General features: G+C 70.6%; 31 protein-coding genes and 3 pseudogenes (2 of these 34 running past the window's edge). 22 read left to right on the top strand and 12 right to left on the bottom strand.

The annotated features are described in order from the left end of the window. The 3 genes and pseudogenes from REH65_RS08455 to REH65_RS08445 all read left to right on the top strand — a co-directional run. Window positions 1-2,205: pseudogene (locus REH65_RS08455) on the top strand (SDR family NAD(P)-dependent oxidoreductase); its annotated part reaches 5,100 nt to the left of the window's first position; the annotation flags it as partial. A gap of 8 nt (window positions 2,206-2,213) precedes the next feature. Beyond that, window positions 2,214-13,370: pseudogene (locus REH65_RS08450) on the top strand (SDR family NAD(P)-dependent oxidoreductase); the annotation flags it as partial. Continuing rightward, entirely contained in the window at window positions 13,298-25,243 is an 11,946-nt protein-coding gene (locus tag REH65_RS08445) for an SDR family NAD(P)-dependent oxidoreductase (RefSeq protein ID WP_406692005.1), read from the top strand. The pseudogene REH65_RS08450 and the gene REH65_RS08445, both read left to right, overlap by 73 nt. Window positions 25,244-25,760: 517 nt before the next feature. On the opposite strand, the gene REH65_RS08440 is transcribed toward REH65_RS08445, so the two are convergent. From REH65_RS08440 to REH65_RS08415, 6 genes are read right to left on the bottom strand one after another with little or no spacing between them, the layout of a single operon-like run. Continuing rightward, entirely contained in the window at window positions 25,761-25,955 is a 195-nt protein-coding gene (locus REH65_RS08440; protein ID WP_281458569.1) for a ferredoxin, read from the bottom strand. 36 nt (window positions 25,956-25,991) lie between these two features. After that, window positions 25,992-27,167: a cytochrome P450 gene (locus tag REH65_RS08435; protein ID WP_406692004.1), complete on the bottom strand. Its 1,176-nt coding sequence runs from the start codon at window positions 27,165-27,167 to the stop codon at window positions 25,992-25,994. Between the two features lie 5 nt (window positions 27,168-27,172). Then, the gene (locus tag REH65_RS08430; protein ID WP_406692003.1) at window positions 27,173-27,604 is read right to left on the bottom strand and encodes a glycosyltransferase; all 432 of its coding nucleotides are present in this window, start codon (window positions 27,602-27,604) and stop codon (window positions 27,173-27,175) included. Continuing rightward, on the bottom strand, window positions 27,487-28,551 hold the full coding sequence (locus REH65_RS08425; RefSeq protein ID WP_406692002.1) for a hypothetical protein: 1,065 nt from the start codon (window positions 28,549-28,551) through the stop codon (window positions 27,487-27,489). Before REH65_RS08425 ends, REH65_RS08430 begins: the two co-directional genes overlap by 118 nt. Window positions 28,552-28,579: 28 nt before the next feature. Continuing rightward, window positions 28,580-29,602 carry an FkbO/Hyg5 family chorismatase gene (locus tag REH65_RS08420; protein ID WP_406692001.1) on the bottom strand — a complete coding sequence of 341 codons (1,023 nt, stop codon included), beginning with the start codon at window positions 29,600-29,602 and terminating at the stop codon, window positions 28,580-28,582. After that, on the bottom strand, window positions 29,599-34,023 hold the full coding sequence (locus REH65_RS08415; protein WP_406692000.1) for a carboxyl transferase domain-containing protein: 4,425 nt from the start codon (window positions 34,021-34,023) through the stop codon (window positions 29,599-29,601). Before REH65_RS08415 ends, REH65_RS08420 begins: the two co-directional genes overlap by 4 nt. Before the next feature lie 561 nt (window positions 34,024-34,584). On the opposite strand from REH65_RS08415, the gene REH65_RS08410 reads away from it, so the two are divergent. From REH65_RS08410 to REH65_RS08390, 5 genes are all read left to right on the top strand, one after another. Continuing rightward, window positions 34,585-35,685, top strand: coding sequence for a 3-deoxy-7-phosphoheptulonate synthase (locus REH65_RS08410; RefSeq protein WP_406691999.1), 1,101 nt, complete (start codon window positions 34,585-34,587; stop codon window positions 35,683-35,685). A 39-nt stretch (window positions 35,686-35,724) separates the two neighbouring features. Further along, entirely contained in the window at window positions 35,725-35,997 is a 273-nt protein-coding gene (locus REH65_RS08405) for a hypothetical protein (protein ID WP_406691998.1), read from the top strand. Further along, the gene (locus REH65_RS08400) at window positions 35,990-36,268 is read left to right on the top strand and encodes an SH3-like domain-containing protein (RefSeq protein ID WP_406691997.1); all 279 of its coding nucleotides are present in this window, start codon (window positions 35,990-35,992) and stop codon (window positions 36,266-36,268) included. Before REH65_RS08405 ends, REH65_RS08400 begins: the two co-directional genes overlap by 8 nt. Next, the gene (locus tag REH65_RS08395; RefSeq protein WP_406691996.1) at window positions 36,265-36,855 is read left to right on the top strand and encodes a nitrile hydratase subunit alpha; all 591 of its coding nucleotides are present in this window, start codon (window positions 36,265-36,267) and stop codon (window positions 36,853-36,855) included. Before REH65_RS08400 ends, REH65_RS08395 begins: the two co-directional genes overlap by 4 nt. Before the next feature lie 72 nt (window positions 36,856-36,927). After that, complete coding sequence (locus REH65_RS08390) at window positions 36,928-37,962, top strand: zinc-dependent alcohol dehydrogenase family protein (protein ID WP_406691995.1); 1,035 nt, start codon at window positions 36,928-36,930, stop codon at window positions 37,960-37,962. 4 nt (window positions 37,963-37,966) lie between these two features. On the opposite strand, the gene REH65_RS08385 is transcribed toward REH65_RS08390, so the two are convergent. Further along, on the bottom strand, window positions 37,967-39,190 hold the full coding sequence (locus REH65_RS08385; protein ID WP_406691994.1) for a cation:proton antiporter: 1,224 nt from the start codon (window positions 39,188-39,190) through the stop codon (window positions 37,967-37,969). 279 nt (window positions 39,191-39,469) lie between these two features. Here REH65_RS08385 and REH65_RS08380 point away from each other — a divergent pair, with 279 nt between their 5' ends. Genes REH65_RS08380 through REH65_RS08360 form a run of 5 tightly spaced genes read left to right on the top strand, consistent with a single transcriptional unit; the run spans window position 39,470 to window position 44,105 of the window. After that, a complete protein-coding gene (locus tag REH65_RS08380) occupies window positions 39,470-40,357 on the top strand; it encodes a hypothetical protein (protein WP_406691993.1) in 888 nt (295 codons plus the stop codon). A 28-nt stretch (window positions 40,358-40,385) separates the two neighbouring features. Next, the gene (locus REH65_RS08375) at window positions 40,386-41,945 is read left to right on the top strand and encodes a hypothetical protein (protein WP_406691992.1); all 1,560 of its coding nucleotides are present in this window, start codon (window positions 40,386-40,388) and stop codon (window positions 41,943-41,945) included. A gap of 4 nt (window positions 41,946-41,949) precedes the next feature. Beyond that, entirely contained in the window at window positions 41,950-42,321 is a 372-nt protein-coding gene (locus REH65_RS08370) for a DUF5955 family protein (protein WP_406691991.1), read from the top strand. A 19-nt stretch (window positions 42,322-42,340) separates the two neighbouring features. Then, entirely contained in the window at window positions 42,341-43,822 is a 1,482-nt protein-coding gene (locus REH65_RS08365) for a serine/threonine protein kinase (protein ID WP_406691990.1), read from the top strand. Window positions 43,823-43,841: 19 nt separating this feature from the next. Beyond that, window positions 43,842-44,105, top strand: coding sequence for a zinc ribbon domain-containing protein (locus tag REH65_RS08360; RefSeq protein ID WP_406691989.1), 264 nt, complete (start codon window positions 43,842-43,844; stop codon window positions 44,103-44,105). A 40-nt stretch (window positions 44,106-44,145) separates the two neighbouring features. Here the strand turns inward: REH65_RS08360 and REH65_RS08355 are convergent, their stop codons facing one another. Continuing rightward, window positions 44,146-44,487 (bottom strand): hypothetical protein, encoded by a 342-nt coding sequence (locus REH65_RS08355; protein ID WP_406691988.1) that lies wholly within the window; start codon window positions 44,485-44,487, stop codon window positions 44,146-44,148. Window positions 44,488-44,670: 183 nt separating this feature from the next. On the opposite strand from REH65_RS08355, the gene REH65_RS08350 reads away from it, so the two are divergent. Further along, entirely contained in the window at window positions 44,671-45,546 is an 876-nt protein-coding gene (locus REH65_RS08350) for a Scr1 family TA system antitoxin-like transcriptional regulator (protein ID WP_406691987.1), read from the top strand. A gap of 20 nt (window positions 45,547-45,566) precedes the next feature. Beyond that, window positions 45,567-45,959 (top strand): DUF397 domain-containing protein, encoded by a 393-nt coding sequence (locus REH65_RS08345; RefSeq protein WP_406691986.1) that lies wholly within the window; start codon window positions 45,567-45,569, stop codon window positions 45,957-45,959. Between the two features lie 61 nt (window positions 45,960-46,020). Here REH65_RS08345 and REH65_RS08340 read toward each other — a convergent pair. Next, window positions 46,021-46,937, bottom strand: a pseudogene (locus tag REH65_RS08340) (non-reducing end alpha-L-arabinofuranosidase family hydrolase). Here REH65_RS08340 and REH65_RS08335 point away from each other — a divergent pair. Further along, window positions 46,912-47,067, top strand: coding sequence for a hypothetical protein (locus REH65_RS08335; protein WP_406693302.1), 156 nt, complete (start codon window positions 46,912-46,914; stop codon window positions 47,065-47,067). The pseudogene REH65_RS08340 and the gene REH65_RS08335 sit on opposite strands and share 26 nt — an antisense overlap. Window positions 47,068-47,176: 109 nt before the next feature. Here the strand turns inward: REH65_RS08335 and REH65_RS08330 are convergent, their stop codons facing one another. Beyond that, entirely contained in the window at window positions 47,177-48,208 is a 1,032-nt protein-coding gene (locus tag REH65_RS08330) for an endo-1,4-beta-xylanase (protein WP_406691985.1), read from the bottom strand. Window positions 48,209-49,108: 900 nt separating this feature from the next. Here REH65_RS08330 and REH65_RS08325 point away from each other — a divergent pair. Then, complete coding sequence (locus REH65_RS08325) at window positions 49,109-49,981, top strand: DUF3592 domain-containing protein (protein ID WP_406691984.1); 873 nt, start codon at window positions 49,109-49,111, stop codon at window positions 49,979-49,981. Window position 49,982: 1 nt separating this feature from the next. Beyond that, a complete protein-coding gene (locus tag REH65_RS08320) occupies window positions 49,983-50,417 on the top strand; it encodes a DUF3592 domain-containing protein (RefSeq protein WP_406691983.1) in 435 nt (144 codons plus the stop codon). 3 nt (window positions 50,418-50,420) lie between these two features. Here the strand turns inward: REH65_RS08320 and REH65_RS08315 are convergent, their stop codons facing one another. Next, window positions 50,421-51,644 (bottom strand): acyl-CoA dehydrogenase family protein, encoded by a 1,224-nt coding sequence (locus REH65_RS08315; protein WP_406691982.1) that lies wholly within the window; start codon window positions 51,642-51,644, stop codon window positions 50,421-50,423. Window positions 51,645-51,814: 170 nt separating this feature from the next. Here REH65_RS08315 and REH65_RS08310 point away from each other — a divergent pair, with 170 nt between their 5' ends. The 3 genes from REH65_RS08310 to REH65_RS08300 all read left to right on the top strand — a co-directional run bounded on the left by REH65_RS08310 (window position 51,815) and on the right by REH65_RS08300 (window position 54,929). After that, complete coding sequence (locus REH65_RS08310) at window positions 51,815-51,958, top strand: hypothetical protein (protein WP_406691981.1); 144 nt, start codon at window positions 51,815-51,817, stop codon at window positions 51,956-51,958. A 320-nt stretch (window positions 51,959-52,278) separates the two neighbouring features. Next, on the top strand, window positions 52,279-52,707 hold the full coding sequence (locus tag REH65_RS08305; protein ID WP_406691980.1) for a hypothetical protein: 429 nt from the start codon (window positions 52,279-52,281) through the stop codon (window positions 52,705-52,707). A gap of 86 nt (window positions 52,708-52,793) precedes the next feature. Then, on the top strand, window positions 52,794-54,929 hold the full coding sequence (locus tag REH65_RS08300; RefSeq protein ID WP_406691979.1) for a tetratricopeptide repeat protein: 2,136 nt from the start codon (window positions 52,794-52,796) through the stop codon (window positions 54,927-54,929). On the opposite strand, the gene REH65_RS08295 is transcribed toward REH65_RS08300, so the two are convergent. After that, window positions 54,926-56,578, bottom strand: a complete 1,653-nt coding sequence (locus tag REH65_RS08295; protein ID WP_406691978.1) for a hypothetical protein — start codon at window positions 56,576-56,578, stop codon at window positions 54,926-54,928. The genes REH65_RS08300 and REH65_RS08295 overlap by 4 nt on opposite strands. A gap of 618 nt (window positions 56,579-57,196) precedes the next feature. On the opposite strand from REH65_RS08295, the gene REH65_RS08290 reads away from it, so the two are divergent. Further along, window positions 57,197-57,671, top strand: partial view of a hypothetical protein gene (locus REH65_RS08290; RefSeq protein ID WP_406691977.1) — the 5' portion only. The gene runs 698 nt beyond the window's last position; 475 of the gene's 1,173 nt are visible here — the first part of the coding sequence; its start codon is at window positions 57,197-57,199; the stop codon falls past the right edge of the window.

Genomic DNA, 57,671 nt, shown 5'->3' with positions numbered 1-57,671 from the left:
GCGATGCCGGTGAGCTCCGTCGACGACGACCCGATCGTGATCGTGGGCATGGCCTGCCGCTACCCGGGCGGGGTGACCTCGCCCGAGGACCTGTGGCGGCTGGTGAGCGAGGACGCCGACGCGATCACCGGGTTCCCCACCAATCGGGGCTGGGACCTGGACTCGCTGTTCGACTCCGACCCCGACAACGCGGGCACCTCGTACTCGAACTCGGGCGGGTTCCTGCACGACTCGGGCGAGTTCGACGCCGACTTCTTCGCGATGTCCCCGCGCGAGGCCCTGGCCACCGACGTGCAGCAGCGGCTCGTGCTGCAGACCGCGTGGGAGGCCATCGAGCGCGCCGGCATCGACCCGACGTCGCTGCAGGGCAGCCGGACCGGTGTGTTCGCGGGTGTCATGGTGAATGACTACGGCACGCTGCTCGACGGCGACACCTTCGAGGGCTACCAGGGCACCGGCACCGCGCAGAGCGTGCTGTCCGGCCGAGTGTCCTACACGTTCGGGTTCGAGGGGCCGGCGGTCACGGTGGACACGGCGTGCTCGTCGTCGCTGGTGTCGATGCACCTGGCCGCGCAGTCGTTGCGGCAGGGGGAGTGCTCGCTGGCGCTGGCCGGTGGTGTGACGGTGATGTCGACCCCGGCGTCGTTCGTGGTCTTCTCCCGGCAGCGCGGCCTGGCCGCCGACGGCCGCTGCAAGTCCTACTCGGAGTCCGCCGACGGAGTCGGCTGGTCCGAAGGCGCCGGTCTGGTCGTGCTGGAGCGGCTCTCCGACGCCCAGCGCAACGGGCATCGGGTGCTGGCCGTGGTGCGGGGTTCTGCGGTGAACCAGGACGGTGCGTCCAACGGCCTGACCGCCCCGAACGGCCCGTCGCAGCAGCGCGTCATCCGCCAGGCCCTGGCCGGTGCAGGTCTGTCCACTTCGGACGTCGATGTGGTCGAAGGGCACGGCACCGGAACGACTCTGGGTGATCCGATCGAGGCGCAGGCGTTGCTGGCGACCTACGGTCAGGATCGCGAGAGTCCGCTGCTGCTGGGGTCGGTGAAGTCGAACCTCGGCCACACCCAGGCCGCTTCGGGCGTTGCGGGCGTGATCAAGATGGTGGCGGCGATGCAGCACGGCGTCGTCCCGCGCAGCCTGCACGCCGAGGACCCGTCGTCCCACGTGGACTGGGAAGCGGGTTCGGTGCGGCTGCTGAGCTCGGCGGTGGAGTGGCCGGAGACCGGCCGCGCCCGCCGCGCGGCGGTCTCGTCGTTCGGCGTCAGCGGCACCAACGCGCACGTCATCCTGGAGCAGGGGCCGGCCGTCGAGGAAGTCGCGTCGCAGTCCCCGGCGACGGTGGTCCCGTGGTTGGTGTCGGCGAAATCCGAGGCGGCGCTGGACGCCCAGATCTCCCGCCTGCGCGAGCTCGACGCCTCCCCCCTCGACGTCGGCCACTCCCTGGTGACCTCCCGCTCGCTGTTCCAGCACCGCGCGGTCCTGCTCGCGTCGCCCGACGGCCTCGTCGAAGCCGCCCGCGGCGAGGCGGGAGAACAGCCCCTCGCGGTCCTCTTCGCGGGCCAGGGCTCGCAGCGCCTCGGCATGGGCCGGGACCTCTACGGCCGCTTCCCGGTCTTCGCGGAGGCTCTCGACGAGGTCCTGAACCACCTCGACCCGTCGGTTCGCGAGGTGATGTGGGGCGAGGACGTGGAAGCCCTGAACGAGACGGGCAACGCCCAACCGGCCCTGTTCGCGATCGAAGTGGCTCTGTATCGCCTGATCGAGTCCTTCGGCATCACCCCGGACCACGTTGCAGGCCACTCGATCGGTGAGGTGGCCGCGGCCCACGTGGCGGGCGTGTTGTCCTTGCAGGACGCCTGCACCCTGATCACGGCCCGAGCTTCGTTGATGCAGGCCCTGCCCCCGGGCGGGGTCATGGTCGCGGTCCGTGCGAGCGAGTCTGACGTCCTGCCTTACCTGTCGGGTGGTTCTGCTGGTGTCGGAAACTCCCATATTCATGGTGTCGAATACAGCGGTTTTCGTCGCGATGAAAACAGCGGTTTTCGATCGGGTGACAGTGGTGGTTCTCGTTCGGGGGTGGTGTCTCTCGCGGCGGTGAACGGTCCGAACTCCGTGGTGCTGGCCGGGGATGAGGACGCTGTCTTGAGGTTGCCGAGAAGTGGGAGTTCAAGCGGCTCAGCGTGTCTCATGCTTTCCACTCGGCTCTGATGGAGCCGATGATGGACGAGTTCCGGGAAGTCGTTGCGGGGTTGGTGTTCCGGGATCCGGGGATTCCGATCGCGGCGAGCGGGGATGTGACCTCGCCCGAGCACTGGGTGCAGCACGTTCGGGAGGCCGTGCGGTTCGGGGACTCCGTTGCCGGGCTCGTCGAGGAGGGCGTGGGCGCGTTCCTCGAACTGGGTCCCGACGGGGTGCTGTCGGCGATGGCCGCTGACTCCGCGCCGGAGGCCGCGGTGATCACTCCGGTGCTGCGCAAGGACCAGGACGCGGAGACCAGCCTGCTCACGGCTCTGGCTCGGCTGCACGTCGTCGGTGCCGACCTGCGGTGGGAGTCGCTGCTGGAGGGCGGGCGTCGCATCGACCTGCCGACCTACGCGTTCGAGCGGCGCTGGTTCTGGCCCGACACCGCGGGCCGTGCGGGTGACGTGCGCGGAGCCGGTCTGGAGGCGGTGGAGCACCCGCTGCTCGGTGCGTCGGCCGAGCTCGCCGACGCCGACGGGTTCCTGTTCACCAGCCGCCTGTCGCTGCGGTCGCAGCCGTGGCTGGCCGATCACGTCGTGCACGGCCAGGTGCTCGTCCCGGGCGCGGCCCTGGTGGACCTGGCGATCCGGGCCGCCGACGAAGCCGGGTGCGAGCGGGTCGAGGAGCTGACGCTGTCCTCCCCGCTGGTGCTGCCGGAGCGGGGTGCGCTGCAGCTTCAACTGCGCGTCGGGCCGGAGGAGGACACCGGGCATCGCACGATCGCGATCCACAGCAGGCCCGAGAACGACGCCGAACTCCCCTGGACGCAGCACGCGACCGGCCTGCTCGGCCGTGAGCCGCTGGCCCCGGCGTTCGACACCGCCGCCTGGCCGCCCGCAGGCGCCGAGCCGGTGGAGCTCGACGGGTTCTACGACCGCTTCGCCGCCGCGGGCTTCGACTACGGCACCGAGTTCCAGGGGCTGCGCGCGGCGTGGCGGTCCGGCGACGAGGTGTTCGCCGAGGTCGCGCTGACCGAGGACGTCGACACCAGCGGGTTCGGCCTGCACCCGGCGCTGCTGGACGCGAGCCTGCACGCCCTGGCGCTCGCGGGTCAGCACGCCGGCGGCGTCGTGCCGTTCTCCTGGCGCGGCATCGCCCTGCACGCCTCGGGGGCCTCCGAACTGCGGGTTCGGACGTCGGTCGCGGCCGACGGGTCGATGGTCGTCGCACTGGCGGATGCCACCGGTGCTCCGGTGGCGAGCGTGGAATCCCTGGTCGTGCGCGAGTTCGCGCAGACCGAGCTCACCGACGCCCAGCGCACCCGCGACGCCCTGTTCGGCCTGGAGTGGATCCCGGTCGCAGGTGACGCGGCCGAGGTCGAGTGGGCGGTGCTCGGCCCGAACGCGTTCGGGCTGCCCGGCACGGTCCACGAAGACCTGAGCACGGTGACCGCGGACGTGGTGCTCGTTCCGGTGGCGGGAGAGGCGGACGCGGTGGCGTCCGCCTACGCCGCTGCCGCGCGGGCCTTGCTCTTGGTGCAGCGGTGGCTGAACGACGAGCGCTTCGCCGAGTCGCGCCTGGTGTTCGTGACCCGCGAAGGCGACGTGGCCGCAGCGGCGGTGCGGGGTCTGGTGCGTTCGGCGCAGTCGGAGCACCCGGGCCGCTTCGGGCTGCTGGAGCTGGGCACCGGCGATGTCGATTCTTCCGCCCTGGCAACGGCTCTCGCTACCGACGAGCCGCAGCTGGCGATCCGCGACGGCGAGGTGCTGGCGGCGCGTCTGGTGCGGGTGACGCCGGAGGGTGAGTCGGTCAGCTGGGGCGGCCGGGTGCTGATCACCGGCGGCACGGGTGGTCTGGGCGCCCAGGTCGCCAGGCACTTGGTTGCAGAGCGGGGTGTGCGGGACCTGGTGCTGGTGAGTCGCCGGGGTTTGGATGCCGCCGGTGATCTCCCGGCCGAGCTGGCCGGGCTGGGTGCCACGGTTGAGGTGGTCGCTTGCGACGTTGCTGACCAGGATGCGGTCGCGAATCTCCTGGATCAGCACGAGGTTTCGGCCGTGGTTCACGCGGCTGGTGTTCTCGATGACGCTACGGTCGAGTCGTTGACGCCGGAGCGCGTTGATGCGGTGTTGCGTCCGAAGGTGGATGCGGCTTGGCACTTGCACGAGTTGACTGAGAATTTGTCGGCGTTCGTGGTGTTCTCGTCGGCCGCAGGTGTTTTCGGATCTCCGGGGCAGGCGAACTACGCGGCGGGCAACGCCTTCCTCGATGCCCTGATCGAGCACCGCCGTTCTCTCGGCCTGCCGGGCACGTCCCTGGCCTGGGGCGCGTGGGAGCAGGGCATGGCCTCGGGCATGGACGCCGACCGGCTCGACCGGTCGGGAATGCCCGCGCTGACCACCGAAGAAGGCCTGCGGCTGTTCGACGCCGCGCTGTCCACCGACCACCCGCTGGTGCTGCCGGTCCGCCTCGACCTGGCGACCCTGCGCTCGGCGGGCGAGGTGCCGCCCCTGCTGCGCGGGCTCGTCCGCACCAGGACGCGTCGCTCCCTGGCCGGATCACGTGCGGCGGAGTCCCTGGTCGCCCGGCTGAGCGGGCTCACCCCGGCCGAACGACGCGATGTGCTCCTCGAGCTGGTGCGCGATGACGTCGCCGCGGTCCTGGGCCACGCCGACGGCAAGGCGATCGACCCCACCCGGGCCTTCCAGGACTCCGGCTTCGACTCGCTGACCGCAGTCGAGCTGCGGAACCGCCTCGGCGCCTCCGCCGGGCTGCGCCTGCCCGCCACGCTGGTCTTCGACTACCCGAACGCCCAGGCGCTGGCCGAGCACCTCGACGACGAGCTGTTCGGCTCGGGCGCGCAGGACGCCGCGAGCGTCCCCGCCCTGGTCAACACCGCCGACGACCCGGTCGTGATCGTGGGCATGGCCTGCCGCTACCCGGGTGGCGTGTCCTCGCCGGAAGACCTGTGGCGGCTGGTGTCGGACGGCGTCGACGCGATCTCGGAATTCCCCGATGACCGCGGTTGGTCGCTGGACACCCTCTACGACCCGGACCCCGACCACGTCGGCACCTCCTACACGCGCTCCGGCGGTTTCCTCCGGAACGCCGGGGACTTCGACGCCGAGTTCTTCGGGATGTCGCCGCGCGAGGCGCTGGCCACCGATTCTCAGCAGCGGTTGCTGCTGGAGGTCGCGTGGGAGGCGATCGAGCGCGCCGGCATCGACCCGATGTCGCTGCGCGGAAGCCGCACCGGGATGTTCGCCGGTGTCATGTACAGCGATTACAGCGGCCTGCTCGACGGCGGCGATTTCGAAGGCCACCAGGGTCAGGGCAGTTCGCCGAGCATCGCCACCGGGCGCGTCGCCTACGCCCTCGGGTTCGAGGGGCCTGCGGTCACGGTGGATACGGCGTGTTCGTCGTCGTTGGTGTCGATGCATTGGGCGATGCAGGCGTTGCGCAGTGGTGAGTGCTCGATGGCGCTGGCCGGTGGTGTGACGGTGATGTCGACGCCGGGTCCGTTCGTGGAGTTCTCCCGCCAGGGCGGATTGTCCCCGGACGGCCGCTGCAAGGCGTTCGGCGACTCCGCCGACGGCGTGGGCTGGTCCGAGGGCGTCGGTCTGCTGGTGCTGGAGCGCTTGTCGGACGCGCGTCGCAACGGGCACGAGGTTCTCGCGGTGGTGCGGGGTTCCGCTGTGAACCAGGACGGTGCGTCGAACGGCCTGACCGCGCCGAACGGCCCGTCGCAGCAGCGAGTCATCCGGCAGGCCCTCGCCAGCGCCGGTCTGTCCACATCGGACGTCGATGCGGTGGAAGCGCACGGGACCGGAACGGCTTTGGGCGATCCGATCGAGGCGCAGGCGCTGCTGGCGACCTACGGTCAGGGCCGGGAGCGCCCGCTGCTGCTGGGCTCGATCAAGTCGAACATCGGGCACACGCAGGCCGCTGCGGGTGTTGCGGGCGTGATCAAGATGATCGAGGCCATGCAGCGCGGTGTCCTGCCGCGCACCCTGCACGCCGAGACGCCGTCGTCGCACGTCGACTGGGAAGCCGGTTCGGTCGAGCTGCTGAGCTCGCCGAGCGACTGGCCGGAGACCGGTCGAGTCCGTCGCGCCGCGGTCTCGTCGTTCGGCGTGAGCGGCACGAACGCCCACGTCATCCTGGAGCAGGGCCCCGCCGTCGAGGAACCGGAGGAGCAGCCGTCGGCGCAGGTGGTCCCGTGGGTGGTCTCGGCGAGGTCCGAAGCCGCGCTGGACGAGCAGATCACCCGCCTCCGCGCCCTCGACGCCGCCCCGGCCGACATCGGGTTCTCCCTGGTCACGTCCCGTTCCCGGTTCGAACACCGCAAGGTCCTGCTGGCCACGGACTCGGAGATCACGGACCTCGTCACGGGCACCGCCCGCGAAGGCGCCCTCGCCGTGGTCTTCGCGGGCCAGGGCTCCCAGCGGCTGGGCATGGGCAGGGACCTCTACGAGCGTTTCCCGGTGTTCGCCGAGGCCCTGGACGAGGTCCTGAGCCACCTGGATCCGTCAGTCCGAGAGGTGATGTGGGGCGAGGACGAGGATGCCCTGAACCAGACGGGAATCGCTCAACCAGCCCTCTTCGCCCTCGAAGTCGCCCTCTTCCGCCTGACCGAGTCCTTCGGCCTCCGCCCGGACTACCTCGCGGGTCACTCGATCGGTGAGGTGGCCGCGGCCCATGTGGCGGGCGTGTTGTCCCTGGAGGACGCCTGCACCTTGATCTCGGCTCGGGCCCGGTTGATGCAGGCCTTGCCCCCGGGCGGCGTGATGGTGGCGGTCCGCGCCAGCGAGTCCGATGTCCTGCCGTTTCTATCGGGTGGTTCTGCCGGTGTCGAAACCTCCCATATTCAGGCGGATGAAAACAGCGGTTTTCGACGCGACGAAAACAGCGGTTTTCGATCGGGTGACAGTGGCGGTTCTCGGTCGGGGGTGGTGTCTCTTGCAGCGGTGAACGGTCCCGAGTCGGTTGTTCTGGCTGGTGATGAGGGCGCTGTTCTGGAGGTTGCGAAGAACTGGGAGTTCAAGCGGATCAAGGTTTCTCATGCGTTCCACTCCGCGCTGATGGAGCCGGTGCTTGATGAGTTCCGGGTGGCGATTGAGGGGTTGTCGTTCGAGGAGCCTGGGGTTCCGATTGCTGCGGCCGGGGATGTGACTTCTCCTGAGTTCTGGGTGCAGCACGTTCGGGAGGCTGTGCGGTTCGGGGACTCGGTTGCGGATCTGGTCGATGCCGGTGTGACGGCGTTCCTGGAGCTCGGGCCGGACGGGGTGCTGTCCGGGTTGGTGGCCGAGTCCGTCGAGGACGTCGTGGCCGCTCCGGTGCTGCGGAAGGGGCGGGACGAGGAGTCCTCGCTGTTCACGGCGCTGGGCCGGTTGCACGTGTCCGGTGTCGACGTCGACTGGTCGCCGGCCTTCGACGGGGCCCGGCGGGTCGCGCTGCCGACCTACGCGTTCCAGCGCCAGCGGTTCTGGCCGGTGCTGCGGGCTCGCAGCGGGGACGTGTCCGGGTTCGGGCTGGTGGACGTCGAGCACCCGCTGCTCGGTGCGTCCGCGGACCTCGCCGGTTCGGACGGGGTGCTGTTCACCAACCGCCTGTCGGTGAGCGCGCAGCCGTGGCTGGCCGAGCACGTCATCCAGGGCCAGGCCCTCGTCCCCGGCGCCGCTCTGGTGGAGCTGGCGCTGCGGGCCGGAGACGAGGCCGGCTGCGACCGGGTCGAGGAGCTCACCCTGGCCGCCCCGCTCACGTTGCCCGAGCAGGGCGCCGTGCAGGTGCAGGTCGCGGTCGGCGCCGCCGACGAGTCGGGTGCGCGCACCCTCACCGTGTTCTCCCGCCCGGCCGAGGCCGTGGGCGGGTTCTGGACCGAGCACGCCACCGGCACGCTCGCCACCGGGGAACGTTCGCTGGCCTTCGATGACGGCCTCCAGCCGCCCGCCGACGCCACCGAGCTCGACGTGACCGGCTGCTACGACCTGTTCACCGACGCCGGGTTCCACTACGGCCCGACCTTCCGCGGACTGCGCTCGGCTTGGCAGCGCGGCGACGACGTCTACGCCGAGGTCGTCCTGCCCGACGGTGCCGACACCACCGGTTTCGGCCTCCACCCGGCGCTGCTCGACGCGTGCCTGCACGCGGCGGGCGTCGCCGGTGACGGGGGAGCCGGCCTGCCGTTCTCCTGGACCGGCGTGTCCCTGCACGCCGCCGGCGCCACCCGTCTGCGGGTCCGCCTGTCGAAGCGGGCCGACGGATCGATGTCGCTGGCCCTGGCCGACCCGGCCGGAACCCCGGTCGCCTCGGTGGAATCCCTGGCCCTGCGCCCGATCTCGACCGACGGCCTCGCCGAACGCGACTCGCTGTTCGGCCTCCGGTGGACCACGGCCGCGGTGACCGACGGCGCGTCGGAATGGCAGGTCCTCGGCCCGAACCCGCTCGACCTGCCGGGTGAGGTCCGCGACGATCTGAGCGAGGTCACGGCCCCGGCGGTCTTGGTGCCGGTGGCGGGCGGCGAGGACGTCATCTCCTCCGCCCACGACGCGACCACCCGCGCCCTGGGCCTGGTGCAGGAGTGGCTGGCCGCCGACCGGCACGCCGACTCGCGCCTGGTGTTCGTCACGCGCAGCGCCGACGTGGCCGCCGCCGCGGTGCGCGGCCTGGTGCGCTCGGCGCAGTCGGAGCACCCGGGCCGCTTCGGCCTGCTCGAACTCGACGCCGACGAGGTGCCGAGGGGCTTGCTGACCCGGGCGCTGACCAGCGACGAACCGCACCTGCTGCTCCGCGACGACCAGGTGATGGCCGCTCGTCTGGCCCGGGTGACGCCGGAAGGCGAGCCGGTCACCTGGGGTGGTCGGGTTCTGATCACCGGCGGCACTGGCGGCCTCGGTGCCCTGGTGGCTCGCCACCTGGTCGCCGAGCGGGGTGTGCGGGACCTGGTGCTGGTGAGTCGCCGGGGTTTGGATGCCGCCGGTGATCTCCCGGCAGAGCTGACCGGGCTGGGTGCCACGGTTGAGGTGGTCGCTTGCGACGTGGCTGACCGGGTTGCGGTCGCGAATCTTCTGGAGCGGCACGAGGTTTCGGCTGTGGTTCACGCGGCTGGTGTTCTCGATGATGCTACGGTCGAGTCGTTGACGCCGGAGCGCGTTGATGCGGTGTTGTGTCCGAAGGTGGATGCGGCTTGGCACTTGCACGAGTTGACTGAGAACCTGTCGGCGTTCGTGGTGTTCTCGTCCGCCGCGGGTGTTTTCGGATCTCCGGGGCAGGCGAACTACGCGGCGGGCAATGCCTTCCTCGATGCCCTGATCGAGCACCGCCGTTCTCTCGGCCTGCCGGGCACCTCGTTGGCCTGGGGCGCGTGGGAGCAGGGCATGGCGGTCGACGCCGAGCGGCTCACCCGCTCGGGCATGCCGCCGCTGTCGCCGGAACAGGGCCTGCGGCTGTTCGACGCGGCCCTGGCCGCGCCCGACCCCGTCCTCCTGCCGGTCCGCCTCGACCTGGCGACCCTGCGAGCCGGCGGCGAGGTCCCGCCGCTGCTGCGCGGCCTGGTCCGCACCCGCTCCCGCCGCACCCTGGCCGGATCGGGCGCCACCGACTCGCTGCTCGCGCGCCTGAGCTCGCTCGGCGAGACCGACCGCGCCGAAGCGCTCCTGGACTTGGTGCGCGGTGAGGTCGCGGCGGTCCTCGGCCATGTCGACGGCAACGCCGTCGATCCGGCGAAGGCGTTCCAGGACCTCGGTTTCGACTCGTTGACCGCTGTCGAGCTGCGCAACCGCGTCGGCGCCACCACCGGCCTAAAGCTGTCGGCGACGCTGGTGTTCGACTACCCGACGGCCCACGCCCTGGCGGAGCACCTGCACGACGAGCTGTTCGGCGCCGCCGAGGTCGTGCTCCCGGCGGCGGTCGGCACGGCTGACGACCCGGTCGTGGTCGTGGGCATGGCCTGCCGCTACCCGGGCGGGGTGTCCTCGCCGGAAGACCTGTGGCGGCTGGTGTCGGACGGCGTCGACGCGATCTCGGAGTTCCCCGACAACCGGGGCTGGGACCTCGACGCGCTGTTCGACCCCGACCCGGACCACGCCGGGACCTCCTACGTCCGCGAAGGCGGCTTCCTGCACGAAGCAGGGCATTTCGACCCGGCCTTCTTCGGCATGTCGCCGCGCGAAGCGCTCGCGACCGACGCCCAGCAGCGGCTGCTGCTGGAGGTCTCCTGGGAGTCCCTGGAGCGCTCGGGCATCGACCCGATGGCGTTGCGCGGCAGCCAGACCGGCGTGTTCGCCGGTGTCATGTACAACGACTACGCCCAGCTCCTCGCGGGTGACGCCGAGGGCTACCAGGCCACCGGCGGTTCGAGCGTCGTCTCCGGCCGCGTCTCCTACACCTTCGGGTTCGAGGGCCCCGCGGTCACGGTCGACACCGCCTGCTCGTCGTCGCTCGTGTCGATGCACCTCGCCGCCCAGTCGCTGCGGCAGGGCGAGTGCTCGCTGGCCTTGGCGGGCGGTGTGACCGTGATGTCCACGCCGAGCGCGTTCATCGGGTTCTCCCGGCAGCGCGGCCTGTCCCCGGACGGCCGCTGCAAGGCGTTCGGCGACTCCGCCGACGGCGTGGGCTGGTCCGAGGGCGTCGGCGTCGTGGTGCTGGAGCGGCTCTCCGACGCCCGCCGCAACGGTCACCAGGTGCTGGCCGTGGTGCGGGGTTCGGCGGTCAACCAGGACGGTGCCTCCAACGGCCTGACCGCCCCGAACGGCCCGTCGCAGCAGCGCGTCATCCGCCAGGCCCTCGCCAGCGGAGGTCTGTCCACATCGGATGTCGACGTGGTCGAGGCGCACGGCACCGGAACGACTCTCGGCGACCCGATCGAGGCCCAGGCTCTGCTGGCGACCTACGGTCAGCTCCGCGACGAGCCGCTGCGGCTCGGTTCGATCAAGTCCAACATCGGCCACGCCCAGGCGGCCGCCGGTGTCGCGGGCGTGATCAAGATGATCTCCGCGATCCAGCGCGGCGTCCTGCCGCGCACCCTGCACGCCGACACGCCCTCCACGCACGTGGACTGGGAAGCCGGAACCGTCGAGCTCCTCGCCGAGCCGACCGAGTGGCCGGAGGTGAACCGGCCCCGCCGAGCGGCGGTGTCGGCGTTCGGCGTCAGCGGCACCAACGCCCACCTCATCCTCGAACAAGGCCCGGCCGTCGACGAACCGGTCGAGCAGACCCCGCCGTCCGCCGCGCCGTGGATGATCTCCGCGCGGTCCGACGAGGCCCTCAACGAGCAGATCAACCGCATCCGCTCCGCCGAGGGCTCCCCGCTGGACATCGCCTACACCCTGGCCACCTCGCGCTCGCTGTTCGAACACCGCGCCGCGCTGGTCGCCACCGGCGACGGCGTCGTCCCGGCCGGACGCGGCGTCGCCGAGGCCCGGACGCTGGCGATCCTGTTCACCGGCCAGGGCTCGCAGCGACTCGGCATGGGGCGTGAGCTGCACCAGCGGTTCCCCGTGTTCGCCGACGCCTTGGACGAGGTCCTGGAGCACTTCGACCCCGCCGTGCGCGAGGTCATGTGGGGCGACGACGCCGAAGCGCTCAACCGGACCGGGACCGCGCAGCTGACGTTGTTCGCGATCGAGGTCGCCCTGTTCCGGCTCGTCGAGTCCTTCGGCGTGCGGCCGGACTACCTGGCCGGGCACTCGATCGGCGAGATCGCCGCCGCCCACGTCGCCGGGGTCCTCTCCTTGGAGGACGCGTGCGCGCTGGTCGGCGCCCGGGCACGGCTGATGCAGGCGCTGCCGTCGGGCGGCGCGATGGTGGCGGTGCAGGCCGGTGAGGCCGAGGTGCTGCCGCACCTGGTCGACGGCGTGTCGATCGCCGCGGTCAACGGCCCGGCGTCGGTGGTGCTCTCCGGCGACGAGGCCGCCGTGCTGGAGGTGGCGTCGCGGTGGAAGTCGACCCGCCTGCAGGTCTCGCACGCCTTCCACTCGCCGCTGATGGACCCGATGCTCGACGAGTTCCACCAGGTCGTCAGCGGCTTGTCGTTCCACACCCCGACGATCCCCGTGGTCACCTCGGGTGATGTGACCTCGCCCGAGCACTGGGTGCGGCACGTGCGCGAACCCGTCCGGTTCGCCGACGCCGTGGCCGACCTCGTCGACGCGGGCACCACCGCGTTCCTGGAACTCGGCCCCGACGGGGTGCTGTCCGGCATGGCGGCCGAGACGGCCGAGGACGCGCTGCTCGTCCCGATCCTGCGCAAGGACCGGGGCGAGGAGGAATCCGCCGTCACCGCCCTGGCGCGGCTGCACGCGAGCGGCGTCGACATCTCCTGGGACCCGTTGTTCGCCGGAACCGGTGCGCGCCGCATCGCGCTGCCCACCTACGCCTTCCAGCACCAGTGGTTCTGGCCCGCGGCCGCGGCCCGGCACGACAGCTCGCTGGGCCTCGGACTGCTGTCGACGGAACACCCGCTGCTGGGCTCGGCGGTCGAGCTGGCCGAGGGCGACGGGGCTCTGTTCACCAGCAGGTTGTCCCTGCAATCGCACCCGTGGCTGGCCGATCACGTCGTCATGGGGCGCCCGGTCGTGCCGGGCGCGGCGCTGGTCGAGATGGTCGCCCGAGCAGGCGACGAGCTCGGCTGCGGCGGTGTGGAGGAGCTGACGCTCGTCGCCCCGCTGGTCCTGTCCGAGCACGGCGGCGTGCGGGTGCAGGTGTGGGTCGGCGCGGCCGACGAGTCCGGCCGCCGCTCGGTGAACGTCTACTCGCAGCCCGACGGCGACGACGAGCAGGTCTGGACGCCGTGCGCCAGCGGTGCGCTGGCCGTCGACGGCCGCGAGGCCGAGTTCGACGTGGCGGTCTGGCCGCCCGCCGGCGCCGAACCCGTCGCGCTGGACGACTGCTACGACAGGCTTGCCGACGCCGGACTGGAGTACGGCCCGATCTTCCAGGGCTTGCGCGCGGTCTGGCAGCGCGGGGCGGAGACCTTCGCCGAGGTCGCGCTGCCGGACGGGGTCGACACCGACGGCTTCGACCTGCACCCGGCGCTGTTCGACGCGTGCCTGCACGCGGCGGCCATCGCCGGGGACGGGGGAGCGGGCCTGCCGTTCTCCTGGTCGGGCGTGTCGCTGGACGCGTGGGACGCGGTGGAGCTGCGGGTGCGGCTGCGCCGGGACGCCGACGGCTCGATCGAGCTCGCCATGACCGATCCGGACGGCGTGCCGGTGGCCTCGGTGAAGTCGTTGACGGTGCGCCCGGTGGCCGGGGACCAGCTGGTCCCCTCGGGTGTCGAGCGGCGGTCGCTGTTCGGCGTCGAGTGGACGTCGGTGCCCGCGCAGACCTTCACCTCCCCGGTGACGATCCTCGGCGCGGACGAGTTCGGTCTGGTCGAGGCGCTGCCCGGGGTCGAGACGCGGGTGGAGCCGGGGCTGCGGCCGGAGACCGGTGGTGTGGTGCTGGCTCCGATCGTTCCGGACCCGGCGATGTTCCGGAGTCCGTGCACGCGACGGTGTCCTGCGCTCTGGCGCTGCTGCAGGAGTGGTTGGCGAGCGAGCGGGACGCTGATGCGCGTCTGGTGTTCGTGACTCGGGAAGGCGATGTCGCTTCGGCCGCCGTGTGGGGTCTGGTGCGTTCGGCGCAGTCGGAGCACCCGGGCCGGTTCGGGTTGCTCGACCTCCCCGACGACGTCGATGTCGCTTCTCTCGCAACGTCGTTGGAGTCCGCCGAGCCGCAGTTGCTGATCCGCGACGGTGAGGTGCTGGCGGCCAGGTTGGCGCGCGTCGCCCCGGAGGACGAGCCGGTCGCCTGGGGTGGTCGGGTTCTGATCACCGGCGGTACGGGTGGCCTGGGTGCTCTGGTGGCTCGTCATCTGGTGGCGGAGCGCGGCGTTCGCGATCTGCTGCTGGTCAGCAGGCGCGGGGCCGCGGGCGAGCTCCCCGGCGAGCTGACGGAGCTCGGTGCCCGGGTGGAGGTCGTTTCCTGCGACGTGGCCGATCGCGAGTCCGTGGCGGAACTGGTTCAGCAGCACGAGTTCTCGGCCGTGGTGCACGCGGCTGGTGTGCTGGACGACGGTGTGGTTGAGTCGTTGACGCCGGAGCGCGTGGATGCTGTGCTGCGTCCGAAGGTGGATGCGGCCTGGCACTTGCACGAGTTGGCTGAGAACTTGTCGGCGTTCGTGGTGTTCTCCTCCGCCGCAGGCGTTTTCGGAAACCCCGGCCAGGCGAACTACGCCGCCGGGAACGCGTTCCTGGACGCTCTGGTCGAACACCGCCGCTCCCTCGGCCTTCCGGGTGCGTCCCTCGCGTGGGGTGCCTGGGATCAGGGCATGGCGGCCGAGACCGGATCGGCCATGCCCGCGCTGGCGCCCGAGGACGGCCTGCGGCTGTTCGACGCCGCACTGGCCACGGGACGTCCCGTGGTGCTGCCGCTGCACCTCGACCTGGCCGCGATCCGCGCTCGTGGCGACGTTCCGCCGCTGCTGCGCGGCCTCGTCCGCAGCCGGAAGGCCAAGGCCGGGGCGGGATCGCGCACGGCCGAGTCGCTGGCGACCCGCCTGCGCGGCCTGAGCGAGGCCGGCCGCGCCGAAGCGCTCCTGGACTTGGTGCGGGGTGAGGTCGCGGCGGTCCTCGGTCACGCTGACGGCAGCGCCGTCGATCCGGCTAAGGCGTTCCAGGACCTCGGTTTCGACTCGTTGACCGCTGTCGAGCTGCGCAACCGGCTCGGATCCACCACCGGCCTAAAGCTGTCGGCGACGCTGGTGTTCGACTACCCGACGGCCCACGCCCTGGCGGAGCACCTGCACGACGAGCTGTTCGGCGCCACCGACGTCGTGCTCCCGGCGGCGGTCAGCACTGCTGACGACCCGGTCGTGATCGTGGGCATGGCCTGCCGCTACCCGGGCGGGGTGTCCTCGCCGGAAGACCTGTGGCGGCTGGTGTCGGACGGCGTCGACGCGATCACCGAGTTCCCGACCGACCGCGGCTGGGACATGGACCTGCTGTTCAACCAGGACCCCGATCACGCCGGGACCTCATCGGCTCGATCCGGCGGCTTCCTCAGCGCCGCAGGTGATTTCGACGCCGAGTTCTTCGGCATGTCGCCGCGCGAGGCGCTGGCCACCGACGCCCAGCAGCGATTGCTGCTGGAGGTCGCGTGGGAGTCGCTGGAACGCGCGGGCATCGACCCGGCCTCGCTGCGCGGCAGTCAGACCGGTGTGTTCGCCGGTGTCATGTACAGCGACTACGTCCAGCTGCTCAGCGACGCCTCGGAGGGGCACCAGGGCACCGGGAACTCGCCCAGCGTCGTCTCCGGCCGCGTCTCCTACACGTTCGGTTTCGAGGGGCCGGCGATGACCGTGGACACGGCGTGCTCGTCGTCGCTGGTGTCGATGCACCTGGCCGCGCAGTCGTTGCGGCAGGGCGAGTGCTCGCTGGCGCTGGCCGGTGGCGTGACCGTGATGTCCACGCCGGGCTCGTTCGTCGAGTTCTCCCGGCAGGGCGGACTCGCACCCGACGGGCGCTGCAAGGCGTTCGGCGACTCCGCCGACGGCGTCGGCTGGTCCGAGGGCGTCGGTCTGCTGGTGCTGGAACGCCTGTCGGACGCCCGCCGCAACGGCCACCAGGTCCTGGCGGTCCTGCGAGGTTCTGCGGTGAACCAGGACGGTGCGTCCAACGGCCTGACCGCCCCGAACGGCCCGTCGCAGCAGCGCGTCATCCGCCAGGCCCTCGCCGGTACCGGACTCCAGCCGTCCGATGTGGACGCGGTGGAAGCGCACGGAACCGGAACGGCGCTGGGTGATCCGATCGAGGCGCAGGCGTTGCTCGCGACCTACGGGCAGGACCGGGAGCGGCCGTTGCTGCTGGGCTCGGTGAAGTCCAACATCGGGCACACGCAGGCCGCTGCGGGCGTCGCGGGCGTGATCAAGATGATCGCGGCGATGCGGCTCGGCACGCTGCCGCGCACGCTGCACGCCGACACCCCGTCGTCGCACGTCGACTGGGAGGCGGGGTCGCTGGAGCTGCTGAGCGCCCCGGCCGAGTGGCCGGACACGGGCAGGCCGCGCCGCGCCGGCGTCTCGTCCTTCGGCATCAGCGGCACCAACGCCCACGTCATCCTGGAGCAGGCCCCCGACGCGGGCCCGCCGGAGCCGGAGGCGAAGGTCCACCCGACCGCGGTTCCGCTGCCGATCTCGGCCAAGACCGAAGGCGCCCTGCCCGGCCAGGCCGAACGCATCCGCGCCGCTGCCGAGCACACCCCGGCCCTGGACCTCGGATTCTCCCTCGTCGACTCGCGCACCCGGTTCGAACACCGCAAGGTCCTGCTGGCCACGGACTCGGAGATCACGGACCTCGCCACGGGCACCGCCCGCGAAGGCTCCCTGGCCGTCCTCTTCGCGGGCCAGGGCTCCCAGCGGCTGGGCATGGGCAGGGACCTCTACGAGCGTTTCCCGGTGTTTGCCGAGGCTCTGGACGAGGTCTTGGCTCACTTGGATCCGTCAGTCCGGGAGGTGATGTGGGGAGAGGACGAGGAAGCCCTGAACCAGACGGGCATTGCTCAACCGGCCCTGTTCGCTCTGGAGGTGGCCCAGTTCCGCCTCGCGGAGTCGTTCGGGTTGCGTCCGGACTACTTGGCGGGTCACTCGATCGGTGAGGTCGCCGCGGCCCATGTGTCGGGCGTGTTGTCCCTGCAGGATGCGTGCACCCTGATCACGGCTCGCGCCAGGTTGATGCAGGCCCTGCCCTCGGGCGGGGCGATGGTCGCCGTGCGCGCGAGCGAGTCCGACGTCCTGCCGTTCCTGTCGGGTGGTTCTGCTGGTGTCGAAAACTCCCATATTCAGGGGGATGAAAAAAGCGGTTTTCGACGCGATGAAAACAGCGGTTTTCGATCGGGTGAAAGTCGTTCTCGGCCGGGGGTGGTGTCGCTCGCGGCGGTGAACGGGCCCAACTCGGTTGTTCTAGCCGGGGATGAGGACGCTGTTCTTGAGGTTGCGAAGAACTGGGAGTTCCAGCGGCTGAGGGTTTCTCATGGTTTTCACTCGGCTTTGATGGAGCCGGTGCTTGATGAGTTCCGGGTGGCGATTGAGGGGTTGTCGTTCGAGGAGCCTGGGGTTCCGATTGCTGCGGCCGGGGATGTGACCTCTCCTGAGTTTTGGGTGCAGCACGTTCGGGAGGCTGTGCGGTTCGGGGACTCGGTGGTCGAGCTCGTCGAGGCCGGGGCCACTGCGTTCCTGGAGCTCGGGCCGGACGGGGTGCTGTCGGCTTTGGCCGCGGAGTCCGTCGAGGACGCCGTGGTGGTGCCGATGTCGCGGAAGGACGGGGCCGAGGAGGTCGCCGTCGTCACCGCGCTCGCCCGGCTGCACGTGTCGGGTGTTGACGTCGACTGGCGGTCGTTCTTCACCGGGACCGGGGCGCGCAGGGTCGACCTGCCGACCTACGCCTTCGAGCACCGGACGTTCTGGCCGACGCCGACCGCGCAACCGCACGACGCCTCGGGCCTGGGACTCACCGCGCTCGGACACCCGCTGCTGGGTGCCGGCGCGGAACTGGCCGGCTCGGACGGCTTCCTGTTCACCAGCCGCCTGTCGCTGCGGGTTCAGCCGTGGCTGGCCGACCACGTCGTCATGGGGCAGGCGCTGGTTCCCGGCGCCGCCCTGGTGGAACTCGCGATTCGCGCCGGTGACGAGGTCGGGTGCGAACGGGTCGAGGAGCTGACGATGGCGGCACCGCTGGTGCTGCCGGAGAAGACCGCGCTGCGACTGCAGGTCGCCGTCGGTTCCCCGGACGAGGCGGGACGCCGCACGATCGCGGTGTACTCGCGGCCCGAGGACACCGACGCGCCGTGGACCGAACACGCCAGCGGCGTCCTCACCAGCGAGGATCCGCAGGTCGAGGCCGACCTGGGGGAGTGGCCGCCTGCAGGAGGCGAGCCGGTGTCCCTGGACGGCTGCTACGACGGCCTCGCCGACGCCGGGTTCGACTACGGCCCGCTGTTCCAGGGCCTGCGCGCGGCGTGGCGCCGTGACGGTGAGGTGTTCGCCGAGGTCGCGCTGCCCGAGGGCACCGAGACCGGTGGGTTCGGGCTGCACCCGGCGCTGCTCGACGCGAGCCTGCACGCCGCGTTCGTCGCCGAGACCGGTGGCGAAGCCGGACTGCCCTTCTCCTGGACCGACGTCTCCCTGCACGCCACCGGCGCGACGGAACTGCGGGTGCGCCTGACCCGCACCACCGACGGCGCCATGACCCTCGCCCTGGCCGACTCCACCGGAACGCCGGTCGCTTCGGTGCGGTCGCTGGCGCTGCGCCCGGTCTCCCCGGCGCAGCTCGGCGCCGGTATCGACCGCGACGCGCTGTTCGGCGTGGAGTGGATCCCGGCCCCGAGGACCGAGCCGACCGGCCTCGACTGGGCGGTGCTCGGCCCGAACGAGCTCGGCCTGCCCGGACCGGTCCACGAGGAGCTGCCCGGCGCCGAGATCGTGCTGGCACCGATCACCGGCTCCGACGACGTGATCGGCTCGGCCCACGACCTCGCCGCGCACGCGCTCGGCCTGCTGCAGCGGTGGCTCGCCGAGGACCGCTTCGCCGAGTCGCGCCTGGTGTTCGTGACGCGCGGTGACGTGTCTGCGTCGGCGGTGCGGGGTCTGGTGCGCTCGGCGCAGTCCGAGCACCCGGGCCGGTTCGCGCTGGTCGACGTCGGCGAACCGGTCGACGAGACGGCGCTGCGGAGGGCCCTGTCCAGCGACGAACCGCAGCTGCGCATCCGCGACGGACAGGTGCTGGCTCCTCGCCTGACCCGGGTGACGCCGGAGGACGAGCCGGTCACCTGGGGCGGTCGGGTTCTGATCACCGGTGGCACGGGTGGCCTGGGTGCTCTGGTGGCTCGTCATCTGGTGGCGGAGCGCGGTGTTCGCGATCTGCTGCTGGTCAGCAGGAGAGGGGATGCGGGCGAGCTCCCCGATGAGCTGACGGAGCTCGGTGCCCGTGTCGATGTGGTCGCCTGCGACGTCTCGGACCGAGCCGCGGTCGCGGCTCTGCTGGAGCAACACGCGGTCACGGCCATCGTGCACGCGGCCGGTGTGCTCGACGACGGCGTGGTCGAGTCGCTCACGCCGGAACGCCTGGATGCGGTGCTGCGTCCCAAGGTGGACGCGGCGTGGAACCTGCACGAGCTCTCGGAGAACCTGTCCGCGTTCGTCGTGTTCTCCTCCGCTGCAGGCACGTTCGGCACTCCGGGCCAGGCGAACTACGCGGCGGGCAACGCGTTCCTCGACGCCCTGGTCGAGCACCGCAGGTCTCTCGGCTTTCCGGGTGTCTCCCTCGCCTGGGGTGCCTGGGAACAGGGCATGGCGGCCGAGACCCGCTCGGCCATGCCCGCGCTCACCCCGGACGAAGGGCTGGAGCTCTTCGACGCGGCCCTGGCCACGACACACCCGGTCGTCCTGCCGGTCCGCCTCGACCTGGCGGCCCTGCGGTCCGGCGGAGACGTTCCGCCGCTGCTGCGCGGCCTGGTGCGCACCCGGTCGCGACGGTCCCTGGCGCAGACCCGCACGGCGGAGTCGCTCATCGCCAGGCTGGGCGGTCTCGACGCGAGCGAGCGGCTGGCCGCGCTCGTCGAGCTGGTCGCGGGCGAGGTCGCCGCGGTCCTCGGGCACACCGATCACAAGGCCGTCGACCCGTCCCGGGCCTTCCAGGACCTGGGCTTCGACTCGCTGACCGCAGTCGAGCTGCGCAACCGGCTCGGCACCGCCACGGGCCTGAGGCTGCCCGCCACGCTGGTCTTCGACCACCCGACGACCCGCGCCCTGGCCGAGCACCTGCACGACGAGCTGTTCGGCGGCACCGCACCGGCCCCGTCGCTGCCGGTCCTGGCCGGCACGGGCGACGACCCGGTCGTGATCGTGGGCATGGCCTGCCGCTACCCGGGAGGCGTGTCCTCGCCGGACGACCTGTGGCGGCTGGTCTCCGACGGGGTCGACGCGATCACCGAGTTCCCGGCCGACCGCGGCTGGGACCTGGACTCCTTGTTCCACTCCGACCCGGACAACGCAGGCACCTCCTACACCCGATCCGGCGGATTCCTGCACGACGCAGGCGATTTCGACCCCGCGTTCTTCGGCATGTCGCCGCGCGAGGCCCTGGCCACCGACGCCCAGCAGCGACTCCTGCTGGAAACCGTGTGGGAAGCCCTGGAACGCACCGGGGTCGACCCGACGACGCTGCGCGGCAGCCGAACGGGCGTGTTCGCCGGTGTCATGTACAGCGACTACAGCCAGCTGCTCAGCGGCAGCTCGGAAGGCCACCAGGGCACCGGCAACTCGCCGAGCGTCGTCTCCGGGCGCGTCTCGTACACCTTCGGGTTCGAGGGGCCTGCGGTCACGGTGGATACGGCGTGTTCGTCGTCGTTGGTGTCGATGCATTGGGCGATGCAGGCGTTGCGCAGTGGTGAGTGCTCGATGGCTCTGGCCGGTGGTGTGACGGTGATGTCGACGCCGGGCTCGTTCGTGGAGTTCTCCCGGCAGCGCGGCCTGGCCGCCGACGGCCGCTGCAAGGCCTACTCCGACTCGGCCGACGGCGTCGGCTGGTCCGAAGGCGCCGGTGTCGTCGTGCTGGAACGCCTCTCCGACGCCCGCCGCCACGGCCACCAGGTGCTGGCGGTGGTGCGGGGTTCCGCGGTGAACCAGGACGGTGCGTCGAACGGCCTGACCGCTCCGAACGGCCCGTCGCAGCAGCGCGTCATCCGCCAAGCGCTGGCCAGCGGTGGATTGTCCACTTCGGACGTCGATGTGGTCGAAGGTCACGGAACCGGAACGGCTTTGGGTGATCCGATCGAGGCGCAGGCGCTGCTGGCGACCTACGGTCAGGACCGCGAGCGCCCGCTGCTGCTGGGCTCGATCAAGTCCAACATCGGGCACACGCAGGCCGCTGCGGGTGTTGCGGGCGTGATCAAGATGATCGAGGCCATGCAGCGGGGCGTCCTGCCCAGGACGCTGCACGCCGACACCGCATCGTCCCAGGTCGACTGGGAAGCCGGTGCGGTCTCGCTGCTGACCGACACCGTCGAGTGGCCCGAGGTCGGCCGGCCCCGGCGCGCGGCCGTGTCCTCGTTCGGCATCAGCGGCACCAACGCCCACCTGATCCTGGAGCAGCCCGAGGCCGTGGACGAGCCGGAGGAGGACACGCAGGTCCTGCCCGGCGTCGTCCCGCTGCCGGTGTCGGCCAAGACCGACGGCGCGCTGTCCGGCCAGGTCGAGCGCATCCGCGCCCACGTCGACGAGGAGTCCTCCGTCGACATCGGGTTCTCCCTGGTGGAATCTCGCCCGGTGTTCGAGCACCGCGCGGTCCTGCTCGACGGCGACACCGGCGTCGTCGAGTCCACCCGAGGCCTCGCCGAGGAGCGGACGCTCGCGATCCTGTTCTCCGGGCAGGGCTCGCAACGCGTCGGAATGGGCTGCGAGCTCTACGACCGCTTCCCGATCTTCGCCGAAGCCCTCGACGAGGTCCTGGAACACCTCGACCCGGCGGTCCGCGACGTCATGTGGGGCGCCGACGAGGACTCCCTCAACCAGACGGGAATCGCCCAACCGGCCCTCTTCGCGCTGGAAGTCGCCCTGTACCGCCTCACCGAGTCCTTCGGCCTCCGCCCGGACTACGTCGCGGGCCACTCGATCGGGGAAATCGCCGCAGCCCACGTGGCAGGCGTGTTGACCCTGGAGGACGCCTGCACCCTGATCGCGGCCCGAGCCCGCCTGATGCAGGCGTTGCCCTCGGGCGGGGTGATGGTGGCGGTTCGTGCGAGTGAGTCGGAGGTGCTGCCGTTCCTGACGGAAGACTCCCGTATTCGGGAAGCGGATAACTCCGGTATTCGGGGACCGGATTACTCCGGTATTCCGTCACCTGGGGGCGGGAGTGGTTCGGGTGGTGTGGTTTCGCTGGCGGCGGTGAACGGGCCGAGTTCGGTGGTTCTGGCCGGGGACGAGGACGCTGTTCTCGAGGTTGCCGGGCGTTGGGAGTTCCAGCGGTTGAGCGTTTCTCATGCTTTTCACTCGGCTTTGATGGAGCCGTTGCTGGCGGAGTTCCGGGAGGCGATCAGCGGGATCTCGTTCCGGAGCCCGAGCGTGCCCGTGGTGGTGTCCGGGGACGTGTGCTCGGCTGAGTTCTGGGTGCAGCACGTGCGGGAAGCCGTGCGGTTCGGGGACGTCGTCGCCGACCTCGCCGAGGCGGGGGTGAACGCGTTCCTGGAGCTCGGACCGGACGGCGTGCTGTCGGCGATGGCGGCGGAGACGGTCGAGGACGCCGTGCTGGTGCCGATGTTGCGGAAGGACGGGGCCGAGGAGGTCGCCGCGGTCACCGCGATGGCGCAGCTGCACGTGTCCGGCGTCGACGTGGACTGGCGGTCGTTCTTCACCGGGACCGGGGCGCGCAGGGTCGACCTGCCGACCTACGCCTTCGACCACAAGCGGTTCTGGCCGATGCCCACCACCCGGTCCCGCGACGCCTCGGGGCTGGGCCTGCAGGCGGTCGAGCACCCGCTGCTGGGAGCCGCGGTCGAGCTGGCCGGATCCGACGGGTTCCTGTTCACCAGCCGCCTGTCGCTGCGCTCGCAGTCCTGGCTGGGCGACCACGTCGTCATGGGACAGGTCCTCGTTCCCGGCGCCGCCATGGTGGAGCTCGCGGTGCGCGCGGGCGACGAAGTCGGATACGACCGGGTGGAGGAGCTGACGATGGCCGCGCCGCTGGTGCTGCCCGAAGACGGGTCGGTCCAGCTGCAGGTCGCCGTCGGCGCCGCCGACGACTCGGATCACCGCAGCGTCACCGTGTTCTCCCGACCCGAGGGCGACGCAGACGCGCCGTGGGCCGAGCACGCCACCGGTGTCCTGACGACCGGGGAAGACCCGGCCCGGACGGGCCTCGCCGCGTGGCCGCCCGCGAACACCGAACCCCTGGACCTGGCGGACTGCTACGAGCGGTTCGCCGAGGCCGGTTTCGACTACGGGCCGCTGTTCCAGGGCCTGCGTGCCGCGTGGCGCCGTGACGGTGAGATCTTCGCCGAGGTCGCGCTGCCCGAGGGCGCCGAGACCGGCGGGTTCGGGCTGCACCCGGCGCTGCTGGACGCGAGCCTGCACACCGCCTTCCTCACCGGCGGCGACGGCGGGGCCGGAGTCCCGTTCGCCTGGACCGGCGTGTCCCTGCACGCCTCGGGCGCCGCGGAACTGCGGGTCCGGATGGCGGTCGCCGACGACGGGGCGATGACCCTCGCGCTCGCCGACACCACCGGAGCCCCCGTCGCCTCGGTGGACTCGCTGGTGGTGCGCCCGCTCTCGCCGGAACTCTCCGGTCAGAGCTCGCGGGACCTGTTCGGCCTGGACTGGGCCGCGGTCACCGCACCTGACGCACCCGAACCGGACTGGGCGGTGCTCGGCCCCGACGACCTGGGCCTCCCCGGACAGGTCCACGAGGACCTCCCCGAAGCCGAGGTGGTGCTGGTGCCGATCACCGGCGGCGACGACGTCGTCGCCTCTGCCCACGCCCTCACCGCGCGGGTGCTGGGCCTGGCCCAGCGGTGGATCGAGCGCTCCGCCGGAACCAGGCTGGTGTTCGTCACCCGCGACGACCTCGCCGCCTCCGCGGTGTGGGGTCTGGTGCGCTCGGCCCAGTCCGAGCACCCGGACCGGTTCGGACTGGTCGACACCGACACCACCGACCCGGCCGCCCTGGCCCGGGCCCTGGCCACCGGCGAGCCTCAGGTGCGCCTCCGCGACGGAGAGGTCCTGGTGCCTCGGCTCACCCGAGTCGGCCCCGCCACCGAGATGACCTGGGACGCCGACGGCACCGTGCTCATCACCGGCGGCACCGGCGGTCTGGGCGCCCTGGTGGCCCGCCACCTGGTCGCTGAGCACGGCGTTCGCCGACTGCTGCTGGTCAGCCGGCGCGGGCGCGACGGCGACGGGGCCGACGAGCTGGTCAAGGAGCTCGCCGACCTCGGCGCCTCAGCGGAGGTCGAGGCCTGCGACGTCGCCGACCGCGCCGCCCTCGCCGACCTGCTCGAACAGCACCCGGTCTCGGCCGTCGTGCACACCGCGGGCGTGCTCGACGACGCCCCGATCGACTCGCTGACACCGGAACGCGTGGACGCGGTGCTGCGGCCCAAGGTCGACGCCGCGTGGAACCTGCACGAGCTCACCGAGGACCTGTCGGCGTTCGTGGTGTTCTCCTCCCTCGCGGGCACGTTCGGCAACCCGGGGCAGGGGAACTACGCGGCCGGCAACGCGTTCCTCGACGCGCTCGCCGCGCGGCGCCGGGAGCTCGGGCTGTCCGGGACGTCCCTGGCGTGGGGTGCGTGGGAGCAGACCGGCATGGCCGCCGACCACGCGGAACGCATGGCCAAGTCCGGGATGCCGCCGCTGCCGGTCGAGGAGGGCCTGGCCCTGTTCGACGCGGCGCTGGGCGTCGAGCGACCCGTGGTCCTGCCGGTCCGACTGGACCTGGCGGCGATCCGGGCGCGCGGCGAGGTTCCGCCGCTGCTGCGCAACCTCGTCCGGCGGCGCACCCGCCGCGCCGTCACCGAGTCGGCGGCGGAGGCGCTCACCGCGCAGCTCACCGGCCGCTCGGCCGCCGAACGCGCGGAGATCGTCCTCGACGTCGTCCAGCACCAGGCCGCCGAAGTCCTGGGCCACGACGACAAGGACGCCGTCGAACCCGCCCGCCAGTTCCAGGAGATGGGCTTCGACTCGCTGACCGCGGTCGAGTTCCGCAACCGCCTCAGCGCGGCGGCCGGCACCCGCCTTCCCGCCACGCTGGTCTTCGACTACCCGACGCCGCGGGAACTGGCGGACCACCTGCTCGCCGAGCTCGCCCCGGACGAGGGCACCTCGCTCCTCGCCGAGCTCGAACGACTGGAGAGCGCGCTCGGCAACGCCGACATCGACGACGAGCTGCACAAGCAGGTCGCAGGGCGCCTCGACGTCCTCAAGTCCCGCTGGGACTCCCGCCGAGCCGACGCCCAGGAGGAATCCGCGGACATCGACCTCGACAACGCCTCCGACGACGAGATGTTCGCCCTCCTCGACAACGAACTAGGAGACGCCTAACCAGCCCTCGCCCCCGGTCCCGACCTCGTCCCCTCTCGGTGGTCGGAGACTCGGGTGGGGACAGTTTTAGCCATAATCATCCATGATCAATGTCCTTTTTGTCCGGACAATTATGGCTAAAACTGTCCCCTGCCTCGCTCCGCACGACGCGAGTCCGGGCACTCGGACCGGAATCACGCAGTTGACGGCTCCGGATTGGGTGGGGCGGTGCGCACAGCAGGATGCCCCGCACCTGGTGTGGTGCGGGGCATCTTCGGGCCTGGTCGCCTCGGGTGCTCGTGACCGGCAGGGGACGAGCGTCGCGCGCCGGCGACGCTCCGGTGAGCACCTCTCCGGCCAGGAGCTCATCGCCAGGGGTGACGCGATTTCAATGGAAGTCGGACTCCTGATTTCCATTGAAGTCGGGGACCGGATTTCCATTGAGATCGCGTCACCCGGGACCTCGCGGCGTGGCCTTGCGGACTGAGGTCGGGTCTTGCGTGCTGGCCGGGATCGGGCTCGTGGTCCGGTCCCGGGGTCAGTCCTGGACCGTGATGGCTTGGGAGGGGCAGAGGGTGGCGGCCGTGGTGGCCGATCGGGCGAGCTCGCCCGCCGGGTTCTCCTCCAGGACGAGGACGAAGCCGTCGTCGTCCTGGTCGAACAGGTCCGGGGCCGAGAGCACGCACTGCGCCGCGCCGACGCACTTCTCGGTGTCCACGACGATCTGGGTCATGCTTGTTTCACCTTTCGGGAGCGGGAGGGGATCGGGTCACCAGCGCACGGGCAGCGCGTGCAGCCCGAAGAGGATCCCGTCGTACTTGAACGGCAGTTCCGACATCGGCACGGCCACTTCCAGCGTCGGGATGCGCTCGAACAGCTTGGAGTAGGCGACCTCCATCTCCAGCCGGACGAGGTTCTGCCCGAGGCACTGGTGCACGCCGTAGCCGAACGCGACGTGGCCCTGCGCGGAGCGAGTGGGGTCGAACTCGTCGGGCCGTTCGAAGACCGCCGAGTCGTGGTTGGCGCCGGCGACCAGCGGCACCACGCCCTCGCCCGCCTTGATCAGCTGCCCGCCGATCTCGACGTCGTCGGTGGCGACCCGCAGCGCCACCATGTCGGCGACCGAGTAGTAGCGCAGCAGCTCCTCGACGACCCGCGGATCGTTGATCCACTCCGGGTGCGAGAGCAGCGTCAGCACGCCCAGCGAGATGTTGTTCGCGGTGGTCTCGTGCCCGGCGATGAGCAGCAGCATCGCCACGCCGGAGAGCTCCTGCACGGACATGCCGTCGCTCGCGCTGAGCTTGCTGAGCAGGTCGTCGCCGGGGCGCTTCCGCTTGATCGCGATGAGCCGGTTGAGGTAGCGCAGGATCTGCTTGCTGGCCTCGTCGCGCTGCTCGTCGGTCGAGTTGATCGTCACCAGGATCTTGGTCTTGGCCTCGAAGAACGCGCGATCGACCTTCGGCACGCCCAGCAGCGCCGAGATGACCAGCGACGGCACCGACAGCGAGAAGTCCTCGACGAGGTCGGCGCTGTTGCCGCGGGCCAGCATCGCGTCGATCGACTCGTCCACGATGGACTCGATCGCCGGCCGCAGCGCCCGGATGCGGCGCACGGTGAACTCGGGCAGCAGCTGCTTGCGGAATTTGCCGTGGTCCGGGGGGTCGAGCGCCACGAACCAGCCGGGGATCTCGCTGGCGGCCGGCACCCCGCCGGTGCGGCCGGGCGCGGGGAAGCCCTCGTGCGCCGGGTTCGAGCTGATCCGCGGATCGGTGAGGACCTCCCGCACGTCCTCGTGCCGGGTCACCAGCCACACCGTGTCGCCGGTGGGCAGCGCCGCGCGGATCAGGCCCTGCCGCTGCCGGAACTCGGCGTACTCGGGCGGCGGGAACGACACGCCCGGCCTGCGCAGCATGAACGGGACGGGCTGCTCTTCGGTGTTGGTCACGCGGTTCACTTCCCTGCGAGCGCGGGCAGATCGAGGATCAGGTCGGCCGCGGTGGTGCGGCCCCCGGCGGTGCGCTGGAGCGCGGAGAGCTCTTCGGCGCGCTGCCGGAACGACGGGTCGCCGAGCACCCGGGTGAGCTTGTCCAGGACGTCGTCGGGGTCCATGTCGCGCGGCTTGTCGAGGGTGAGGCTGACGCCGACGTCGTGGCCGCGCACCGCCTGGTCGTAGCAGTCGACCCACAGCGGCCGCATCACCATCGGCTTGCCGAAGTGCACGCCCTCGGTGTAGGCGTTGCCGCCGCCGTGGGTGAAGAACAGCGTCACGTTCGGGTGCGCGAGCACGTCCAGCTGCGACGGCACCCACGACTCGATGCGCAGGTTGGCGGGCAGCTCCTCGGGGAGCCACTCCTGCTGGTCCTCGGGCAGCTTCCACAGCACGTCGTGCTGCCCCTCCAGCCGCCGGACGACCTGACGAACGACCGGACCTGCCCGGCGGTGAGCCGGGTGATCGTGCCGAAACCGGTGTAGATCACGGACTTCCGCTCGTCCAGCCACCGGGTGAGCTCGTCGGCGGGCGCCTGCGGCAGCGGCGGCACCATCGCGCCCACGGTGCGCAGGCCGTCGGGGAGCTCGAACGGGTAGTCCATCTCCGGGACCGCGTAGCACAGCACCATCTCGGCGGCCTCGACGCGCGTGAACTGGCCGTAGGCGGCCGGGTCGATGCCGAGCTCGGCGCGGACCTCGGCGTCGCGGGCGTTGCGCTCCTTCATCATCGAGGAGAACGCCAGGCTCAGCGTGCGCCAGCGGAACAGCCGGTTCGCGAGCCGCTGGCGCACGTTCATCTTCAGCGGCAGACCGGAGTTCGGCGCGGGGAAGTCCGGTGGCGTGTAGGACTTCCCGATCGGCACGGCCGAGGTGTAGAGGTAGCTGGGCACGAAGGTGTCGCTGAGCACGAACGGGATCTTCTCGGTGATGGCCAGCTCGTGCCCGAACTGGCACATGCAGTCGATGACCATCAGCGCCGGCTGGACCTTCGCCACGGCCTCTTCCAGCGCCCGGTACTTCGGCACCCGCTGCTCGGGCCGGTGGGTCTGCTCGATGACGGCGCGGTGGGCCTTGAACCGCGAGGACTGGGTGACCCGGCGGTAGACCTCGTCGGGCCAGGTCACCGACGACATCTCCGGCGTCACGTCACCGAGGGAGAGGAACTCGATCGGTGACCCGACCTCGGCCGCCTCCACACCGGCGCGCGCCTTCTCGTCGGCGACGAACCACAGGTCGGGCACGCCCCGGCGCGACAGCTCCTCGACGAGCACCAGCAGCGGGTTGAGCAGGCCGGCCTCGGGGAGGCTGACGAACAGGATCGGCCGTTGGGTCGAGCTCATGGGAAACCTCTCGGTGTCGGGTGGGGGATCACGGCTCGTTCCGGGGTGCGTGGACGATTCCTTCCAGCTCCACGGAGAGGTCGGCTCGGCAGACGTCGACGTTGAGGTAGGCGACCTGGGCGTCGGGGGAGAAGTGCTCCTCGCAGATCCGCCGCACGGCCGGGATGTCCTCGCGGTGGCGGACGTAGACCTTGATGGTGTCGAGGTCGGCGAGCGTGTTGTGCTGCTCGATCCGGTAGTCCGCGGCGGTTTCCGAGCCGACGAGGTGGGCGATGTTCTCCAGCGCCAGCAGCGTCTGCTTCTCCACGTCACCGGCGAACAGCGTCTCGTGCCCGCGGATGCTGGAGGTGCCGGAGACGTAGAGCTGCCCGGCCGCCCGGTCCTCGGTGGCGCTGAGGTAGGTGGCGCGCGCGAACTTCGGCGGCCGGGGCCCGTACCGCTCGGGGTAGTTGTACGCCGAGACCTGCTTGGAGTTCTCGATCGGCGTCAGCGCGTTGGTGCGCGAGGCCAGCACGTAGAAGGAGATCCCGCCGCCCAGCGAGCCGATGCCGGTCGCGGCCGGGACCGAGGTGTCGCTGAAGTCGCGCGCCTCGAACGCCTCGGCCCGGCCAAGGCAGAAGTCCCGGTAGACCTCCAGGCCGTCGGCGTTGTCGGCGTTGATGTCGTTGACGAAGTTCCACATCCGAGCGCAGCGCCGGTAGCCGAGGGACTCCATCAGCTCCAGCATCGCGGTGTAGGCGGCGCGGGTGGCCTCGGCGTAGCGCTCGGACGGCGGGACTCGACCGGCGCAGAGCAGGTGCTCGCCGTCGTGGGCGTAGCCGATCCCGCCGGATTCCCCGGTTTCCACGGGCCGGTCGGTCGTCCACACCTCGGCGAAGCCCTCGGCGGTGTCGTGGGCCATGTGCAGGTCGAACCGCAGGTGCCCGGGCGAGATGTCCGGATCGCCCGCGCCGGAGGTGTAGTTGATGACGCCGAGCACGCCGCTGAGCTCGTCGAGTTCGTCCAGCGGCACGAAAGCGGAAGCGGGGAGGTCGCTGATCTGCTGTGTCATGGGTGAAGTCGCTCCAGGGTCGAGGTCAGTTCGCCGCGCTCGACGGCCGCGATGATGCGCGACCGCAGTTCGGCGGGGCTGATGATCGAGTCCACCGAGCCCATCTCGACCGCGCGCTGGATGCTGTGGATCCGGTCGAACTCGGCGGCGACCTCGCCGAGCTTCTCCGCCCGCACCGCGGACCGGACGTCGGCGAGCTGGGCGGTGAGCGCGTCCCGCTCGGCGTCGTCGGCGTTCGCGAGCTGGTCCTGCAGCTTGGCGACGCGGGGGTCGCCGGTGGTGCGGTCGTGCACGTCCCGGGCGAAGACCACGGCCGCTGCCGGGGCGCCGCCGATGACCGAGGCGTAGGAGCCCTCCACGGCCAGGACGGTCATGTTGGGGTTCAACGCCTTGGAGAAGACGACGAACGCGCCGCCGTGGTAGCGGGAGATCACGCAGAACACGATGGGGCCGTCGAAGTTGACGATGGCGCGGCCGATCTCGGCGCCGTACTCCAGCTGGAGCTTGCGCATCGACTCCGGCGAGCCGTCGAACCCGGACAGGTTCGCCAGCACCACCAGCGGCCGGTTCCCGCTGGCCGCGTTGATGGCCCGGGCGGTCTTCTTCGACGACAGCGGGAACAGGGTGCCCGCGGTGTAGGCGTCGGGCCCGTCGGTGGGCAGGAATCCGCGTCGCGGCACCGAGCGGGACTCGATGCCCAGCAGGCACACCGGGTGGCCGCCGACGTGCGCGTCCTGCACGACGGCGGTGTCGGCGTCGGCCATCCCGGCCCAGCGCTCCAGCACGTCGTGGTCCTGGTCGGACACGGCGCGCATCACGGTGCGGATGTCGAAGGGCTTCTTGCGGTCGGGGTTGTGCTCGGGCGAGAAGATCTGGCCGACCCGGGTGAAGTCGCTGCCGTCGATCTCGTGCGGGAAGTCGCAGATGTCGCGATCGACGGGGTCGCTGGTGCCCGCGCTGCGCGGCGCGGTCTCGCCGGGGGCGACGTAGGTGTGCTCGTAGTGCGCCATCAGGACGTCCCGGGCACCGGTGAGGTGCGGCGCCCAGTACTGCGCCTGCCCGTTCGGCCCCATCACGCGGTCGTAGCCGCCGATGCCGAAGTTGTCCTCGGCCGAAACACCACCGGAGAAGTCCAAGGACTGCTTGCCGGTGAGCACCATCGCCGAATCCGGCGTCATCACCAGGATCCCCTTGGTGTGCATCAACATCGTGGCCTCGGCGTTCCAGTACGGCTGAGCGCCCACGTTGATCCCGGCCACGACGACGTTGATCTCACCGCCGCCCTGGGTGAAGGTGATGATGCGCTTGAGCACCACCGAGATCCAGTCCATCGTCTCGGTGCCCGACGACATGGAGATCCGGGCCCCGGCCGACAGCGCGAACCACTCCAGCGGCACGCCCAGCTCCTCGGCCAGGTCGATCGCGGCGACCACGCGCGCGCACTCCGGCTCGGCGAGCGCACCTAGCGAGCGGGTCGGATCACCCAGCAGCACAACGCGTTTCACGCCATCGGGGTGCAGCGTCGTCGGCGTGCTGGCGACGCCGACGACGAGTCCCGCGTCGTTGCCGCCCTTCGGCCGCTCCACCGGTACCAGCGCGCCGTCGTGCAGGTCGTGCTCGACGAACGTCCCGTCGGCTCCGGCGAGCAGGCCGATCAGCTCGTAGGGGTAGACGGTGCCGCGCCGCGCGGCCCGCAGCACCTTCTTTCGGTAGTCGTCGAGGGGCTGCTCCGGTTCGCCCGCGTCCACGTGCTCGCCGGAGATCGGGTCGCGGGCGAGGCGGGGGAGTTGCCGGGAGAACCACCGCTGCAGCACGTCGCGCGCCAGGTCCGCCACCTCGGGGAACCGCGTCCGGGTGGCCTCGACGAGGCGTTCCAGCAGGAGTTCTGCGCGTTCCCGCAGCGACTCGTCCGGCGGGGGCGCGCCGAGGAACCGGGTCAGCAGCTCGGAAGCCACCACGACGTCGTCGGGAATGCGCTGCAGCGCCAGGAACGTCCGGAAGACCGCTGCCTCCAGCTCCGGCGTGCGCACCGGATCGGTCACGCCGTGATGCGCGAGCACGCCGCTCAGCACGGCCCGGAAACCCGCGCTCGCACCGGATCGGTCGGGGTCGAGGCTCTGCAGGTAGCGGTGGAAGTGCTCGCGCGGGCTGTGCGCGCCGGCGGGGCCGGCTTCGTCGCGGGGCTTGTCGCGCGCGAGTTCGGCCAGGTCGGCGAACACGGCCAGCAGATCCAGTTCGCCCGAGCACGGACGGGCGCCCAGCTCGGCGCGCGCGGTCAGGTAGTCGGTGAGCAGTCCGCGCCGGTCGTCGGCGTCGAACCCGAGCAGCAGGTCCCGGAGCTCGCGCAGGCCGCGCTCGACCCGCTGGGCCGCGGAGTCCGCCTCGGGCCGCGCGGGGAGGTCGATCTCGACGGTTTCGGCGGTCTTCTCGGTGGGTTCGGCGTCGTCGGCCAGCGGCTCCAGCCGCAGCAGCGGCGCGCCGGTCTCGACCTGGTTGCCCACGGCCGCGGGGCATTCGCGCACGCGGGCGCGGAACGGTGCGCGCAGCACCGTCTCCATCTTCATGCTCTCCAGCACCAGCACGGGCGCTCCGGCCTCGACCTCGTCGCCGACCGCCAGCGGAGTGGCCACCACCAGGGCCGGGGCGGGGGAGCGCACCACGCCGCCCTCGTCGCGGCTGATCCGGTGCGCGACCCCGTCGATCTCGACGAGGTGGGTGGGGCCGCGGGTGGCCGAGACGAACCGGAAACCGCGCCCGTTGACCGAGATCCGTCCGCTGTGGGCGTCGAACCGCTCGATCTCGACGTCGGCGGGCTGCGTCTCACCGCCGCCGCTGATGCCCACGCGGAAGCGCTGCGCCCCGATCCGGGACACGCTCACCCGGTAGCCCACGCCGCGCAGCTTCAGCGCCAGCGGTGCCCCGGCGTCGTGCCGGACCTGCGGATATCCGCCGCGCGCGGTCGCCAGCAGCCGCTCGCGGGCCTCGGCCTCGGCGTCGCCGTAGGCGTCGATGGCGGCCGCGGCCAGGGCGATCGCCGAGTGCCGGTGGGTGACCAGGTCGCCTTCGGCGCGGACGCGGTCGATCCAGCCGGTGTCGGCGGAGCCGTCGATGACCTCGGGGCGGTCGAGCAGGTCGAGCACGAAGCTCTTGTTGGTGGCGCCGCCCTCGATGACCACCGTCGTCTCGGCCATCGCACGGCGCAGCCGGGCCAGCGCCTGGGCGCGGTCCGCCCCGACGGCGATGATCTTGGCGATCATGGAGTCGAAGTCGGGCGGGATGGTGTCGCCCTCGCCGACGCCGGTGTCGACGCGGATGCCGGGGCCGGCGGGCAGCACGAGCCGGGCGATGCGGCCCGGTGCGGGCGCGAAGTCGCGGTCCGGGTCCTCGGCGTTGAGCCGCGCCTCCACGGCGTGCCCCACCTCTCCGGGCCGGGCCCCTTCCAGCGGGCCGCCACCGGCCACGTGCAGCTGCAGCCGCACCAGGTCGACGCCGGTGGTGGCCTCGGTGATCGGGTGCTCGACCTGCAGGCGGGTGTTGACCTCGAGGAACGCGAACAGCCGCTCGCCCGGGTGGTAGAGGAACTCGACGGTGCAGGCGCCGCGGTAGTCGACGGCGACGGCCAGCCGCTCGGCGGATGCCTTCAGGTCGGCGACCTGCTCCGGCTCCAGCACCGGCGAGGCGGATTCCTCGATGATCTTCTGGTTGCGGCGCTGCACCGAGCAGTCCCGCACGCCCAAAGCCCAGGCGGTGCCCTGGCCGTCGGCGATGACCTGCACCTCGACGTGCCGGGCCCCGGTGACCAGGCGTTCCAGGAACACCGCGCCGGAACCGAAGGCCCGCTCGGCCTCCAACCGGGTGCGCTCGTAGGCCTCGGTCAGCTCGGCCTCGTCGTGGATCACGCGGATGCCGCGCCCGCCACCACCGGCGGTGGCCTTGAGCATCAGCGGGTAGCCGATCTCACCGGCGCTGCGGATCGCGGAGTCGAGGTCGGCGACCTCGCCGCGGCTCCACGGCGCCACCGGCACGCCGACCTCCTCGGCGAGGAGCTTGGCGCCGATCTTGTCGCCGAGCTTGCGCATCGCCTCGGCGCTGGGGCCGATGAAGGTCACGCCCAGCTTGTCGCAGAGCTCGGCGAACGCCGGGTCCTCGGCGACGAAGCCCCAGCCCACCCACGCCGCGTCCGCGCCGGAGTCGACAAGCGCGCGCTCCAGGGCGGCGTGGTCGAGGTAGGGCCGGGCCGAGGCCGGGCCCAGCGGGATCGCCAGGTCGGCTTCGCGGACGAAGGTGGCGTCGCGGTCGGCGTCGGTGTGCAGCGCGACCGTCTCGACGCGTCTGCCGAGCTCGGAGGAGAGATCCCGGACGGCGTGGATGAGCCGCATCGCGGCCTCTCCGCGGTTGACGATGGCGACACGGCTGAACATCGGTCGAGCCTCCCGAGTACCCGCGTGCGGAAGGCGACGCCCGGGCGCCGGAGCGCCGGTCGAGACCTGTCCACAATGGTCGATTGCTCCACGGGCGCACGGGCGTTCCGCATCGCCCGTGCCGGATCTGGCGCGAAGCACGTCAGCACCCTAAGTCCGGAACAACTAGGGAAATGCCGGATTCTCGCTGGAGATCAACACCGCCCCTGTGAACGCCGCCCGCCCGGGAAGGCGTCCGCGCGTTGTGGATGCTCTCCGGCGGTTCCGTGCGCTGCGCGAACGAGTCCCACGAGTCCTGTGTGGATTCCCAGTTCGGTGGTTCGTGAACGACAACTGAAGAGGCGCAAGGCTTGTCGTCGACGCGAATCCGCCGGTTGCGACGGGTGCTACGGTCCTGGAGCGGTAGCAACGCGGCTGTCGTTGTGGTTCGGCCGGTCACCCCGAGACGAGCCGGCCTGCGGAGCTTCGCTCGCCGCACGCTGACGTCCCACCTCGCGCCGGATCGAGAGAGACCGGCCCGAGAACGCTGCGGCGGGCCGGTCACCGAAAGGACTCCCCGCCATGACTTTGACCGCAGGGCCTGCGGACATCACCCCGGATCTGGACGATCAGCGGGTCACCGCCGTGAACCCGCTGATCTCACCCGCGCTGCTGCGCCACGAGCACCCGATGCCGCCGGACGTGGCCAAGACCGTCGCGCACGGCCGCGCCGCCACCGCCGACGTCCTGGCGGGCCGGGACGACCGCGTGCTGGTGGTGGTCGGCCCCTGCTCGGTCCACGACCCCGAGGTCGCCCTGGACTACGCCCGGAGGCTCGCGCGCAAGGCCGACGAGATCCGCGACGAGGTGCACGTCGTGATGCGCGTCTACTTCGAGAAGCCGCGCACCGCGCTGGGCTGGAAGGGCCTGATCAACGACCCGGACCTGGACGGCAGCTTCGCCGTCAACAAGGGCCTGCGCACCGCCCGCAAGCTGCTCCTGGACATCGGTGCCCTCGGCCTGCCGGTGGGCTGCGAGTTCCTCGACCCGATCCTGCCGCAGTTCATCGCCGACGCGGTCAGCTGGGGCTCCGTCGGCGCACGAACCGCCGCCAGCCAGGTGCACCGCCAGCTCTGCAGCGCCCTGTCGATGCCGGTCGGCATCAAGAACTCCACCGAAGGCGACGTGCAGGTCGCCGTCGACGCCACCCGCGCGGCCGCGGCGAGCCACGTGTTCACCGGCATCACCCCCGACGGCGTCGCGGCCCTGCTCACGACCACCGGCAACGACGACTGCCACGTCATCCTCCGCGGCAGCACCACCGGCCCCAACCACGACCCGGACGCGGTCGCCGACACCCTCGCCCGCCTGCGCAAAGCCGACCTGCCGGAACGCGTCCTGGTGGATTGCAGCCACGGCAACAGCGGCAAGGACCACCACCGCCAAGCCGAGGTCGCCACCGAGCTCGCGGATCGGATCGCCGACGGCGAACCCGGTCTCGTCGGCCTGATGCTGGAGAGCTTCCTGACCGAGGGTCGCCAGGACCTCGTCCTCGGCCGAGCCCACGACCTCACCTACGGCCAGAGCATCACCGACCCCTGCCTCAACTGGCCCACCACGGAATCCCTCCTCACGACCCTCGCCACAGCGGTCCGAACCCGCCGCGGCCAGATCCGCCGCTGAACCGGTGCGGGAGGCGGTTCGCGGGGATAGCGTCGGGGTGTGAGCAGAGTCAACGACGTCGGCGGGCAGCAGGGGTTCGGTGCGGTCGGCCCGGACGTGGACGAGGCCCCGGTCTTCCACGCGGACTGGGAGGCGCGCGTGTTCGCGCTGCAGCGGGTTCTGCTGGCGCGCGGTGCCTACAACCTCGACGAGTTCCGCGACGCGGTCGAGCGGATGCCGCCCCAGGACTACCTGACCTCCTCGTACTACGAGCGCTGGCTGGCAGGCATCGAAACGCTGCTGGTGGAGAAGGGGCTGCTGGACCGTGAGTGAACCGCGATTCGCCCCCGGCAGCCGGGTCCGCGCCGCACCGGTCGACCCGCCGCACCACACCCGCGTTCCGAGGTACGTGCGGGGCCGCGTGGGTGAGGTCGTCGAGTGCCAGGGCGCTTACCCGCTTCCCGACGACCGGGCGCGGCAGCTCCCGGACTCCCGAGTCGAACCGGTCTACACGGTCCGGTTCGCCGCCCGCGACCTGTGGGGCGACGGTGCGCACGACGTCACGGTCGACCTGTGGGAGTCCTACCTGACGGAGGAAACATGAGCGGTGATCACGCGAGCCTGCCCGTCGCGGCACGGGTGCGCAGGCTGGAGGAGCGGCTGATCGAAGCCGGTCTGACCACCGACGCCGAACTGGACTCGGCGGTCGCGAACTTCCTCGACAACGCGTCCCCGACCAACGGTGCCCGCGTCGTGGCGCGCGCCTGGACCGACGACGGGTTCCGCGCTCGCCTGCTCGCCGACGCCAACTCCGCGCTGCACGAGCTCGGGCTGTCGATGGGAGGTGGGCTGCAGGACCAGCGGCTCAAGGTCGTCGAGAACACTCCCACCAGCCACAACGTCATCGTCTGCACCCTGTGCTCCTGCTACCCGCTGGCGCTGCTCGGGCCGTCGCCGAGCTGGTACAAGTACGAGGCCTACCGCTCGGGCGTGGTCCGCGATCCGCGAGGCGTCCTCGCCGAGTTCGGCCTGCACCTCGACCAGGACGTGAACATCACCGTTTGGGATTCGAGCGCCGAGACCCGCTACATGGTCCTCCCGCGCCGCCCCGACGGCACCGAGGACCGCGGCGAGGCGCAGCTCGCCGAGCTCGTCACCCGCGAAGGGCTGATCGGCACCGCCGCCGTGTGACGACCTGGGACCTCGGCGCCGCTGGTCCGCGGTTACAGTCGCCCGACGTCGTCGGTGTCCTGGGAGTGAGCAGTGCGAGCAGTCGTCTTCGATGCGATCGGTGCCGAGCCGGAGGTCCGCGAGGTCCCCGAGCCGACCGCCCCCGACGGCGGAGTCGTCGTCCGGGTGCACGCGACTGGCCTGTGCCGCAGCGACTGGCACGCCTGGGCGGGCCACGACGACATCGCCCTCCCGCACGTGCCCGGTCACGAGCTGGCCGGTGTGATCAGCGCCGTCGGCTCGGGCGTGGCGAACTTCGCGGTCGGTGACCGGGTGACGGTCCCGTTCGTCTGCGGCTGCGGTCGCTGCGAGTGGTGCCGCAGCGGCAACGCCCAGGTGTGCCCCGACCAGCAACAACCCGGCTTCACCACATGGGGCTCGTTCGCCGAGGAGGTCGCCCTGCACGCCGCCGACACGAACCTCGTCGCCATCCCCGACGGCGTCGGGTTCGAGGCCGCGGCCGGACTCGGTTGCCGCTTCGCCACCGCCTACCGGGGCCTGGTCGGCCGCGCCCGGCTGGCCGAGGGGGAGTGGGTCGCGGTGATCGGTGCGGGAGGCGTCGGCCTGAGCACGGTCATGATCGCCAAGGCGCTCGGCGCCCACGTCGTCGCCATCGACCGCAACCCGGGAGCCCTCGCGGTCGCCCGCGCCCTCGGCGCCGACCACACCGTCGGAGCCGGAACCGACACCCCCGCCGCCGTCCACGACCTGACCTCCGGCGGCGCCCACGTCGCCGTCGACGCGGTTGGCAGCGAGCGGACCAGCTCGGATGCGATCTTCAGCCTCCGCCGCCGAGGCCGCCACGTGCAGATCGGCCTCCTCCCACCGGTCGACGGCCACCCGCGCATCCCGATGTCCCGGGTCATCGCCTGGGAACTCGACCTCCTCGGCAGCCACGGCATGCCGGCCACCGACTACCCGGGCATGCTCGCCCTGATCGACCAGGGCCACCTCGCCCCGCAAGCCCTCATCGAACGCACCATCGGCCTCACCGAAGCAGCCACCCTGCTCCCCACCTTCGACCAAGCCGCGGTCGCAGGAATGACCATGATCAACCCCGCGCTGTGAGGGGTCATGGGTTGACCTGGTCCGTCGGCGTGGGGCTGCTGCGGGAGATGTGGGTGGCGATGAGGGGGAAGAGGAGGACCGTCACCGCTCCTGCGCAGACCATGACCGAGGCTGTTGTGCCGGTGATGAGCCGGGAGGACGCGGCGATCTGGGTGACCGCGACGATGATCGGCAGGCCGGTGGCCGCGTAGAGGCCGAGCGCCATCTGGTCGCGGGTGCCGGTGATGCCGGAGCGGGTCGTGGTCCACGCTTCGCGCAGGAACACCGGCAGGCCGCGCACGAGCAGGATCACCGCGATGAACCCGAGCAGCAGCGGCCACTGCGAAGCGACCGCGGCGATGTCGATGGCCATCCCGCTCGTCACGAAGAACACCGGGATGAGCAGGCTGAACCCGACGATCTCGATCTTGTGCGAGATCTCCTCCGCGTGGCGCTGGGCGACCGCCTGCAGCACCGCGTTCGACAGCAGACCGGCGGAGAACGCGCCCAGAGCGACGTCGAGTTCGAGCACGGCCGTCAGCAGCATCAACGTCACCAGCACGAGAACGGTGATGCGCAACGTGGTCTGCATCGTCGTGTTCGACGCACCCATGACGGCTCGGCCGAGCAGCGGCAACCTGCGCAGGATGCGGGCGGGGAGCGCGACCACGATCACCGCCGCGGCGGCGAACGCGAGCAGCACGACGGCGGCCTGCCACGTCCCGCGCGTGGACAGCAGCACCGACATCGCCACGATGGGCAGCAGCTCGCCGTAGGCGCCGTGGGTCATGATCGCCCGCCCCAGCGGAGTGCCCATTGCGCCGGAGTCCTTCAAGATCGGAAGCAGCGTGCCCAGCGCCGTCGACGTCGAGGCGATCGCGATGACGACCGCCACCTGCACCTGACCGCCGGTCAGCAGCAGTCCCGCACCGACGCCGAGAACGGCGCACACCAGCCAGGTCAGCGCCGCGTGCCTGCCCTGCGCCCCGTGCATGTCGGCGACCCGGACCTCGAACCCGGCCAGCAGGAACAACAACCCCAGCCCGAGCTCGCGCAGGAACCCCACGGCGTCGGTCTCGCTCGCCAACCCGAGCGCGTGCGGCCCGATCAGAGCCCCGAACACCAGCAACCACACCACATCCGGCACCACCCGCCGGGTGACGAGCGCGAACACCGGCCCCACCGCCGCGGCCAGCGCGATCCACCACACCGACAGGAGATCCGCCACCAGCCCGTGCCCAGCACCCATGTTGACCAACGCTAACCGCACCCGGACCGGAACGCCGGGTCGACGAGCCGTGGACGTCCAGCGAGCGGCGACACGTGGAGCGTCGCGCGGTCGTTCCGGGGCTGTGACGACCGGGTGAGAACGCGCCGCACCGCCCGGAAAACGGTTGCGCCAACCGGGCGAAAAGTTCCGGAACGGGTTCGTCGTCCCCCTCGTCCCACTACGGTTCGTTCTGCTCGACGGTGGCTCCGGGCGATCCCGCTCGTCACAGTGCCGTCGCGCACCAGGTGGGGAGGCAGGGTGGCTGAGACGACGACCGGCGATCGGCCGATGCCCGCCGTGCTGGCGCTGGCCGAGTTGGGCGAGCTGTTCAGCTCCGGGGACGGCGCGAGCCACCTCATCGAGGACCGGCCCGGCTGGTCGGCGAAGCTCTACGACGAACCCGGTGACCGCGCCGAAGCCGACCGCCTCGACGAACTCGTCGCCTTGCCCGCAGCCCTTCCGGCGGAGGACGTCGCGACGCTGCGCCGCCACACCTGCTGGCCGGTCGCGCGCATCACGACTCCCGAGAACCCGGCTCGCGGGTGCGTGATCCCGGAGATCCCCGAACCGCTCGCACCGCTCCGGGGCGGGCGCGCGACGCGGGCCCAACGCCTGGGCGCGTGCCGGGAACTCGTGGCGGTGGCCGAGATCCTCGAACGCCACCACCTGGTCCACCCGGACTGGTCGGAGGACACCGCTCGGTGGGGTCAGGACACCTCGGTGCTCGTCCTCGACGTCGACAGGTGCGCGCGCGGCGCGGTGCCGAACGCGCGCCGGGACGGCCGGGACGACCCGCTCGCCCCGGCCGCGACGGACGCCGACAACGCCACCGACCGCTTCCGCGTGGCGCTGCTCGTCGCGCGCGTCCTCACCGGGAGCACCGAAAGGGCCGCTGTCGCCCACGACCTGGCCGACTCCGACGGCTTCGGCAACCGGGGGCTCCGCGAAATCCTGCTCGACGCGCTGCTCAGCACCGACCGCGAGCAACGGCCTTCGATGGCGGAGCTCAGCTCGGTCCTGGCGGGCGAGGTCTACTCCGGACGCGACTCGTTCACCGCGCGCGGTCCGCTGCCCGCCCGCACCGCGGCCGCCGCGACCGCGCCGGGAACCGAAGCCGAACCGATCTCCGTCGAATACCTCGACTGACCACGATGCGCTGGAAGCGGTGGGACCGATGAAGTGCCACTACTGCGGTGTCGACCACGCCGACGAACTCGTGCGGTGCCCGGAGTGCGGCCGGGACCGGGTCCCGGCCAACTCCGAGACGGTGCCGCCGACCCGGGTCGTGCCGGGAACGGGGTTCAACCGCGACGCGACGCGCTACCTGTGCGCGGCGTTGCAGATGAACGCGAGCCTGAACCACCAGGCGCACAAGAAGATCCTCAAAGCGCACTACCGCGCGATCGCGTCCTCGCCCGGGGTCGATCTCGTCACCGTCCTCAAGTACGGGGTGGCCGCGCGGTCCAGGCAGATGATCCGCGACGTGGTTCTGGTGGCGCTGCTGGTGATCGGTCTCGTGCTCCTCGCGAGTCCCGAATCCGAGTGGGTGCTGCTGGCGTTGTTCTCCGGATGGGCCGTGCTGCTGGTCGAAACGCTGTCCACCCAGTACGGAGTTCTGGCCAAGCGCCTGCGGCGCGACGTGTTCGACCCCGCGCTCGCGCCCGCACCCGGCAGCGGTGCGATCCGGGCCCGGCTGGACGCCATCGAGCTCCAGAACCGGGGGAACGTCACGGTTTCCGCGCAGTACGGCCCGTTCTCCGGTTACGGCGACTCGTTCGGGAACTGGTCGTTCACCCTGAACGTGGCGAAACCGGCCGAGGGCTGCACCGACGTCATCGACTTCACGACCGGCGAGCTGCGGGACCACATCGCCGACGCCGTCCGCGAGATCGGGCTGCCGGGACTGGTGGTCGAGGACCGGGTCTTCGTCAGCGGCCTGGACCTGCTGCACGGCCTCGATCCGGCGGTCAAGCGCGCCGTGCTGCCGAACGAGCTCGCCGCCCCGGCGGCTCGGGTCGACGAGGACGTGATCGCCCGGATGCGCGAGGACGCCACCAGCAGGGCGCGCCCGTACCTGGTGATCCGCGTGGGCGGGTGGAGCGGTGATCTCGTGGTGACGCTGTTCCTGCGGTTCTCGCTGCTGCCGCGCGGGGATCAGCTGCACGTCGAGGCGAACTACTCCCTGCTGCGGCCGATCCACGATCGCTACCAGCAGGTGGACCGCCTGCTGGACGCGCCGACGCCGCTGCAGCTCGCCAGGGCGACCCGTTCGTGCCTGCTGCGGTTCGTGCCGGTCGCGTTCGGGGCGGTGGCGCGGTTGTCCTCGGTCGTGCTCGCACCGCTGGAGGACGCGCTCGGGCGGATGCGGGAGGCCCGTGCCATCAAGCACGGCCGCAGCTTCAACTACGGCGCTGAGATCTGCCTGCGCGAGCTGGCCGCCGAGAAGTGGTACCACCGCTACTTCCAGGCCCTGGACAAGGAGATGTACTCCAAGGTCGTCGAGCGGCGCGTGGTCGACGCGCTGGAGGAGTTCCTGGACGAGCGCGACATCGACACCCGGGACCTGCGGGAACGGCAGACCACCATCCTCAACAACGGTGTCTACGTGTCCGGGCAGGGCAGTCTGACCGCGGGAAGTCTCGCCGTGGGCACCAATCCGATCGCGAAGGTCGTGTCGCGAGCGGGAAGCACCTTCACCCGGCCCCGTTCGGCGCCGGCGGGCAGAGGGAAGTGATCGCATGGCGGAGAACCACGGGATCAACATCAGCGGATCGGGTCAGCTCAACGCCGACGCGGTCGCCGCGGGGCCGCACGCGCGGGCCGTCTCCTACGGCAACTCCCGCGAGCTGCGGGAGTTGCGGGAGCAGATCCAGCAGCTGCGCGCGGAACTGCGGCGCGCCGTCGACGACGGCGAACTCGATGACGGCGAACTCGCTGACGGTGCTGTGCGCGAGGCCGACGAGCTGGTCGCTGCCGCGGAGGAGGACGCGCCCGACAGGGGCAGGATCTCGCGGCTGCTGGCCGGAATCTCGTCCTCGGCCGGGCACGTCGGTGAGCTGGCGACCGCGGTGACGAACGTCGAGGGTGCCGTGAGCGCCTTCTTCGGCTGATCGGGGAGGGCACGTCGGGATGGCACAACCGCAGGAAGGCGACCTCGTCGGCGGGCGCTACCGACTGCTGCGCGCGTCCGGGGCTCGATGGCGAGCCCGCGACGAGGACAGCGGCGAGCAGGTGACCCTGGAACGGACCCGGGTGTCCTCGGCGCAGGACGCCGCCGACCGGGTCGCCGCGTTCGACCGGCGGCGCACCGAGCACGCCCGTCGACGGGCCGCCGCGCAGCGCTCCAGCGCGAACCTCGTCCTCGCCGACGCGCTGGTCGCCGACCAGGACGTGCTGTGGTCGGTGACCAGCCTGGTGGAGGGCCGCACCCTCGAAGAGGACGTCGCCGCGTACGGGCCGGTGCCCGAGGCGACCGCGACACCGATCGCCGAGGACCTGCTGCGCGCGTTGGCGGTCGCGCACCGCGAGGGCATCGCTCACGGGGGAGTGTCGCCGCAGGTCGTCCGGCTGACAGGCGTCGGCGAGGCCGTGCTCACCGGTTTCGACACGCCCCTCGGCGATCCGGCCTACCGCGCGCCTGAGCACGACGAGGAAGCGCCGACCGCGGCCGGGGACGTGCACGCGCTGGGCGCGACCCTCCAGCACGCGCTCACGGGCGGGCCGCCGGGCCAAGCCGACGACGCTCCCGCGTCCCCTGGCGAACTCGGCAGGTTGATCGCGCGGATGCGCGGAGCCGATCCGGCTGGGCGTCCCAGCGCGGCCGAGGCGCTGCGGTTGCTGCAGGCGCCCGCCGCCGAACCTCCCGCGACGATCGCGGAACCGACCGAGACGACCCCGTACCGGGTCCTGCCGGTGGTCGGGGTGCTGGTGGCGATCGGGCTGCTGCTGGTGTCGATCATCGGTATCAGCCAGGTCGACACCTCCGACGACTCGGCGTCGGATTCCGACGAGGCCTCCACGACCACCTCGTCCTACGACAGCACCTCGTCCTACGACTGGGACGAGAGCGACAGCTACGAGTACGACAGCACCGAGACCACGACCTCGACGACCGACTCGACCGAGGAGGCGTTCGAGGACGTCGAGGAGGGCAGCTGCCTGCCGGTCTACCAGGACGGCGAGGGCGAGTGGAACACCTCGACGCCGCCGGACGCCGTGCCCTGCAACGACAAGACCGCCGGCGTGTTCAAGGTGATCAGCACGTCGCTGGACAGCTCGGAGTGCACCAGCGGCTCCTCGGACTACGTCCCGTGGAGCTACACCGGAGATTCCGGGTACACCACGACGCTGTGCCTGGACCGGGTGTGGGTGCCGAGGTACTGCGTGCTGGCCGAGACCACGCCGGACGGCGGCGTGCAGATCGGGACGGCCACCGCCGTCGACTGCGACGAGACCGAGCTGCCCGGCCACTACAACACGGTCCTGGTCGTCTCCAGCGTCAAGAACGACCCGAACGCGTCGTGCGCGAGCAGCTCGTCCGACACCGCCCGCTACTTCTCCCTGCCGGCCGACGAGGGCGCATCGCTGGTGTGCTTGACCTTCCCGGCTTGACCTGCGGTTCCCGACGTCAGTGGACGGTGAAGCCGCCGTCGACGGGGAGGGCGGTTCCGGTGACGAAGCCGGCGCCGGGACTGCACAGCCACAGGACTGGGTCGCGGGCGATGTGATTCTCGGGATCCTCTGGCTGGTGACGAAGCCGAGAACCCGCGACTGCCCGGCGTGCGGCCGAACCATCAAGCGAGGGCAGATGACCTGCAAGAGCTGTGGCTACGACTTCGCCCAAGCCGCCCGATTCCTCCAGAGCGACAAGCAACGTCCGCCCGACCTGGCGTGAACCCGCTTCTTTGCCGCTCTTGGTGCTCGACGTTCTCGTTCTAGTCCTCGTCCTGGTCGGATTGGGTTGCTGCGTCGGGATTCACCCACACCAGGTGCTCGGTGAAGTTGTCGCCTGCGCGGAAGCCCAGCAGCGCTCGTTCCGGCGTCTCCAGGCTCATGCGGAGGCCGCCGTCGACGTCCACGACTTCGGCTCGGTCGTCGAAGGCGATTCCCCAGGCGACGATCTCGGCGTCGAGTCGGTCGCCGTACTCCTGCACGATCGCGAACACCTTAGGTGCGAAGTCCGCGACCAGGCCCTCGATCAGTTCGGTGAACCGGGCGCGGCTGCATATGGGGGTGAGGCCGGATTCGTCCGCTGAACTGTCGATCGCGCTGGTCATGGTTCCTCCGAGGAATGTTGATCGAGGTGAATCTGGTTCCAGCAATGGTGGCGAAAGGAAACTTGGTCATCAAGCTTTGATGGTGATGCCGTTTGGGTGATCATCGGGTTTACCCTTTGCTCGCGTTCGGAGTCCGTCACCCATCGGCCTTCGCCTGCCGCACTGACCAGGAGGACCACACCCATGTCGGCGACGGTTCGTACCGCCAGGAAACTGCTGCTCGGCCGCGAGCTCGCGCACATGATCGAGACCGCGGGCATCTCGCAGAGCGAGGCGGCGAAGCTCATCGAGACGAGCCAGTCGCGCATCGCCCTGCTCGTCAACGGCGGCGGCAGCATCTCGCCCGGTGACCTGGTGCTGCTCGCCGACAAGCTCGGCTTCGACGACGAGGGCTACAAGGAATCCCTCCGCGAACTCCGCCGCGACAACCACAAACGAGGCTTCTGGACCACAGGCCACAACCGCGCCTATTCCGAGGACTTGCGCCTGTTGGTGGACCTGGAAAAGCACGCCGACCAGATTCGCGCCGCACATGTCGAGGTGATCCCAGGCCTGCTGCAGTGCGAAGCCTATGTTCGGGCTCAGCACACGGAGATGTCCGGAGCGAGTGGTCTGTCCTTGGACGAACGGGTTGAAGCTCGGTTGGCGCGTCAGGAGGTTCTCGCGGGCTCCGAGGCGCCGATCGTTCAGTACGTGATCTCGGAGTCGTGCGTGCGGCGTACCTGGGGAGACGCCGATGTCATGCGCGAGCAGATGGACTTCCTGATCAAACTGTCGAAACGGCCGAACATCATGCTGCAGGTCATGCCCTTCGACCAACCAGTTGGCCAGCGGGTGCCCGTCGTGAATCCGTTCACCGTGATCCACGTTCCGTCGCCCGGTGCGGCGGGTTCGTTGAAGCTGGTCTACGTCGAAGGGGAGGGCGAGATCAGGTACCTCGACGACAAGAAGGCGGTCGCTGCGCACGAAGCAGCTTGGGCTCGCGTCTCGAACGCCGCGCTACGGTTTGAAGAGACCAGGAAGTTCCTGAAGTCGGTCTCGCAGGACTTCAGGAAGTGAGCTTGAAGAGGGGCCCGAGAATGACTACGGCACGACCGACTTTCACCGAGGAAGAATTCTTCAAGGCCACTGCCAGTATGCCCGACAAGGAATGCGTCCGCGTCGCTCGCCGGGATGGCTGGGTCGAGTTACGCGACGACAAGAAGCCCTTCGGCGCCACCGATGACCTGCGGATTCGCTTCACAGAGGAGCAGTTCGACGCCTTCCTGGTCGGCGTGCGTTCCGGGGACGTCGACGGCTTGTGCCTGGCGATGACGGCCCGCTCCGACGGGACCTACACCTTCCGCAGCACCATCACGCCGACCCCCGGTCCGGAGCTCGAATTCACCGAAGCCGAGGTCTCCGCGTTCCTCGACGGCATCGCCCGGGGCGAGTTCGACCGAGACGCCATGTCGCAACTGACCTCTGCATGAGGGACGTAGCCGGCGCGGGACGGCCCGGCGTCGTCGGCCGGGACGTCCCGCGGGGTGTGGGTCAGCAGTCTGAGTTGGTTTGGGTGGCTTTGCTGATCTTGTAGGGGAGGTCTTCGTAGGCGCCCTCGGCGGACGGGTCTTGGCCTTGGTAGACGAGTTCGAGGTTGCAGGGGTCGATGGTCATGGTCTGGTCGTTGGTGCTGCGGATCAGTTCGCCGTGGCTGATGTCCTTCGTCCAGGCGTTGCCGTCGTCGAAGGTGACGTTGTTGCTGCGGGCGAACGGGTTGTCCTCGGTGTCGGCCAGCGGTTTCCACTCGCCGTCGAGACCCTCGGCGGTGAACGACCGGTACCAGCGGCGGTTGTCGGAGCCGATGGCCTCCCACATCAGCAGGTAGGTGTTGGTGTCGCCGACGCGGTAGACGGCGCCGCCCTCGAAGAGGTTGTTGGCCGTGTCTTCCAGGACGATCTGGGTGTTGCCGAAACCGTTCGGGAAGTTCTGCAAGGTCGTTTCGGAGCGGTAGACGTGGCCGTTGTCGTCGGCTGAGAACAGGTAGCAGTTGGTGTCGTCGCAGGTGACGAAGAAGTCCAGCCAGAAACCGTCGCCGATGTTGTCCTGGACGACCTGGGGGACGGAATCCATGAAGTTCCTGGGCGCGGACCAGCTCGTCGGGTCTCCGGGGTCTTGGTGGTCGAGTACGACGGCAGACCGGTCTGGTAGACGAGGTACCACTCGTCGGTGGGCGCGAAGTAGAAGGCGTGGGGCGCCGCGCGGTAGCCGGGGCCGATGGCCGATGCGGTTTCCAGATCGACCTGCGGCGCGGTCGAGGCCTGGGACCAGTCGCGGAAGCTCGTGTGGGCCAGGCCCCAGTCGCCGTTCTCGACCCTGGTGAAGAACACGTGCCAGGTGCCCTCCTGATCCTGGACGACGGACGGGTCCTTGGCGGAGGCGGAGTTGAGGTTCTCCGCCGGCGAGATCACGGGTCCGGTGGACGACCACTCGAAACTGCTCGGCAACTGCGATGTCTCGGGCGCCGCTGATGCCGGACCGGCGAGCAGCACCGAACCCAGCGCGGCGACGGTCATCACGACGACGGGACGCGAGCGCTGACGACGTGCATGAACATGCATGGCAAGACTCCCTCGTGATTCGGCTGGAGGGCCAACCTGGGAGTTGGCCCTCCAGCCGGGAAAACGGGTGATGCGCAAGAACTGTCGGGCTACGCGCCCGCGCTGTTCAGGGCTTCGAGCACGGCGCCGTAGGCTTCCTTCTTCTGGTAGTTCCCGTCGAACAGCAGCGGGGTTTCCTCGGCGCGCCAGGAGTACGCGTCGGTGATGCCCCAAACCGTGATGCCCTTGCAGCGCTCGACCGCCAAGCAGGCTTCGGTGACCGTGCGATACGCGTCGGCCTGCGCGGTGCCCGAGCCACCGACGTCCAGCTCCGTGACGTGCACGTCGACGCCGAGGTCGGCGAAGCGCTGGAGGTTCTGCTGGTAGGTGCTCAGATCGGTGTCGGTGCTGAGGTGGGTCTGGAAGCCGACGCAGTCGATCGGCACCCCGCGAGCCTTGAAATCGGCGACCATGTCGTAGACGCCGTTGCTCTTCGCGTTGATGCCGTCGGTGTTGTAGTCGTTGTAGCAGAGCTGGGCGTTCGGGTCGGCGGCGTCGGCGGTGCGGAACGCTTCTTCGATGTAGCCGTCGCCGAGCTGCTGCTGGAAGTGGGAGTCGTCGCGGCGAGTGCCGTCCTCGTCGAACGCCTCGTTCACCACGTCCCAGGACGCGATCTGGCCCTGGTAGTGGCCGGCGACCCCGTTGATGTGATCGATCATCGCCTGGTTCAGCGCGTCCCCGGTGAGCTGTTGAACCCACGGCGCCAGCTGCGAGTGCCACACCAGCGTGTGACCGCGCACCTGCATCCCCTGGCTCTCGGCGTGACCGACGACCTGGTCACCGCCGCTGAAGTCGAACTGGCCCTGAGCCGGTTCGGTGGTCTCCCACTTCATGTTGTTCTCGGCGACGACGCTGTTGAACTCCTGGTTCAGCGTGTCCACGTACGGCTGCTCGCCGAAATAGCCGGGTTCGATCGCGGTTCCGAAGTACCGCCCGCTCTGGGCGGCCGAATCGCCCAGCGTCTCGGCGGCGTGGGCCGTACCGGTGAAGAGCCCGACGCCGCTGGTGGCGAGAACACCGGATGCCAACAGCGCCAACGCCGTCCGACTTCGGGGGCGTCGAACGCTCGAACTGTTCTTCACGAGAACTCCTTCTCTTGTTTTTCAGGGGAAATCTCTGCGGCGCTCACGGCGCGCGGAACATGCGGAATCGCTCGCGGGGGTCATCGCACTGCCTGAAAGCCGTTGCTGCGGAACGCGGAGCCGGCGTTCGTGACGGCCCGAGTCATCTCGTGGCGCGGTCGCCGAATCGGCAGCCCGTGAAGAACTGCCCATCGGTCAAGGCCGCGGCGGCACTCGCGGTCAGAACACTCCGGCGGGTGTGGGCACGACTGGGCCAGAACATGAGAACACCATCCCGGTGAAGCAAGGAAATGCCTGCTGACAAGGGGAGACCGCGCACAGCGACGCCCTGAACGGGGCGTTCGCGTGGTCGGACAGTGTTCGGGCCGTGTTGGTTTCGCATGTTACGGCCCCGCGTCCCGTTGTCAACGGCTCGTGACGCGGATCCGCCGCATGGGCGCGTTCTCGCTGCTCCGATCGTTGCTGGTTCCGGTGGTCGACCTGAAATTTCGAAACTTTCTGCCGCGAAACGGCTGAAATTTCCGCTTCACCAGCTGTTCCTGTTGACTCCGGCGCACTTCCGTGGGTTACTATCCTGAAAGTTTATAGATAGTTCCGAAAATTTCGGGCTCGTGTTGCTCGGTAATGTGCCTTCCGCTTCGACGATGAAGAGGGGAGTTCCGTGCCCATCCGCGCTGGTGCACGACGCTTTTCGCAGAACCTCTCGCCTCCGGCGGGTGGCGTCGACCACTGCCGAAAGTCGGCGCACCCCGGGTCTCGCGCGGACTGAGTCCCGAGCGGGTTCAGGGTTGCCGCAAAACGGGCGCAACCCCGCGCAGGTCTCGCACGTCCTGTTAGTGGATGCGCCGCGTTTGCCCTGGCTGCGAACGTGGTTCAGCCCGACGAGGGGAACGGTGCGGCATGACCGAAGTCGAACGCGTGAGGGCCTTGATCGACCGCCTGCCGGGCAAGGTCGGCATGGTGATGGCTCCGTTCTACCTCCTGGTGTTCGGGATCAGGGAGCTTTTCCTCGTCGCCCGCTTGCGGCGGCGCGGCCTGATCGCGGAAGGCGCGGTGGTGGACAACGTCCGCACCGGCGACTCGGCGTACGGGCCGGACCTGTCGCCGGTGATCGCCTTCACCGACCACGCGGGCAATCACGTCGAGTTCACGCCGGTAGCGCGAGGAAACGGCCTGGAACTGGCCACCGGCAGCACCGTCGAGGTGATCTACCTGCCCGAAGCGTCTCCGGACGCGCGGGTCAACACCGCCGCGCACCTCCTCGTTCCGGGGCTGTTGGCGGTCGTGGCCGGAGGGTTGGTCCTCGCGCTGGTCCTGACCCTCATCCTCGCGTTCGCGCCAGGCACCTACTCGGTGGGAACCGCGGTCGGCCGATGGCTGATGCCCGCGATCCTCCTGGTCGGCGGTGGCGGCATGGTCGCTGCGGGAATCCAGGAAGGTCGTGCGGTCACCCGGGTTCGCCGGCGAGGTCTGCGGACGCGGGGACGTGTGATCGACAGCGTGACCTCGGACAAGCGCACCTACTACGTCGTCGGCTTCACCGATCATCGCGGTCAGCCGGTGGAATTCACCCGGCCGGCCAGCACCCGCTGGCAGGCTCGCACGGGCCGAGCGGTCACCGTGATGTACCTGCCCGACCAGCCGACCCAGGCGCGAGTGGCTTCGCGTGCGTGGTGGGTGCCCGCGGCCGCCCTGCTCCTGGGAGGGACCGCCATGCTCATCACCGCGGTGGGTGTTGTCGTCTCCGCGATCAGCAACCCCGGCGGGATGTGACATGGCCGGGCAGAAGCGCGAGAAGAACGCGATGCAGCGAGTTCCCGGCAAAGCAGGCCTGGTCGTCGGCGGTGGCGCCGTCCTGGGCTGGGGGAGCGGGCAGATCGCCGCCGCGTGGCGGCTGCGGCGGAGCGGTCAGATCGCCGAGGGCACCGTCGTGCGCAACGTGCGCCTTGACGATTCGGAGTACGGGCCCAGTTGGGCCCCGGTCATCGCTTTCACCGACATCGCGGGCAACCGAGTCGAGTTCACGCCGCTGTCGCACGGCCCGGGCAAGGGCATGACCACGGGCGGGACGGTCGAGGTGATCTACCACCCGGGCGCGCCCCAAGAAGCGCAGGTCAACAGCTTCTCGCACCTGCTGCTGCCCGGTCTGATCGCCTGCATCGGCGGCGTGGGGTTCCTGGTGTTCGTCGCCTACCTACTGCTGGGCTGAGGTTCAGGCCAGCCCGAGCTGCTCGTTCGCGATGAGTCGGTAGGTGGGCTCCTTGAGCTGCGGATTGCGATGCCCGACGGCCTGGGCCAGGTCGCGAAACACTCGCTCGAACCGCTCGCCGCGCCGGGACGCCGAGGCTCCGACCGTGCGGTAGAGATCGCGGTCCACCGCCTCCCACGTCTGCACGACGAGCTCGCGCCCGATCCCGCCGAGCAGGTTGTCGGTGGCTGCCGAGAACGTCTCGGTGCCCGCGACGTTGGCGCGCGCCGCATCCATCCAGCGGTCGAGCGCGTGGAACAGCGCCGCTTCGGCGACCTGGAGCTTGACGAGCGCGCTGCCGTACCAGCGCAGGAAGTCGGGGTCCTCGGTGCGCGGCGCGAAAGGCGGTAAGGGAGTCTTGCGGACGCGCATGATGTTCTCGTACTCGTCGAGGGCGTTGTAGCCACCGCCGATGGTGAGCGCGGCGACGCCGATGCCGAACGAGGACATGTGACGCCCCGAGTACATGGGGTTGCCGTAAGCCAGCGAGCCCGGGCTGTGCCCGTCAAAGCCGTAATCGGCCAGGTTCACGTCCTCGACCATGAACCGCTCCGGGAGGAACGCGTCGTCGAACACGATGCTGTGCGAGCCGGAACCGTTGAGCCCCAGCATGTTTCCCCAATCGTCCAGACGCCGATACGCGTCCTTCGGCGCGACGTACAGACCGAGCCGCGGACTCCCGTCAGCGTTCGTGCCGGGCAGCACGCACTGCCCGATGAAGTGCGTGGAGTAGGGGATGCCCGAGCAGTAGTTGACCGTCCCGTCGAGCTTCCACCCACCATCAACCGGAGTCGCCCGGATCGTCGGCGCGTACATCGAAGCAGCGATCAACCGCCCGTCGTCGTACACCTCGTCGTGGATCTCCCGCGGAAACCAGTTCCCGAACATCAGCGCGTGGTTGGAGGACAGGCAGAAGCACCACGCCGTCGACATGTCCGCCCGCGCCAGCTCGATGACCACCCGGTAGAACGTCGCCAGGTCGACCTCAAGCCCGCCCTGCGCCTCGGGAATCAACATCCGGTAGAACCCGGCCTCCTGAAACCACCGATGAACCGCACCGTCGTAGAACGTGTCCCGCTCGACGCGCTCAGCACGCACGATGAGCTCGCCCCGCATGTCCCTGGCCGCCTGGACCAGCCCTTCGCGGACCTTCACCTGCTGGTCATCGACAGTGTTCAAGACGGTCATACGTGCCCCCCGATCCGGCGAAAGATGAACGGAATCCGCGTATACCTACTACCAGCAGTACCTCAGCTAACGGCACCCGCGAGGTCCTTGTCGTCGCTTACAGCAACGCGCCCTGGCAGAAGCGCCAGCTCGCAGGCCTGTGGAAGCTCGACAAACTGCCTCCCGTTCCCATGATCGAGATCGACTCGATCCACCTCGCCGTAGACGCGACGCTGGTTTACCACCTGGTCCGCTTCTACGTGGAAAGCCCGGACGCGCGGGAAGAACTCGGAACCGAGGCCGTGCTGCGACGCGTTCTCGAACATGCCTTCTGAGGGTTTGTCTGGAACTTGATTTTGGTGGGGCGGATAGGCGTGGAGATGAGAACGGGTTTCTTGGTAAAGCGTTTGGTCTATAGCACTAGGTTGAGGCGTTCCACTAGGACACCACGGATGCCTCGCCAGCCCACGTATGACGGGGCTGTCGGCCGGTGTCGTGGTGGCTACCGAGTGGTTCGGCATGGCTGCGGAGTGGTTGGGCTTTTCGGGTGACTGGGTGGTTCGGATGAATCGAACCCGAGTTGATCGTCGGTGCTGTTCGCTACCGTCGCGTCGGAACGATGCTGCTGGAACCGTCCCGACCGGAGTGAGTTGACGTGCAAGCGCTGGAGGCGTGGTCGTGGGTGGCCGGCATCGGCTCGTTCTTCGTCTCGTTCGTGTCGTTGTTGCTCGCGGGATACACGGCATGGCCCACGTTCGTCGCGCGCCGTGAGGCGAAGCGCAGCAAGGAGAAGGCTGAGCTGAGGGCCGAGATCCGAGCGGCCGTGCGGGAGGAACTGGCCGCGCGTGCCGCCGCGGAGGCTGAGGCGGAGAGGCGACGCGCGGCGGTCGAGGCGGGCGAGCCCCCTTATGGCCCGCCCCGGCCCAGCACCCCGAGCCCCGGTGTTCCGCCCGGCCAGTTCGGGCAGCCCGCTAGCGCCGGCCCGGTAGGGCAGGACTGGCCGCGAAGCACCAAGGTGCTCGGCCTGGTCGCCGTGGTCGCCGGCGCCCTCGGAGTGTTGATCTTCATGGTCCCGATGCTGTGATCGATCGTGGCCCGGCCTCGGGTCGTGATCGCGTAGGGTGGGCGGTCGATCACGGTGTGGATGGTGTTCGCCCTGGGGGGAATGGGATGAGTGATCCGGGAAAGAGCGATGATCTCGCGCGGGTAACCAACGAGCTGTCGGGGACCGTGCGCGGGACCGTGTTCCAGATCGGCCAGGTCAACGGGTCCGTGGGTGTTGGTGGGCACGACGTGATTCCGCATGACGTTCCGGTGCCGACGGGGTCGTTCTTCAACCGGGTCAAGGAGCTGCGGGATGCTGCCGCGTTCCTCAAGCCCGCGACCGGTCCGGCGCGGATCGCCATGTTCACCGGGCTTCCCGGGGTGGGCAAGACCTCGGTCGTGCAGCGTGCGGTGGACGCCTCCAACGACGGCGCTTATCCCGGTGGTGAGCTCTACGTCGACCTCGGGTTCCTGCGGGAGAACGGGACGACCGCGGTCAACGACGGGCTCGCGGACTGCTTGAGGTCGTTGGGTGTGGACGACAAGGCAATGCCGCCGACCTTCTCGGGCCGGGTGAACCACTACCGCTCCAAGACGCGTGACCGCGCGATGCTCGTGGTGCTCGACGACGTGATCGAACCCGCCGAGGTCGTGCCGTTCGTCCCGTCCGCTCCGGGCAGTGCGGTGCTGGTGACGAGCAACCACCAGCTCAGTGAGCTCGTCGTCGACCAAGCCGAAGTCGTCCCCGTGCATCCGCTGTCGGACGAGGACGGGGCCAAGCTGCTCAGCTCCTTGTGCTCCGAGAACCGCGCGGTGGAGGAACCGGCGGCGATCCGCGACCTGGCGGGACTGTGCGGCGGCCTGCCGATCGCGCTGCGAGTGGCTGCGGCCCGCCTGCTGAGCCATCCGAGCCTTTCGGTGAGCGACCTGGTCGCCGAGATCCGCGCCGAGAACAGCGATCTGGCTCCGTTCAGCTCTCCCAAGGCGAACCGCGTTGCCTCGGTGTTCACCGCCTGCTACAACGAGCTGCCCGACGCGGCGGCTCGGCTCTACGAGATGCTGGGGCTGTTCCCGGGCGTCGACTTCGACAGGGATCTGATCCTGTCGCTGGGCAGTGGCACGCCGACCGAACTGCGTCGGGCGCTCGACGCGCTGCTGGAAGCGAACCTGGTGCTGGACAAGGGCCGAGGGCGCTACGGCCTGCACAGCCTCGTCCGGCGCCACGCTCGCGGAGTCGCGGACGCAGCGGACGACGCCGCCCGGCTCCGGCACGCAGTCCTGCGTCGCTCCACCGCCCACTTCCTGCGCCGATGCGCTCATGCCGATCTGGCGGCGATGGGGGAGAAGCGACTCCGCATCACGTCCCACGACGAGGTCCTGACCGGCGAGCCCAGCCCGTTCACCGGTGAGGACGCCAAGAAGGACGCGCTGCGGTGGATGGACAGCGAGCGGACCAACCTCATGGCGGTCCTTCGCGCTGCGCTCGACACGGGATCACACCGCGCGGCGTGGCAGTTGGCCGAGGCCATGACCGCTCTGTACGTGAACCGCCGCTACCTGGAGGACTGGGTCGAAGCGACGAGGATCGGAGTGCGTGCGGCCCAGCTCGACGAGAACCTGCAGGCCGAAGCGCGCCTGTGCAGCTTCGTCTCCCGAGCCCACAGCGACCTCGGTGACCTCGACGCCGCGCAGGCCGCGCTGGACGAGTCGCTGCCGATCGCCGAAACGACCGGCAACCAGCGCCTGGTGGCGTCGGTGTGGGAACTCATCGGCCGGCTCCACGACGTGCGCGGGCAGCACGAGAGCGCGGTCGCGGCCTACCGGCGCACCATCGCGCTGTTCGAGGCCGCGTCCGATGGGCGCGGAGCCGCGTTCGTGACGTACTTCCTCGGCACCAGCCTCCTCGAACTCGGTCAGCCCGACGAGGCCCTGGAAACCCTGCACCAGGCGATCGGGCTCATCCAGGCCGTCCCCGACCAGCGCATGGAGGGGCGCGCGCTCACCGCCGTCGGTCTGGCCCACCACCGGCTCGGAGACACCGAGCGAGCCGTGGCCGTGCTGCACCAGGCCGTGGACCTGCTGTCCCGGGGCGATGACCACTACTACGCGGCGCACGCCCACGAAGCCCTCGCCGCCGTCGCCGAGACCAGCGGCGATACCGCGCTGCGACGGGACAGCCTGCAGCGCGCGATCGAGATCCACGCGAGGTTCGGCACGCCGCGCCTCGAAGCGTTGCAGAACGAGCTCAACGAACTCGGCTAGGAGACGGTCAGGCGGACCCGCAGCGACGTCTCGCCCGCGTGCACGGCGATGTCGCGGTCGCGGAGATCGCCTTCGAGCCAGCAGGCGTACACGGTGGAGGCAAGCAGCATCGCGTCCGCCGACCCGCTCACCTCGACGACAGGTCCACGCCGGACCGCGGCGACGCAGCCCGATTCGGTCGCCGCCGCGATGACGCGAGCACCCGGAAGTGACTCCAGAGCGCGGGCCGCCCACGCGCGAGCCTCCGGAGCCGGGGAAGGGGCGCGTAGAACGAACACCGAAGCCTGGTGCGGGCGGTGCAGATCGCGTTCGTCCTCCTCCACCGCGAGGTGCCGTGGCGAGCCCGCCTCGGCAGCCACGTCGTGCTGCCGGGCCGAAGCCGGAAAGCGCCGGATCCTCAGATCACCATCGGTGGTGAGATCGGTGAAGGTGTCGTAGGCGGTGACCGGTTGCGGCGTCACGTCCACATCCGGAGGCCGCAGCAGCGGCGGCTCGCCGGGCGGGGGAGCCAGGTTCAACTCGCTGTAGAGGAGATCGCGCAGCCTGGTCTCGGCGTGACCGACGTGGGCGAAGATCCCATCGGTGAGACCGGAGAACCGCTGCGGGTCGTGGTGGGCCAGAGCGCGCTCCACCTGTTCCCGCAGGCCCGTTCCCGGAACCAGGTGCTCAGCGGTGCGGCCCAGCTCTTCGACCGGGGTGCCGGGCACGTGCTCGGCACCGAACGCGGACAGCAGCAAGGGCTTTCCGAGCCCCGCGCTGTAGAGGCTCAGCGAGCCGTGGTCACCGACCACCACGTCGGCGGCCACGAGGGCCGCGTGCCAGCCGCGTTCCGGGGGAATCAGCAGCAACCCGGCGTCGAGGGCGCGGTCGAAGAAGTTCCGCACCACCCGGGATCCGTACCAGGCCCAGATGTTGGGGTGCATGACCAGCGCGACCTGGTACTCGTCGCTGGGCAGGGCGGCCAGCATTTCCAGCGGCAACGTCCGCCACGCCCCGAGCTCCGACTCGCTGCGCCACGTCGAGCTCAGCAGCACCAGCTTCCGGTCCCCGAGCCCGAGCTTCCTGCGGTAGCGGTCGCGCAGCGGCAGGCTCGCCCGCAACTGGTCGTAGGTCGGGTCGCCGGTCACGGCCGTGGAGCCCGCGATCTCGGGACAGGCTTCCCGGAGCTGCCGTTCCTGCGACGGGTGGCTCAGCACCAGGCGCACGCGGCCGGTCCGCAGCGCCTCCACCGGCGGAAGCCCCGCCAGCCGGGTGCCGCGGGTGGTCGGATCGGGCACCCACTTGTTGAAGCCGATGCCGTGCGGCAGCACCACCGTCGTGCCCCGGAGACGGCTGAAATCGATGTTCTCGCTGGCCGACAGCGCCAACGCGTAGTCCAGCTCGCCCACCCGGTCCCACGGCACGATCTCCTCGACCCCGGATGCGGCGAGCAGCTCGTGCGCGCCGGCGCTGTAGCGGGAGGTGTCGTTGACGGTGAACACGGGCTTGACCCGGAAGTCGTCGCGGAAGAACCGCAGCGCTTCGAGCAGGCGACCGGTCGAGGTCACGGTCCGCGCGACGACGAGAACCGTGCGCTCGCAGTCGAACGTCCCCTGCACGGGCTCTTCCGGGGTGACCGGCAGCAGCGGACGCGAGAGATCAGCCCTCATGCTCGCCGTCCACGCTCGGTCTCGCACCCCGGTCGGGGCACGAGACCGTTACAGCTCGGGCCTCGGGCCTCGGGCCTCGGGCCTCGGGCCTCGGGCCTCGGGCCTCGGGCCTCGGGCCTCGGGCCTCGGGCCTCGGGCCTCGGGCCTCGGGCCTCGGGCCTCGGGCCTCGGGCCTCGGGCCTCGGGCCTCGGGCCTCGGGCCTCGGGCCTCGGGCCTCGGGCCTCGGGCCTCGGGCCTCGGGCCTCGGGCCTCGGGCCTCGGGCCTCGGGCCTCGGGCCTCGGGCCTCGGGCCTCGGGCCTCGGGCCTCGGGCCTCGGGCCTCGGGCCTCGGGCCTCGGGCCTCGGGCCTCGGGCCTCGGGCCTCGGGCCTCGGGCCTCGGGCCTCGGGCCTCGGGCCTCGGGCCTCGGGCCTCGGGCCTCGGGCCTCGGGCTCGTGATCATATCAGTCATCGCAGGTCAGAAGGTCTAGATTGAACGATCCCAACGTTACCTGGTGAGCCAGTGATCGGAGTCGTCCACACCTCTGGGGGAGCGGCGCTCCCAGCCGTCGGCGAACGGGATCGGCGGTTCAGCCGAAGGGCTCGGCCGGGGGCTTGGCGTCGTCTACGATCACGCGTGTGGAGGCGCTGGGACCGCTGGTGAGCTCGCACGGAGTGGACAACCGGCAGCGCTGGGTCGTGGGCGGCGCGGCCGCAGTGATCGGCGCGGTGGCCGCGGCACTGATGCTCGTGCTCGTCCTGCACCCCGTGTTCAGCCGAGCGGCGGGGAAGTTCGCCGCCATGATGCTCATCGGGATCGTGGTCGGTTTCGGCGTTGCCGCGGCGCAGCTGACCAAGGCCCTGCGCGGCGGGCCCGCGGAACGCTACGACGTGCACGAGCGAGGTATCGCCCACGTCTCCCGGCGGGGTCACCGGAGTTGGCGCTGGGACCAGGTGCGCTGGCTGCGCGTGAAGCCCGGCCCCGCGGCGTTCGAGTGGATGCGGCGCTTCGGCTGGGACTTCACCTGCTGCGCTGATCTCACCGACGGGGCGTCGATCCAGTTCAACGGTCTGACCGCTGATGCTCCGTCGATCGCTGAAGTCCTGCGCGCGC

This window comes from Saccharopolyspora sp. ID03-671 (assembly GCF_045278815.1).
GTDB classification, from domain to species: Bacteria; Actinomycetota; Actinomycetes; order Mycobacteriales; family Pseudonocardiaceae; genus Saccharopolyspora; species Saccharopolyspora ipomoeae.
The sequence above is the reverse complement of the archived record's forward strand: the minus strand, read 5'-3'. Positions and strand labels throughout refer to the sequence as shown.

Coding starts and splice junctions, on each gene's coding strand:
- REH65_RS08370 (WP_406691991.1), top strand. CDS start 41,950: ATGGCGGAGAACCACGGGATCAACATCAGCGGATCGGGTCAGCTCAAC.
- REH65_RS08295 (WP_406691978.1), bottom strand. CDS start 56,578: ATGAGGGCTGATCTCTCGCGTCCGCTGCTGCCGGTCACCCCGGAAGAG.
- REH65_RS08425 (WP_406692002.1), bottom strand. CDS start 28,551: ATGAGCTCGACCCAACGGCCGATCCTGTTCGTCAGCCTCCCCGAGGCC.
- REH65_RS08310 (WP_406691981.1), top strand. CDS start 51,815: ATGATCGAGATCGACTCGATCCACCTCGCCGTAGACGCGACGCTGGTT.
- REH65_RS08415 (WP_406692000.1), bottom strand. CDS start 34,023: ATGTTCAGCCGTGTCGCCATCGTCAACCGCGGAGAGGCCGCGATGCGG.
- REH65_RS08320 (WP_406691983.1), top strand. CDS start 49,983: ATGGCCGGGCAGAAGCGCGAGAAGAACGCGATGCAGCGAGTTCCCGGC.
- REH65_RS08385 (WP_406691994.1), bottom strand. CDS start 39,190: ATGGGTGCTGGGCACGGGCTGGTGGCGGATCTCCTGTCGGTGTGGTGG.
- REH65_RS08325 (WP_406691984.1), top strand. CDS start 49,109: ATGACCGAAGTCGAACGCGTGAGGGCCTTGATCGACCGCCTGCCGGGC.
- REH65_RS08345 (WP_406691986.1), top strand. CDS start 45,567: ATGACTACGGCACGACCGACTTTCACCGAGGAAGAATTCTTCAAGGCC.
- REH65_RS08315 (WP_406691982.1), bottom strand. CDS start 51,644: ATGACCGTCTTGAACACTGTCGATGACCAGCAGGTGAAGGTCCGCGAA.
- REH65_RS08350 (WP_406691987.1), top strand. CDS start 44,671: ATGTCGGCGACGGTTCGTACCGCCAGGAAACTGCTGCTCGGCCGCGAG.
- REH65_RS08355 (WP_406691988.1), bottom strand. CDS start 44,487: ATGACCAGCGCGATCGACAGTTCAGCGGACGAATCCGGCCTCACCCCC.
- REH65_RS08420 (WP_406692001.1), bottom strand. CDS start 29,602: ATGACACAGCAGATCAGCGACCTCCCCGCTTCCGCTTTCGTGCCGCTG.
- REH65_RS08395 (WP_406691996.1), top strand. CDS start 36,265: ATGAGCGGTGATCACGCGAGCCTGCCCGTCGCGGCACGGGTGCGCAGG.
- REH65_RS08300 (WP_406691979.1), top strand. CDS start 52,794: ATGAGTGATCCGGGAAAGAGCGATGATCTCGCGCGGGTAACCAACGAG.
- REH65_RS08410 (WP_406691999.1), top strand. CDS start 34,585: ATGACTTTGACCGCAGGGCCTGCGGACATCACCCCGGATCTGGACGAT.
- REH65_RS08365 (WP_406691990.1), top strand. CDS start 42,341: ATGGCACAACCGCAGGAAGGCGACCTCGTCGGCGGGCGCTACCGACTG.
- REH65_RS08375 (WP_406691992.1), top strand. CDS start 40,386: ATGAAGTGCCACTACTGCGGTGTCGACCACGCCGACGAACTCGTGCGG.
- REH65_RS08440 (WP_281458569.1), bottom strand. CDS start 25,955: ATGACCCAGATCGTCGTGGACACCGAGAAGTGCGTCGGCGCGGCGCAG.